This is a genomic window from Neobacillus kokaensis (assembly GCF_014656545.1).
GTDB lineage: Bacteria > Bacillota > Bacilli > Bacillales > Cytobacillaceae > Neobacillus > Neobacillus kokaensis.
In genome coordinates this window covers 271,887-328,610 of the sequence record NZ_BNDS01000003.1, presented here as the reverse complement: position 1 = coordinate 328,610, position 56,724 = coordinate 271,887, and the positions used below count along the sequence as shown (strand labels likewise).

The 56,724-nt window shown below is 39.8% G+C and carries 65 protein-coding genes, 1 pseudogene and 2 riboswitches (1 of these 68 cut by a window edge); of the genes and pseudogenes, 16 read left to right on the top strand and 50 right to left on the bottom strand.

Annotation, left to right across the window (positions count from 1 at the left end; all coding sequences use genetic code 11):
* Positions 1-458 carry the 5' portion of a TraR/DksA C4-type zinc finger protein gene (locus tag IE222_RS06135; protein WP_191270752.1) on the bottom strand. Its footprint begins 298 nt before the window's first position, so 458 of the gene's 756 nt are visible here — the first part of the coding sequence; it begins with the start codon at positions 456-458; its stop codon lies beyond the left edge, outside the window.
* 219 nt (positions 459-677) lie between these two features.
* On the opposite strand from IE222_RS06135, the gene IE222_RS06130 reads away from it, so the two are divergent.
* Both IE222_RS06130 and IE222_RS06125 read left to right on the top strand, forming a co-directional pair.
* Positions 678-833: a hypothetical protein gene (locus IE222_RS06130; protein WP_191270902.1), complete on the top strand. Its 156-nt coding sequence runs from the start codon at positions 678-680 to the stop codon at positions 831-833.
* Positions 834-845: 12 nt separating this feature from the next.
* Complete coding sequence (locus tag IE222_RS06125) at positions 846-2,198, top strand: amino acid permease (protein WP_191270750.1); 1,353 nt, start codon at positions 846-848, stop codon at positions 2,196-2,198.
* 33 nt (positions 2,199-2,231) lie between these two features.
* Here the strand turns inward: IE222_RS06125 and IE222_RS06120 are convergent, their stop codons facing one another.
* The 4 genes from IE222_RS06120 to IE222_RS06105 all read right to left on the bottom strand — a co-directional run bounded on the left by IE222_RS06120 (position 2,232) and on the right by IE222_RS06105 (position 6,107).
* Positions 2,232-2,858: a LysE family transporter gene (locus IE222_RS06120; protein ID WP_191270748.1), complete on the bottom strand. Its 627-nt coding sequence runs from the start codon at positions 2,856-2,858 to the stop codon at positions 2,232-2,234.
* Between the two features lie 131 nt (positions 2,859-2,989).
* Positions 2,990-3,424 (bottom strand): GtrA family protein, encoded by a 435-nt coding sequence (locus tag IE222_RS06115; protein ID WP_191270746.1) that lies wholly within the window; start codon positions 3,422-3,424, stop codon positions 2,990-2,992.
* Positions 3,390-4,418, bottom strand: a complete 1,029-nt coding sequence (locus IE222_RS06110) for a glycosyltransferase family 2 protein (RefSeq protein WP_191270744.1) — start codon at positions 4,416-4,418, stop codon at positions 3,390-3,392. Before IE222_RS06110 ends, IE222_RS06115 begins: the two co-directional genes overlap by 35 nt.
* A gap of 18 nt (positions 4,419-4,436) precedes the next feature.
* Positions 4,437-6,107 carry a DUF6044 family protein gene (locus tag IE222_RS06105; protein WP_191270887.1) on the bottom strand — a complete coding sequence of 557 codons (1,671 nt, stop codon included), beginning with the start codon at positions 6,105-6,107 and terminating at the stop codon, positions 4,437-4,439.
* A 176-nt stretch (positions 6,108-6,283) separates the two neighbouring features.
* Here IE222_RS06105 and IE222_RS06100 point away from each other — a divergent pair, with 176 nt between their 5' ends.
* A complete protein-coding gene (locus IE222_RS06100) occupies positions 6,284-7,270 on the top strand; it encodes a potassium channel family protein (protein WP_191270742.1) in 987 nt (328 codons plus the stop codon).
* Positions 7,271-7,322: 52 nt separating this feature from the next.
* Here IE222_RS06100 and IE222_RS06095 read toward each other — a convergent pair whose 3' ends face one another.
* From IE222_RS06095 to IE222_RS06085, 3 genes are all read right to left on the bottom strand, one after another.
* The gene (locus tag IE222_RS06095) at positions 7,323-7,589 is read right to left on the bottom strand and encodes a phosphocarrier protein HPr (RefSeq protein WP_191270740.1); all 267 of its coding nucleotides are present in this window, start codon (positions 7,587-7,589) and stop codon (positions 7,323-7,325) included.
* Positions 7,590-7,650: 61 nt separating this feature from the next.
* Positions 7,651-9,000, bottom strand: a complete 1,350-nt coding sequence (locus IE222_RS06090; protein WP_191270738.1) for a glucose-6-phosphate isomerase — start codon at positions 8,998-9,000, stop codon at positions 7,651-7,653.
* Positions 9,001-9,146: 146 nt separating this feature from the next.
* The gene (locus IE222_RS06085; RefSeq protein WP_191270736.1) at positions 9,147-10,310 is read right to left on the bottom strand and encodes an iron-containing alcohol dehydrogenase; all 1,164 of its coding nucleotides are present in this window, start codon (positions 10,308-10,310) and stop codon (positions 9,147-9,149) included.
* Positions 10,311-10,442: 132 nt separating this feature from the next.
* Here IE222_RS06085 and IE222_RS06080 point away from each other — a divergent pair, with 132 nt between their 5' ends.
* On the top strand, positions 10,443-10,673 hold the full coding sequence (locus IE222_RS06080; RefSeq protein WP_191270734.1) for a DUF378 domain-containing protein: 231 nt from the start codon (positions 10,443-10,445) through the stop codon (positions 10,671-10,673).
* 57 nt (positions 10,674-10,730) lie between these two features.
* Here IE222_RS06080 and IE222_RS06075 read toward each other — a convergent pair whose 3' ends face one another.
* Positions 10,731-11,933, bottom strand: a complete 1,203-nt coding sequence (locus IE222_RS06075) for an ornithine--oxo-acid transaminase (RefSeq protein ID WP_191270733.1) — start codon at positions 11,931-11,933, stop codon at positions 10,731-10,733.
* Between the two features lie 158 nt (positions 11,934-12,091).
* Positions 12,092-12,490, bottom strand: a complete 399-nt coding sequence (yugI, locus tag IE222_RS06070; protein ID WP_191270731.1) for a S1 domain-containing post-transcriptional regulator GSP13 — start codon at positions 12,488-12,490, stop codon at positions 12,092-12,094.
* 231 nt (positions 12,491-12,721) lie between these two features.
* Here yugI and IE222_RS06065 point away from each other — a divergent pair, with 231 nt between their 5' ends.
* Complete coding sequence (locus tag IE222_RS06065; RefSeq protein WP_191270729.1) at positions 12,722-12,946, top strand: helix-turn-helix transcriptional regulator; 225 nt, start codon at positions 12,722-12,724, stop codon at positions 12,944-12,946.
* Between the two features lie 143 nt (positions 12,947-13,089).
* Here IE222_RS06065 and IE222_RS06060 read toward each other — a convergent pair whose 3' ends face one another.
* The 8 genes from IE222_RS06060 to IE222_RS06025 form a co-directional block, all read right to left on the bottom strand.
* Complete coding sequence (locus tag IE222_RS06060) at positions 13,090-13,353, bottom strand: DUF1871 family protein (protein WP_191270727.1); 264 nt, start codon at positions 13,351-13,353, stop codon at positions 13,090-13,092.
* Between the two features lie 116 nt (positions 13,354-13,469).
* Positions 13,470-13,847 carry a PH domain-containing protein gene (locus IE222_RS06055; protein ID WP_191270725.1) on the bottom strand — a complete coding sequence of 126 codons (378 nt, stop codon included), beginning with the start codon at positions 13,845-13,847 and terminating at the stop codon, positions 13,470-13,472.
* Positions 13,848-13,935: 88 nt separating this feature from the next.
* Positions 13,936-15,348, bottom strand: coding sequence for an NADP-dependent phosphogluconate dehydrogenase (gnd, locus tag IE222_RS06050; RefSeq protein ID WP_191270723.1), 1,413 nt, complete (start codon positions 15,346-15,348; stop codon positions 13,936-13,938).
* Between the two features lie 83 nt (positions 15,349-15,431).
* Positions 15,432-16,646 carry an alanyl-tRNA editing protein gene (locus IE222_RS06045; RefSeq protein WP_191270721.1) on the bottom strand — a complete coding sequence of 405 codons (1,215 nt, stop codon included), beginning with the start codon at positions 16,644-16,646 and terminating at the stop codon, positions 15,432-15,434.
* A 132-nt stretch (positions 16,647-16,778) separates the two neighbouring features.
* The gene (locus IE222_RS06040; RefSeq protein WP_191270719.1) at positions 16,779-17,066 is read right to left on the bottom strand and encodes a hypothetical protein; all 288 of its coding nucleotides are present in this window, start codon (positions 17,064-17,066) and stop codon (positions 16,779-16,781) included.
* Between the two features lie 181 nt (positions 17,067-17,247).
* Positions 17,248-17,796 carry a superoxide dismutase family protein gene (locus IE222_RS06035; protein WP_370465012.1) on the bottom strand — a complete coding sequence of 183 codons (549 nt, stop codon included), beginning with the start codon at positions 17,794-17,796 and terminating at the stop codon, positions 17,248-17,250.
* Positions 17,797-17,905: 109 nt separating this feature from the next.
* Positions 17,906-18,115 (bottom strand): hypothetical protein, encoded by a 210-nt coding sequence (locus IE222_RS06030; protein WP_191270717.1) that lies wholly within the window; start codon positions 18,113-18,115, stop codon positions 17,906-17,908.
* Between the two features lie 83 nt (positions 18,116-18,198).
* The gene (locus tag IE222_RS06025; RefSeq protein ID WP_370465014.1) at positions 18,199-18,735 is read right to left on the bottom strand and encodes a peptidylprolyl isomerase; all 537 of its coding nucleotides are present in this window, start codon (positions 18,733-18,735) and stop codon (positions 18,199-18,201) included.
* A gap of 305 nt (positions 18,736-19,040) precedes the next feature.
* Here IE222_RS06025 and kapB point away from each other — a divergent pair, with 305 nt between their 5' ends.
* A complete protein-coding gene (gene kapB, locus IE222_RS06020) occupies positions 19,041-19,424 on the top strand; it encodes a kinase-associated lipoprotein KapB (RefSeq protein ID WP_191270714.1) in 384 nt (127 codons plus the stop codon).
* 37 nt (positions 19,425-19,461) lie between these two features.
* Here the strand turns inward: kapB and kapD are convergent, their stop codons facing one another.
* The 8 genes from kapD to IE222_RS05980 form a co-directional block, all read right to left on the bottom strand.
* Complete coding sequence (gene kapD / locus IE222_RS06015) at positions 19,462-20,085, bottom strand: 3'-5' exonuclease KapD (RefSeq protein ID WP_191270712.1); 624 nt, start codon at positions 20,083-20,085, stop codon at positions 19,462-19,464.
* 179 nt (positions 20,086-20,264) lie between these two features.
* Entirely contained in the window at positions 20,265-20,648 is a 384-nt protein-coding gene (locus IE222_RS06010; protein ID WP_191270711.1) for a hotdog fold thioesterase, read from the bottom strand.
* Between the two features lie 108 nt (positions 20,649-20,756).
* Positions 20,757-20,993 carry a hypothetical protein gene (locus tag IE222_RS06005; RefSeq protein WP_191270709.1) on the bottom strand — a complete coding sequence of 79 codons (237 nt, stop codon included), beginning with the start codon at positions 20,991-20,993 and terminating at the stop codon, positions 20,757-20,759.
* Between the two features lie 205 nt (positions 20,994-21,198).
* The gene (locus IE222_RS06000; protein WP_191270708.1) at positions 21,199-22,707 is read right to left on the bottom strand and encodes a leucyl aminopeptidase; all 1,509 of its coding nucleotides are present in this window, start codon (positions 22,705-22,707) and stop codon (positions 21,199-21,201) included.
* A 51-nt stretch (positions 22,708-22,758) separates the two neighbouring features.
* Positions 22,759-23,139, bottom strand: coding sequence for a DUF309 domain-containing protein (locus IE222_RS05995; protein ID WP_191270706.1), 381 nt, complete (start codon positions 23,137-23,139; stop codon positions 22,759-22,761).
* An 86-nt stretch (positions 23,140-23,225) separates the two neighbouring features.
* Entirely contained in the window at positions 23,226-23,831 is a 606-nt protein-coding gene (gene spsC / locus IE222_RS05990; protein ID WP_191270704.1) for a stationary phase survival protein SpsC, read from the bottom strand.
* Between the two features lie 114 nt (positions 23,832-23,945).
* Entirely contained in the window at positions 23,946-24,269 is a 324-nt protein-coding gene (locus IE222_RS05985) for a YuiB family protein (RefSeq protein ID WP_191270883.1), read from the bottom strand.
* Positions 24,270-24,417: 148 nt separating this feature from the next.
* Positions 24,418-25,644 carry an NAD(P)/FAD-dependent oxidoreductase gene (locus IE222_RS05980; RefSeq protein WP_191270702.1) on the bottom strand — a complete coding sequence of 409 codons (1,227 nt, stop codon included), beginning with the start codon at positions 25,642-25,644 and terminating at the stop codon, positions 24,418-24,420.
* Positions 25,645-26,054: 410 nt separating this feature from the next.
* Here IE222_RS05980 and IE222_RS05975 point away from each other — a divergent pair, with 410 nt between their 5' ends.
* Positions 26,055-27,053, top strand: a complete 999-nt coding sequence (locus tag IE222_RS05975) for an NAD(P)/FAD-dependent oxidoreductase (protein WP_191270700.1) — start codon at positions 26,055-26,057, stop codon at positions 27,051-27,053.
* Positions 27,054-27,102: 49 nt separating this feature from the next.
* Here the strand turns inward: IE222_RS05975 and IE222_RS05970 are convergent, their stop codons facing one another.
* On the bottom strand, positions 27,103-27,468 hold the full coding sequence (locus IE222_RS05970; protein ID WP_191270698.1) for a HesB/IscA family protein: 366 nt from the start codon (positions 27,466-27,468) through the stop codon (positions 27,103-27,105).
* A 133-nt stretch (positions 27,469-27,601) separates the two neighbouring features.
* Positions 27,602-27,841 carry a YuzB family protein gene (locus tag IE222_RS05965; RefSeq protein WP_191270696.1) on the bottom strand — a complete coding sequence of 80 codons (240 nt, stop codon included), beginning with the start codon at positions 27,839-27,841 and terminating at the stop codon, positions 27,602-27,604.
* A gap of 255 nt (positions 27,842-28,096) precedes the next feature.
* On the opposite strand from IE222_RS05965, the gene IE222_RS05960 reads away from it, so the two are divergent.
* Positions 28,097-29,164 carry an NAD(P)/FAD-dependent oxidoreductase gene (locus IE222_RS05960; protein ID WP_191270694.1) on the top strand — a complete coding sequence of 356 codons (1,068 nt, stop codon included), beginning with the start codon at positions 28,097-28,099 and terminating at the stop codon, positions 29,162-29,164.
* Positions 29,165-29,237: 73 nt separating this feature from the next.
* On the opposite strand, the gene IE222_RS05955 is transcribed toward IE222_RS05960, so the two are convergent.
* Entirely contained in the window at positions 29,238-29,564 is a 327-nt protein-coding gene (locus tag IE222_RS05955; RefSeq protein ID WP_191270692.1) for a YuzD family protein, read from the bottom strand.
* Positions 29,565-29,710: 146 nt separating this feature from the next.
* Here IE222_RS05955 and IE222_RS05950 point away from each other — a divergent pair, with 146 nt between their 5' ends.
* Positions 29,711-29,947: a NifU family protein gene (locus tag IE222_RS05950; protein WP_066386774.1), complete on the top strand. Its 237-nt coding sequence runs from the start codon at positions 29,711-29,713 to the stop codon at positions 29,945-29,947.
* A gap of 46 nt (positions 29,948-29,993) precedes the next feature.
* On the opposite strand, the gene IE222_RS05945 is transcribed toward IE222_RS05950, so the two are convergent.
* Both IE222_RS05945 and yutH read right to left on the bottom strand, forming a co-directional pair.
* Complete coding sequence (locus tag IE222_RS05945; protein ID WP_191270690.1) at positions 29,994-30,974, bottom strand: 2-hydroxyacid dehydrogenase; 981 nt, start codon at positions 30,972-30,974, stop codon at positions 29,994-29,996.
* A gap of 59 nt (positions 30,975-31,033) precedes the next feature.
* Entirely contained in the window at positions 31,034-32,044 is a 1,011-nt protein-coding gene (gene yutH / locus IE222_RS05940) for a spore coat putative kinase YutH (protein WP_191270688.1), read from the bottom strand.
* A gap of 195 nt (positions 32,045-32,239) precedes the next feature.
* Here yutH and IE222_RS05935 point away from each other — a divergent pair, with 195 nt between their 5' ends.
* Positions 32,240-32,749: a phosphatidylglycerophosphatase A family protein gene (locus IE222_RS05935; protein WP_191270686.1), complete on the top strand. Its 510-nt coding sequence runs from the start codon at positions 32,240-32,242 to the stop codon at positions 32,747-32,749.
* Between the two features lie 45 nt (positions 32,750-32,794).
* Here the strand turns inward: IE222_RS05935 and IE222_RS05930 are convergent, their stop codons facing one another.
* Positions 32,795-33,559 carry a TIGR01457 family HAD-type hydrolase gene (locus tag IE222_RS05930; RefSeq protein WP_191270684.1) on the bottom strand — a complete coding sequence of 255 codons (765 nt, stop codon included), beginning with the start codon at positions 33,557-33,559 and terminating at the stop codon, positions 32,795-32,797.
* A 201-nt stretch (positions 33,560-33,760) separates the two neighbouring features.
* Positions 33,761-34,198, bottom strand: coding sequence for a DUF86 domain-containing protein (locus tag IE222_RS05925; protein ID WP_191270682.1), 438 nt, complete (start codon positions 34,196-34,198; stop codon positions 33,761-33,763).
* A gap of 173 nt (positions 34,199-34,371) precedes the next feature.
* Between IE222_RS05925 and IE222_RS05920 the strand changes: the two genes are divergently transcribed.
* Together IE222_RS05920 and IE222_RS05915 are read left to right on the top strand one after the other, a co-directional pair.
* Positions 34,372-34,638, top strand: coding sequence for a DUF3055 domain-containing protein (locus tag IE222_RS05920; protein WP_191270680.1), 267 nt, complete (start codon positions 34,372-34,374; stop codon positions 34,636-34,638).
* A 62-nt stretch (positions 34,639-34,700) separates the two neighbouring features.
* Entirely contained in the window at positions 34,701-34,997 is a 297-nt protein-coding gene (locus IE222_RS05915) for a cytosolic protein (protein ID WP_191270678.1), read from the top strand.
* Between the two features lie 57 nt (positions 34,998-35,054).
* On the opposite strand, the gene IE222_RS05910 is transcribed toward IE222_RS05915, so the two are convergent.
* Positions 35,055-35,330 carry a YutD family protein gene (locus tag IE222_RS05910; protein ID WP_191270676.1) on the bottom strand — a complete coding sequence of 92 codons (276 nt, stop codon included), beginning with the start codon at positions 35,328-35,330 and terminating at the stop codon, positions 35,055-35,057.
* 118 nt (positions 35,331-35,448) lie between these two features.
* On the opposite strand from IE222_RS05910, the gene IE222_RS05905 reads away from it, so the two are divergent.
* A complete protein-coding gene (locus tag IE222_RS05905; RefSeq protein WP_191270675.1) occupies positions 35,449-36,081 on the top strand; it encodes a YhcN/YlaJ family sporulation lipoprotein in 633 nt (210 codons plus the stop codon).
* Between the two features lie 53 nt (positions 36,082-36,134).
* Here IE222_RS05905 and lipA read toward each other — a convergent pair.
* Positions 36,135-37,055: pseudogene (gene lipA / locus IE222_RS05900) on the bottom strand (lipoyl synthase); the annotation flags it as partial.
* Between the two features lie 160 nt (positions 37,056-37,215).
* On the opposite strand from lipA, the gene IE222_RS05895 reads away from it, so the two are divergent.
* A complete protein-coding gene (locus IE222_RS05895) occupies positions 37,216-38,217 on the top strand; it encodes a M23 family metallopeptidase (protein ID WP_223282590.1) in 1,002 nt (333 codons plus the stop codon).
* A 23-nt stretch (positions 38,218-38,240) separates the two neighbouring features.
* Here IE222_RS05895 and yunB read toward each other — a convergent pair whose 3' ends face one another.
* From yunB to IE222_RS05820, 15 genes are all read right to left on the bottom strand, one after another.
* Positions 38,241-39,059, bottom strand: coding sequence for a sporulation protein YunB (yunB, locus tag IE222_RS05890; RefSeq protein WP_223282589.1), 819 nt, complete (start codon positions 39,057-39,059; stop codon positions 38,241-38,243).
* Between the two features lie 121 nt (positions 39,060-39,180).
* Positions 39,181-39,483, bottom strand: coding sequence for a YunC family protein (locus tag IE222_RS05885; RefSeq protein ID WP_191270671.1), 303 nt, complete (start codon positions 39,481-39,483; stop codon positions 39,181-39,183).
* A gap of 70 nt (positions 39,484-39,553) precedes the next feature.
* On the bottom strand, positions 39,554-40,900 hold the full coding sequence (locus IE222_RS05880; protein WP_191270669.1) for a bifunctional metallophosphatase/5'-nucleotidase: 1,347 nt from the start codon (positions 40,898-40,900) through the stop codon (positions 39,554-39,556).
* Between the two features lie 7 nt (positions 40,901-40,907).
* The gene (locus IE222_RS05875) at positions 40,908-41,729 is read right to left on the bottom strand and encodes a sulfite exporter TauE/SafE family protein (RefSeq protein WP_191270667.1); all 822 of its coding nucleotides are present in this window, start codon (positions 41,727-41,729) and stop codon (positions 40,908-40,910) included.
* A 56-nt stretch (positions 41,730-41,785) separates the two neighbouring features.
* On the bottom strand, positions 41,786-42,631 hold the full coding sequence (locus tag IE222_RS05870; RefSeq protein WP_191270665.1) for a DUF72 domain-containing protein: 846 nt from the start codon (positions 42,629-42,631) through the stop codon (positions 41,786-41,788).
* Between the two features lie 413 nt (positions 42,632-43,044).
* Complete coding sequence (gene sufB, locus IE222_RS05865; protein WP_191270663.1) at positions 43,045-44,442, bottom strand: Fe-S cluster assembly protein SufB; 1,398 nt, start codon at positions 44,440-44,442, stop codon at positions 43,045-43,047.
* Positions 44,443-44,503: 61 nt separating this feature from the next.
* The gene (sufU, locus tag IE222_RS05860) at positions 44,504-44,947 is read right to left on the bottom strand and encodes a Fe-S cluster assembly sulfur transfer protein SufU (protein ID WP_191270661.1); all 444 of its coding nucleotides are present in this window, start codon (positions 44,945-44,947) and stop codon (positions 44,504-44,506) included.
* Positions 44,937-46,166: a cysteine desulfurase gene (locus IE222_RS05855; protein WP_191270659.1), complete on the bottom strand. Its 1,230-nt coding sequence runs from the start codon at positions 46,164-46,166 to the stop codon at positions 44,937-44,939. The genes sufU and IE222_RS05855 overlap by 11 nt, the downstream gene beginning before the upstream one ends.
* Positions 46,166-47,476, bottom strand: a complete 1,311-nt coding sequence (gene sufD / locus IE222_RS05850) for a Fe-S cluster assembly protein SufD (protein ID WP_191270657.1) — start codon at positions 47,474-47,476, stop codon at positions 46,166-46,168. The genes IE222_RS05855 and sufD overlap by 1 nt, the downstream gene beginning before the upstream one ends.
* Positions 47,477-47,498: 22 nt before the next feature.
* Positions 47,499-48,284, bottom strand: coding sequence for a Fe-S cluster assembly ATPase SufC (gene sufC, locus IE222_RS05845; RefSeq protein WP_191270655.1), 786 nt, complete (start codon positions 48,282-48,284; stop codon positions 47,499-47,501).
* Between the two features lie 353 nt (positions 48,285-48,637).
* Positions 48,638-49,468 carry a MetQ/NlpA family ABC transporter substrate-binding protein gene (locus IE222_RS05840; protein ID WP_191270653.1) on the bottom strand — a complete coding sequence of 277 codons (831 nt, stop codon included), beginning with the start codon at positions 49,466-49,468 and terminating at the stop codon, positions 48,638-48,640.
* Between the two features lie 16 nt (positions 49,469-49,484).
* The gene (locus IE222_RS05835; RefSeq protein WP_191270652.1) at positions 49,485-50,150 is read right to left on the bottom strand and encodes a methionine ABC transporter permease; all 666 of its coding nucleotides are present in this window, start codon (positions 50,148-50,150) and stop codon (positions 49,485-49,487) included.
* Entirely contained in the window at positions 50,143-51,168 is a 1,026-nt protein-coding gene (locus IE222_RS05830) for a methionine ABC transporter ATP-binding protein (protein ID WP_191270649.1), read from the bottom strand. The genes IE222_RS05835 and IE222_RS05830 overlap by 8 nt, the downstream gene beginning before the upstream one ends.
* A 152-nt stretch (positions 51,169-51,320) precedes the next feature.
* Positions 51,321-51,425, bottom strand: a riboswitch (SAM riboswitch).
* Positions 51,426-51,553: 128 nt separating this feature from the next.
* Positions 51,554-52,870, bottom strand: a complete 1,317-nt coding sequence (locus tag IE222_RS05825) for an O-acetylhomoserine aminocarboxypropyltransferase/cysteine synthase family protein (protein WP_191270647.1) — start codon at positions 52,868-52,870, stop codon at positions 51,554-51,556.
* Positions 52,871-52,986: 116 nt separating this feature from the next.
* A riboswitch (SAM riboswitch) is annotated at positions 52,987-53,088 on the bottom strand.
* Between the two features lie 78 nt (positions 53,089-53,166).
* The gene (locus tag IE222_RS05820; RefSeq protein ID WP_191270645.1) at positions 53,167-53,520 is read right to left on the bottom strand and encodes an SCP2 sterol-binding domain-containing protein; all 354 of its coding nucleotides are present in this window, start codon (positions 53,518-53,520) and stop codon (positions 53,167-53,169) included.
* Between the two features lie 314 nt (positions 53,521-53,834).
* Here IE222_RS05820 and IE222_RS05815 point away from each other — a divergent pair, with 314 nt between their 5' ends.
* Positions 53,835-54,440 carry a nuclease-related domain-containing protein gene (locus IE222_RS05815; RefSeq protein ID WP_191270643.1) on the top strand — a complete coding sequence of 202 codons (606 nt, stop codon included), beginning with the start codon at positions 53,835-53,837 and terminating at the stop codon, positions 54,438-54,440.
* A 661-nt stretch (positions 54,441-55,101) separates the two neighbouring features.
* Positions 55,102-56,271 (top strand): IS256 family transposase, encoded by a 1,170-nt coding sequence (locus tag IE222_RS05810; RefSeq protein WP_191270641.1) that lies wholly within the window; start codon positions 55,102-55,104, stop codon positions 56,269-56,271.
* Positions 56,272-56,724: the final 453 nt, after the last annotated feature.

Genomic DNA, 56,724 nt, shown 5'->3' with positions numbered 1-56,724 from the left:
AAGGCAACATCTTCATCCTTTTCGTCCATAGCAAATTTCCCCCATGGCGGCATTAAGACGCCCTCTTCAATTGGCCGATTATGAGAAGTGACCTTGTCTGGAGTATGCTCGATGCAATAGGTAGTATTCGGTAATGCCTCAAGTCGTTCGAACGGGATTTCCTTTCCGCAGACCTCACATTTTCCATACGTGCCATTTTCCATTGCCTCTAATGCTTTATCGATATTGCTTAGCTGAATTTTATAATGCTCGAGCAAGGCGTTATCCTTCTCCCTTTCAAAAAGGGATGACCCTTCATCTGCGGGGTGGTTATCGTAGCTTGATAACTCCCCCATAGACTCATGCCAGAAGCCTCGTTCATAATCAAAATGATCATTTTGCTCGAGGTTCTCCTGTAATTCCGCCTTTTCAGCTAATAGCTGGAGCCGTAAATCGGCTAGCTTTTCTGTAGATAACATTGTAACTGCCCCTTTCAAAGAAAAACACGTTTTCAAAGATCTATTTTCAACAGATTTATTTGCAAATTTATATAGCTCTTCCTTATTTTCAATTGTTTTGCAGCTGATTATGTACTAAATATTTAATTCCATCAAAAACCAAGTAAACTTTCCGCATAAGTAACAGCCTGCAGTATATCTTAAAAAGGAGTAAATTCCTTACGAAATGAGGAGATTCATTTGATAAATCCGGATTTTGACAAATTTAGAAAAGCTCAGAAAAAACACGAGCCGGAGTATTTAGGGACCGACAGAAACCAAAAACCCGGACTAAACGACCAAGACTATAATAATCAAAGCGATACGGATAAGTCACCTGGTGCAGGTCGTTCATAAAGGAGCAGTTTGATGGGTAAATCTAAGTCCAGAGCTCAGGAAAACAATATGAAATGGTGGCAGCTGTCCTTATTTGGGGTTGGCTGTACGATTGGCACAGGTTTCTTTCTTGGCTCAAGCTTAGCGATCAAAATGACGGGGCCATCTTTGTTAATTGCCTATGTTATTGCCGCTGTGGGTACGTACATGGTCTTTGATGCCCTTTCAAAAATGACCGCCCAAGAACCATTAGAAGGCGGATTCAGGTCCTATGCGAAAAAGGCATACGGGCGCTGGGCGGGTTTCAGCAGCGGCTGGGTGTATTGGGTATCAGAGGTTCTAATCATGGGAAGCCAAATGACTGCCCTTTCAATTTTTTCCAGGTTTTGGTTTCCCAAAGTTCCGCTTTGGCTGTTTGCTGCCGGCTATGCTGTACTAGGACTTGTCGTCATTTTAATCGGTGTAGGTTTATTAAACAAGCTAGAAAATATTTTAGCGGTGATCAAGATATCCGCTATCCTAATGTTCATCATTATTGCCGCCTTGGCTATCTTTGGGGTTATTGATGGCAATCGCCCTATCGAATACCCAAACAGCAAAAAGGAACTTCTTCCGGGAGGAATCCTTGGATTATGGTCGGCGGTTATTTTTGCGTATTATGCATTCGGCGGCATCGAAATATTGGGATTGATGGCCACTAAATTAAAAAACCCTAAGGATGCACCTAAAGCAGGGAGGGTTATGTTGTTTTCCCTTATGATTATATATGCTCTCTCTATCGGGCTTGCCGTCACGATGGTCTCCTGGCATAAATTTAATGATAAAGAAAGCCCATTTGTCATCGCTTTAGAAGCCTATAATCTATCATTCGTACCGCATATTTTTAATGGTGCCTTGATAATCGCCGGTTTTTCCACAATGGTTGCTTCTTTATATGGTGTGACAAGCGTTTTGGTAACCTTAGCAAAGGAAGGCGATGCACCGGTTAGTTTTTCAAGAACAGGGAAGTTAAAGGTCCCTCTTCCGACGTTGATTCTAACTATGCTTGGCATTGCCTCGTCGGTTATTTCTGCCTTGTTAATGCCAAATAAAGTATACGAGTATATTACAACTGCTGCGGGACTGATGCTGCTTTATAATTGGATGTTTATTCTCGCAAGTCCACGAAAACTGCTGAAACTAAAAACAATGGATAAAATAAAATATTTCATTGGAACCATTTTTATTTTAATTGCTGTCAGCGGTACGCTTTTTCATGAGACAAGCAGACCGGGATTTTTTATCAGCTTAGCATTTATCGGAATTATCGGCGGTATCACCCTGATTATGAATACAAAATGGAAAAAGAAACGGAAACGAGTGTTATACCCGTGGCCAACTGCATAAGGAAAGCCAGCGTCCTTAACGGTGCTGGCCTTTTTAACTAAATAAATTTTGAAACGCCTGAATCCCGAAATAAATCCCGAAACCTATTAAGGAAGCACCGGAAAAGAGTGAAATTGTTACTAATAGCCGGGAGGTTAAGTAATTTCGAAAACTGCTTGCCACACTTGCCATCGTAATATCCCATATTAATAATCCAATAAAAATAGCACTGCTGTAAAGTACTAATTGAGGGGTCTCATAGGTCGCTGCCGTTTTTGCAAGAACGGAGCCGTAAATCCCAAGCCAAAATAAAATTGTTAACGGATTGGAGATGGACATGAAAAAACCGGTAAAAAACGATTTGTATAAAGGTTCCTTTGACCTTGCGTACTCTAAATGAACTTTTCCGGCATTCATTATGGTTTCCACACCTGTATAGATGAGAACAAAAAAACCAAACAGCCAAAGGAAGGTTTGCATAAATTCCGTTTGTAGAAACTTAACAACCCCTATGTAAACAATCAGCATATAAATTCCATCAGCCACAACCGCCCCCACGCCAACAAGCCAGGAATGCATAAACCCGCTTCTTATTCCACGATCGATTTGAGCTGCATTAACAGGGCCAATCGGAGCAGCAAGCGACAATCCTAATAAAATATAGCTAATAAACACATTCATTTAAGTTCTCCCCCTACTGTAAAAAAGCCTGTCTACACATTCTTATTCAGCATTAGGAGGTTGTACGACAAAAAACAATCGGGTTTGTACTCATATATTGTTCATGAGAACTAAACCCGAAATAAATCCCTTTAGGCAGGTGTTATTTTCTTAAATACAATATACTTTTGACCTAAATAATTACTTAACGTATATAACCCGCTCCCTAAAAGAATCGAACTATTTTGTATAAAGCTCTGGTCAAGCGGAAACAAATGACCCGCTGCTTGAAGGATTTTTTCACTGCAAAAATAAGCGCTAAAATAGCAAATGAAGATTATCGCACAAAATCGAGGCAGTCCTTTTTGCAAAGATACGCTGCTTCGGAACGTGAAGGATCGATTTAATAAATAGCTGACACAAGCTCCGACTGTATTTCCTGTAAAAGTGGAGACCCAGTAGGAGATACCTAAAACATTTAAGAGAAAAAACATGATTGCTAAGCCGACAAAAGTATTTACGGTGCCCACAAGAAGAAAGCGGATAAAATCATTATTTACCGGTTTCAGATACTTTAGGATAAACAACCCCCTCCTCCCCCGGCATCTGCAGCTGACGCTTTGGTATCGGGAGGTTAAACGTGTCAATATCTATAACGAACTTTGGCCTCTGCTTTGTTTCCTTATAAATTTTTCCAACATACTCACCAATTAAGCCGATAGCAATAAGCTGCAAGCCGCCAATCAGCCAGATAGAGGTGATCAGCGATGTCCAGCCTGTCTGGGTCGCCCCTAAAAACTTCAGCATTAAAAAGTAGCTGCCAAAAGCAAGACTCATAAGAAATGATACAAAGCCAACAACAAGAACAAATCGAATCGGTGAAATTGAAAAGGAGGTAATGCCGTCAAAAGCAAAAGCAAGCATCTTTTTCAACGGATATTTTGTTTCGCCAGCTTTCCGTTCTAACCGGTCGTAGTAGACCACATCCGAGCGAAAGCCAAGAAGCGGAACAATCCCTCTTAAAAAGAGATTCACCTCTTTAAATCGTTCGAGCTCTTTAATTGCCCGCTGACTCATTAACCGGAAGTCCGCATGATTATAAACAAGGTCAACACCTAAGCCTCTCATGAGCTTATAAAAGCCCTGTGCAGTGCTGCGTTTAAAAAAGGTATCTGTCTCCCGGCTTTTACGCACCCCATAAACAATTTCGCAGCCTTCATGGAACCTAAGCATAAATTTCCGAATCACTTGAATATCATCCTGAAGGTCAGCATCGATCGAGACAACGCAGTCTGAAAGTTCTCCGGCCGCTTGGAGTCCTGCAATCAGCGCGTTTTGGTGACCGACATTTCGCGCTAATTTCAGACCCTTTACATATTTATTTTTCAATCCTTCTTTATAAATAATCTCCCATGTTCGATCCTTACTCCCGTCATCAACGAACAGAATTTTACTACGGTCCGAAATTAACGCTTCATCAATCAGCTTATCCAATAGCTCGTGCAGACGGATGATTGTTTCTGGCAAAATTTCTTCCTCGTTGTAACATGGTACCACAATAGTAAGGACTGTACCCCTCATGCTGCATACCCCCGATGTCTACAATGTCTTATACAAGTAAATTTTCCATGCAGAAAGCTTTGACACAAATACTTTTTCCAGCGATAACTGATTTTCTTCCGGATTATCAATTGGCAGCGCTGCAAAAATATACGTGCCGCCCAATTCCTTGAAAACATCCGTATTTAACTGTAAATCCTTCAAGTGCCGTTTGGAGTCTTTTTTAATCATGTACCTTTTCCCGAGCTGTGCAGTAAAAATATAACAGCGGCCGCCCCATTTATCGTAATACCGGCGGATGGTTTTATTTTTTGCCAATTCCTTTTCGATTATTTTTCTAAACTCGTGTTTATAGCGTAATGGATAAAAATTATTGTATGTATCAAGCGTATAAAAACCGTTATATTGCGCAATGGCTGGGTGAATGCCGATACTGGCGACGCGATACTCCTTCTGCGGCAGCGCGATATGCTCTTTTATTTCCTGAAACAATTCTTCCGCATAAAATTGTTTTACAGTTGGTTTTTTTCGATAAATAATTTCGTCATTAAATAATCCTAGCAGCAATATTTGCATGACAGCGAGCCACTTAGCTGTTTTTGCCCAGCTAAATCCTTGGAGGGAGATCACTTTTAACGCAAGGGCGAAGCTGGCATAGATCACAAGCGGCCTTAAAAAATGATAGCGGGCAAAATTAAACGTATCCATAAAGTGAAATTTCTTTGTTAAGGGCAGCCAGCCCTCATAAAACCAAAAGGCATACCACAGAGACAATAAAAAGTTCAAAGAAAATAAAAAAACAAAAAGCTTTTCCTGCTTCCACAGCTTCTTTTTATATACAAAATAGATGGCGATTAGCGTCGCAGGCAGGATGAATAAGGTATGCACTGTCATGACATGAGTATGACCGAGTACGTAGTTTTTAATGGTAAGGCGTGCTGCACGCCAAAAGGATAATTCAGCATGGAAATATTCATCACGGCTGTTAGGCTCTCCCTTAAACAGAAATGAATACACCAATCGGTATTCTACAAGCATATAAACTACGGTCATATAGGCAATCGAATATAAAAAGCGAAAATTCCACCCTTTGCCCCTAATCACATCAACAAGCCAAATGATTCCCATCGCGCTTAAGAAGAAGAAAAAACCTAAGACAATACTAGAGTAAAGCGGTAATAATGTCAGTACGAGATAATCTTTTAATGATCCTTCGCCATTTCGAATATTTAAAAAGGCCCATAATGCTAGCGGCATTCCTAAAGTACTTAGCATTCCCGATGGCCAGAACGGCGTGAGGGCAAAAGCAAGCGCAGCGGCAATGTTCAGTGTCACCCATCTTTCACCAGGGAGCAAATGCTTTTTTAATAATAAATACATCCCGAAAAAAGCCACAATTCTAGTTAATGCCTGACTGAAACCATAGGCAATCATCGTTGGAAACAGGGCATACAGCCAGACGATGACACTATATTCAGTTCCAAAGGCATTTCTAGATAAAAGTCCATTAATGATTTGGGGTATGGCCCCGTTAATCCCGCCAAACAGTTCGCCGCTTCTTGCCAGTACCTTATACCAGGCAAGATTTGAATCTAAATTGTCATGGACTCGGATATGGGCATTTTCCTGTAAAATAAACAGCGGCGAAAGATAGACTGCAATAACAATTAAAGCAAAGATGACATATCTCCGCTCTTGTCTTGTTTCCATCATTACTTTTTCACACCTCTAAAATCCTGTTATGAATCAGTCATTTTTCCTATAAACTTTGCTAATTGGCATTAAATTATTCTTCATTGATGACTTTATGAAAATAACAACATGCTTTTCATGAGAATCCTCTTTTGGTAAACAATAAAAAGTATACCGGAAAGAGGTGAAGGGAATTGACAAACAGAGTATATATCCGATTTTGGCGAATGCCGCTGTTACTTCGTATCCTTTTTATGGCGATTATTGTCTTTTTATCCTTTGGAGTTTCCATACATTTTTTAGAGCCGGCTACGTTTCCCACTATTTTTGACGGAATCTGGTGGGCGATTATTACGGCCTCCACTGTTGGTTACGGGGATTATGTCCCTCATTCCTTTTGGGGCAGGCTGACGGCATTAATCTTAATACTATTAGGGGCAGGTATTGTCTCATCCTATTTTGGAACTTTGGCAGCAGCCGCTGTTACTAAACAGGATGCCTATCTAGAAGGGAAGCTGCCTTTTAAAGGAAATGGACATATTGTGATCGTCGGCTGGAATGAGCGTTCACGGGAGTTAGTGTCGAAGCTGATTTATCGCAGCAAACCACAAATGATTGTGTTAGTTGACGAAACGTTGGAATCGAACCCGGTGAAATCCAAATTTGTTCATTTTGTCCAAGGAAAGCCCCATGTTGATGACACAATGATGAAGAGTGATATTGCCAATGCGGAGAAGGTTTTGATAACAGCAGACCGAGGAAATAATGAGCTCCAAGCGGATATGAATAGTATCCTTACACTGCTTACAATTAAAGGACTTTGTCCAAATGTAAAATGTATTGTGGAAATACTAACTGCCGAGCAAGTTATTAATGCCTGCAGGGCAGGAGCAGATGAAGTGATTCAATCAAATAAATTAACAAGCGTGTTTATGATGAACAGCCTTCACTCGAACGGGGATGGGCTTTTATCTACTGTTATTCAACAGTTTGAAGAGAGCAGGCTTGCTGCTATTTCTATAAGTGAAGCAGATTTAAAAAAAGGGTTAGCTGAATTGTTTTTCGAGTTTCAACAAAAAGATAAACTCCTCATCGGAATAAAAAGAGGTGAGGAAACCATTCTTAATCCTCCACATTCATATAAACTAGAAAATCATGATGAACTCATTGTTATTAAATAAGATGCAAAAAGGGTGTTGCCATGTGAAAAATTCACATGGCAACACCCTTTTTTTAATTTGCCAAGCCTTGATTTACTAGTGTTTCTTCAAGTGCTTTAATGGCTTCGTCCGCATCGCTGCCTTCAGCAGTAATCTTAATTTCTGCACCCTTAGGGATTCCGAGTGACATTACACCCATAATCGATTTTAAATTCACTGCTTTTCCTTTGTATTCCATATTAATTTCTGAATTAAATCTACCTGCTGTTTGTACCAATAATGTTGCAGGTCTTGCATGGATTCCAGTTTCATCAATAACCGTAAATTGTTTTTCTGCCATATTTATTCAAACTCCTTTGTTAAAATATAAGATACCCTTCAAAAAAAGTACCCGTTTATTATTATTTCAAACGTTTCTCAAGTTCAGCCTTCTTTTCTTCGAAACCTGGCTTGCCTAATAAGGCAAACATGTTAACTTTATAAGCCTCCACACCAGGCTGGTCAAATGGGTTAACCCCTAGCAGGTAACCGCTCATAGCACATGCTTTTTCAAAGAAATAAACAAGGTAGCCGAATGTATATTCATCCATCGCTGGAATTGTAACGATTAAGTTAGGTACGCTGCCATCAGTATGAGCCAGCATGGTCCCTTCAAATGCCTTATTATTTACAAAATCAACTGTTTTTCCAGCTAAGTAATTTAATCCATCTAAGTCATTATCCATTTCTTCAATGGTTAATTCATAACGAGGATTTTCTACCTTGACGATGGTTTCAAAAAGGTCTCTACGTCCCTCTTGGACATATTGTCCCAGCGAATGTAAATCAGTGGAGAAGTTTGCAGAGGAAGGATAAATTCCCTTTTGGTCCTTCCCTTCACTTTCACCGAACAATTGCTTCCACCATTCTGAGAAATATTGCAGGCCTGGCTCATAATTGATAAGCATTTCAATTGTTTTACCTTTGTTATATAAAATGTTTCGAACAGCTGCATACTGATATGCTTGATTTTCTTGAAGTTCCGATTGGCTGAATTCTTCTTGAGCCTTGGCAGCGCCCTCCATCATTTTTTCAATATCTGCACCGCTCGCTGCAATTGGAAGCAAACCTACTGCTGTTAAAACTGAATAGCGGCCGCCAACATCATCAGGTATGACGAAGGTTTCGTACCCTTCTTCATTAGCTAATGTTTTTAACGCACCTCTAGCTTGATCGGTTGTAGCAAAAATTCGTTTGTGAGCTTCCTCTACACCATATTTTTCTTCTAACAGTTTGCGGAAAATTCGGAAGGCAATCGCTGGTTCTGTCGTAGTACCTGATTTAGAAATAACATTAATAGAAAAATCTTTACTTTCTAGAAGGTCGATTACGTCTCTTATATATGTAGAACTTATGTTGTTTCCGACGAAAATAATTTGCGGTGATTTGCGTTTTTCTTTCGGCAAGGCATTATAGAAACTATGGTTCAGCATTTCAAGAGCAGCTCTTGCTCCAAGATAAGAGCCTCCAATCCCAATAACAAGAAGGACATCAGAATCAGCCTTTATTTTTTCAGCTGCTTTTTGAATCCGCGAAAATTCTTCCTTGTCATAATCGGTTGGGAGGTTAATCCAGCCTAAAAAGTCGCTGCCAGCCCCAGTCTTTTCATGTAATGAATGATGAGCAACTTTTACTGCATCTTGTAAGTAAGTAAGCTCATGTTCACCAAAGAATGCTAGTGCTTTTGAGTAATCAAAACGAACATGTGTCATCCCTGATCCTCCAATATTTTATTTTCAATAATCACTTTAACCTATGCCAGATAGATTATCAAGAAACCTTCATTATGTAAGCGCGGCCAATTTTATTAGCTATCACCATGAGGAAACTTCTCATGGTGACACCTTGCGCTCCATTTTTATAACGAGGCTTTATAAATGGCTAACACATGCTCACGGTTCAATTTTGTAAAGTTGCCGAATTCTCCGTTGGCCATTGCCCGGTCTGCCATAAGGTCGATTTGGCTGTCATTAATATCATAATCTGCTAAACGTTCTGGTGCACCGATGCTGGTCCAAAACTCCCGTAATTTACGAATTCCCTCTAGACCTGTTTGTTCATCGCTTTTACCTTCTGGGTCAATTCCAAACACCCTCACTGCCAGCTGCTTAAAGCGCTCAGGCTTAACCTTTAGATTATGCTCCATCCAGTGCGGGAAGAGAATCGCAAGCCCGCCTCCATGCGGAATATCATACACGGCAGACACGGCATGCTCTAGGTTATGAGTAGCCCAGTCGCCGCGGTATCCCATATTTAAAGTACCGTTTAATGCCATTGTACCCGCATAAAGAATTGTTGCGCGGTAATCATAGTTTTCCAAATCCTGAAGTAACTTTGGCGCAGTTTCCATAATGGTGATAAGTAACGACTCACACATGCGATCCTGATAATCAGTGTTTTCTTCAAGGTGAAAATAATGTTCAAGGACATGCGACATCATATCTACAATGCCATAAATAGTTTGGTCCTTTGGCACAGTATAGGTATTTACCGGATCTAGTATAGAGAATCTCGGAAAAACAACCGGACTACCCCAGCCGTATTTTTCGTTTGTTTCCCAATTTGTAATAACAGAGCCGGAATTCATTTCTGATCCGGTAGCCGCAATCGTTAAAACTGTACCAAATGGCAGTGCTTCGGCGGCAAATGCTTTTTTAATGACTAAATCCCATGGGTCGCCGTCATATTTGGCTCCAGCAGCTATCAGCTTAGTACAGTCAATCACGCTTCCCCCGCCAACTGCGAGTAAGAACTCAATTCCTTCCCGTTTACAAATTTCAACCCCTTTTCTAGCCGTTGAAATTCTTGGGTTCGGTTCAACGCCGGGAAGTTCATATACCTCTGCACCGATTTCCTGAAGCAAGCCCGTTACTTTTTCGTAGAGGCCCGTCCGCTTTATGCTGCCGCCGCCATAAACGAGCAGCACCTTTTTCCCATAATTCGGTACCTCTGTTTTTAATTGTTCAAGCTCTCCTTTTCCAAAAATTAATTTTGTCGGATTATAAAATGTAAAGTTTTGCAAATTACTCCCTCCAATTCATTATCATTATTATGTAATATGAGATTTTTTGCAAAAAACTAGTTTGCCGTTTGAATAGATTCCTTACCATCGTCTAATCCTAAACATAAAATTTTATAAAGGGGGAAGGCTCTGGTGAATTCTATTCAACGCATCGCCCTGATGCTGACTATAATCGGCGCCATTAATTGGGGATTACTTGCTAATTTCCAGATTGATCTTATCTCAAGTATATTTGGCGGCCGAAATGATGAACTTGCCAAAATTATTTATGGCTTAATTGGAGCAGCTGGCCTGGTGAATCTTGGTTTATTCTTTAAGCAAGGGGAGGAGTATATAGTCGAATCTGAGGTGAATAAAACGTAATAGAGAAAACCGGGAGAGAATTATTCCCGGTTATCTTGTAACTCGGTATTTCAACACTTATGTTCCTAGAACTTTGCTTATTCTCTCTATCGCCCAATCCAATTCTTCTTTAGTAATCACAAGCGGAGGGGCAAAGCGGATAACCGTATCATGTGTTTCCTTGCATAACAGTCCCTCTGCTTTTAACTGTTCACAATACATCCGTGCTTCTTCGTTTAGCTCCACACCAATAAACAACCCCCGACCGCGAACTTCTTTAATAACAGGGTTGCTGATTTGCTTTAATTTATTGATAAAATACTCCCCTAGTTCTAACGATTTTTGAGCTAAATTCTCATCAATTAACACATCCAGTGCAGCAATAGAAACTGCACATGCCATTGGATTCCCTCCAAAAGTGGAACCATGTGAGCCAGGGTTAAAAACACCAAGAATGTCTTTGTTTGCTGCGACACAGGAAATTGGAAATACTCCGCCTCCAAGCGCCTTGCCAAGTACATACATATCCGGTTCAATGCCTTCCCACTCGCAGGCAAACATTTTACCCGTCCGTGCTAACCCGGCCTGGATTTCATCGGCGATAAATAAAACATTATGTTCCCTACACAAATCATATGCTGCTTTGATATATCCTTTAGGCGGTATCACAATTCCTGCTTCCCCTTGAATTGGTTCAACTAAAAAAGCTGCAGTGTTTGGCGTAATCGCTTGTTTCAATGCTTCTAAATCCCCATATGGCACAAGCTTTATTCCTGGCAGCATCGGACCAAATCCGCGTTTATATTCTTCTTCCGATGATAATGAAACAGCTGTCATGGTTCTGCCATGGAAATTCCCGATACAGCCGATAATCTCCGCTTGATTATTGGGAATTCCCTTTACATCATAGCCCCAGCGGCGCGCAGCCTTAAAGGCCGTTTCAACTGCCTCAGCTCCTGTATTCATCGGAAGCGCCATGTCTTTGTTAGTTAAATGACAAATTTTTTCGTACCAAGGACCAAGCTGATCATTATGGAATGCGCGTGATGTCAAGGTAACCCTGTCGGCCTGGTCCTTTAACGCTTGAATAATTTTTGGATGGCGGTGGCCTTGGTTTACAGCGGAATAGGCGCTAAGCATATCCATGTATTTATTGCCTTCCGGATCTTCAATCCATACCCCTTCTGCTCTGGAAACAACGATTGGCAGCGGATGATAGTTTTTGGCGCCATATTTCTCCGTTTGTTCAATGATTTTTTGCGAATTTATATTCGTATTCACTCTTATTCCTCGCCTCCTAAAAGTCCATATATTACTATTGTAGCCTTAGAGCAGGAAAAGAATGTTAGCAAAATTTTAACAATGGTTTGTTCCCGTAAATTACAAAAAAGCCTATGATTCCATTCAAAACAGAATCATAGGCTTTTTTCCTGCACAAATTATTTTTTAATTAAATCCTCACCTTGGGATTGGTCAATCCATTCTTGCAGCTTATCTTTTAGCGTGTTAAAGCCTTGTTGTCCTTCTCCTTCAGGAATAATCGCCGCAGCCTGACGTCTGCGCGGCTTTTTCGCACGGACCGCTTGAGCAGGAGACTCCTCTGTTGCCTTAATGGATAGGCCGATTTTTCCAGCTTCCTCATCAACAGAAAGCACCTTCACCTTAATCTCATCGCCCACTTTCAGGTGTTCGTGAATATCCTTTACATAACCATGTGTAATTTCAGAAATATGGACAAGTCCTTGTGTATTTTCGTCTATTGCAACAAATGCTCCATATGGCTGAATTCCTGTTACCTTACCCGTTATGATACTGCCAGTTTCAATATTTCCAGTCATGAAAACACTCCTAATTTGATAATTATTTACACACCTATATACGCAGTATAAAATTATATCACAAAAAAGGCCTGGAAATCAAAAACTAACATGGACAAAGAATGCTAGTTTTAGCAAAAAATTGACAATGTCAGAAAATCGTAACATAATTTTCAATTAAGAATAAGAAAAAAATTTAAAATCATGATAAACTTATAATGAGAAATATTATTTCAATGAGAGGTGAACAGTATGAATACAATTGGTAAAACAATCAAAATGGCTCGTGAAATGCGGAAAATGACACAAGAGGAATTAGCTCAGAAGGTTAGAGTAGGTACGCAAACAATTGAAAATTATGAGACTGGAGAACAAATTCCTAGTACGCAAACGATTTTAAAGTTGTCTACTGTTCTTGATATCGCAGCATCCGATCTTCTAGATAAGCTAAAAAACAACGAAACAGCAAAATATTAATTGAAAAAGCGGCCAATTTAACCGCTTTTTTCTTTTTTTATGTATATGACAGGGTAAATTTGGCCAATATGATGACATAAGCTTTCTAGTATTCCCCCCTTTTTTAGTGGACAACCTATTGGTTTGTCCACTTTTTTTGGAAATTAAAGAGAGCAGGAAGCTTGATTCTTTACTTTTAATAATGCGACTGCTATTTCCAGACAGCTTTCCAGCGGGATTATCTTTTCGAAAGAAAACTCATAAACACTTTGAATTTTCTTGGCCAAGTTTAATGGGTGGTCATACATATGAACAGCCTGAATCACATCGGCAATTTCTGTTTCGTAACTTTCATTCTTCAATTGAAATGGGTTCCATTCTGTTAATAAATCATAAAACTTTAAGTTTGTGTGTACTTCTTTTCTCATTTTCGTAACCTCTATTATTACATTTTAAAAAAAAGCATTTAATTAATAAAATGGGCTGACCCCACTATTTTTTTCATAAATATCGTTTGATTGTGAGGTCAAACCCTTAAAGATTATTATTTCAGAACATATTCTGCCAACACGCTTTGCAGCTCATAAATATTTAGGTTTTTGTTAAATTGTTTTTGCAGCGGCTGTGCATTGCCAGATATCCAAATTTTCAATTCAGCATCCAAATCAAAACTTCCTGCTGTTTCAATACTGAAATGGGTAATACTTTTATACGGTATCGAATGGTACTCCACCTTTTTACCGGTTACACCCTGCTTATCTACTAAAATCAAGCGTTTATTCGTAAAGATAAATAAATCTCGAATCAGTTTATAACCCCGTTCAATTCTTTCGCTTGGAGCTAAAATTTTAGCAAAATCCTTTTGAATTTCTGTTACATTTACTTCTGAAGCATTTCCCATCAATCCATCCAAAAAACCCACGTTAGCACCCCCTACATTATTACTCAATTATACAGTAGTACCCATTCAATAAAAAGCCAGACGGGAAATCACGTCTGGAATCTAGCTGTTATTTTTCCAGCCAATCTGTATGGAAGATTCCTTGTTTGTCGGTGCGCTCGTAGGTGTGTGCACCAAAATAATCCCGCTGTGCTTGGAGCAGATTAGCAGGAAGAACCTCAGTACGATAGCTGTCATAATACGCAAGAGCACTTGAAATACTTGGGACAGGAATTCCCGCCTTGACCGCAATAGCCACTACTTCACGAGCCGCATCCTGGTAATCCGCTGTAATTGATTGAAAATACGAATCCAGCAGCAGATTATCTAAATCAGGATAGCGGTTATAGGCTTCCGTTATATTATTCAAAAATGCTGCTCTGATAATACAGCCGCCGCGGAAAATTTTCGCAATTTCTCCGAGCTTTAAATCCCAGCCATATTCGCCAGAAGCGATTTTATATTGTGAAAAACCTTGAGCATAGGAAATAATTTTACTAAAATAAAGCGTTTTTCGGACTAGCTCGATAAATTCAGTTTTATTCCCAATAAATTTACTCTTAGACGGTCCCTTTAATACCTTGCTCGCCTTCACGCGCTCCTCTTTCATCGCTGACAAAAAGCGTGAGAAAACGGATTCGGTAATCATGGTTAATGGAACTCCAATATCAAGGGCATTTTGGCTGGTCCATTTTCCAGTTCCTTTTTGCCCTGCACGGTCAAGAATCACATCTACTAATGGCTTTCCGGTCTCCTCATCTATTTTGGTAAAAATATCAGCGGTAATTTCAATTAAATAGCTATTGAGTTCCCCTTGATTCCATTCCTTAAAGACATCATGAAGTTCCTTAGCGGATAATCCCAGCATCGACTTCATTAAATGGTAAGCTTCACAAATTAGCTGTATGTCCCCGTATTCAATTCCGTTATGTACCATTTTCACATAATGGCCTGCTCCATTTGGTCCAATATATGTACAGCACGGCTCACCTGCTACCTTCGCTGAAATGGCTGTTAAAAGCGGTTCAACTGCCTCATACGCCTCTTTTTGCCCGCTTGGCATAATTGCCGGACCTTTAAGGGCACCTTCTTCTCCTCCGGATACACCTGCTCCGATGAAAAGAATACCCTGTTCTGCCAGCTCTTTATTTCTACGGATAGTATCTTGATAAAAAGTATTTCCCCCATCGATGAGAATATCGCCTTGTTCTAAAAAGGGGAGCAGCGATGCAATAGCTTTGTCAGTAATCACTCCCGCGTTTACCATTAATAAAATTTTTCTTGGTTTCTCGAGCGATTGAATGAAGGTTTCAATATTTGCGGTACCCACTATATTTTTACCGACATTTTGTTCTAGAATTTCATTTACCTTTTCTTCTGAAAGGTCATATATGGAAACTGAAAATCCCTTGTTTTCAAAATTTAATGCAAGGCTTTTCCCCATAACCCCAACACCAACCACACCAATTTGTTGTTTATTCATCTGATACATCCTCTCTGGTGTTAAATCTTTAATATTATTATTTACCTTATAAAGGTGTTCATCCTGCAAATTGCTTAGCTTTTTCAAGACTTATGTAAAGGATCTTTTCTTAGCAGAGTAAACAGGTGTTCAATGACTTGCTCACCAGATATACGCAATTCTCCGCCGCCCTGTGCAAATGAAGCATTCCCTCCGCCTTTACCATTTATCAAGGATAAGGCATTGCTAATAAGGTCTTTCATATTCTCCGTTCGTTCGCTTCCTCTCGCACAAACTAACTGAAGCCGATTTTCATTTTCAGCCGCAACCAATACTAAAGCATGGTCATCCGCCATCACAATGGAGCGGGCCAACTTTTGCAGTTCCTGTATCGATCGGTTGTAGAAGACTTTGCTAATCATTCGGTCCGTCTTTACACAATTTGTTAACAGTTCCTTTGCTTCATGTTGCAGGAGTTGGTCACGGGATGACTCCAATGACTTCTCCAGCGATTTGCCGTTTTCTAATAGACGGGTAACTGCCTGCACCATGTCAGTTTCCGGTGCATTAAGAAGCTTTGTTAAAGCGAGTAATACTTTTTGTTTTTGCCCTAATTGTTCGATCACCCGATTGCCGCAAACAAATTGAAGCCGGACATTCTTCTTTTGTTTCTCCCAAGCCAATATTTTTATGGCACATACTTCTCCAGTTGCTTGTGGATGTGTCCCGCCGCAGCCGTTATAATCAAAATCAGGGATAATAACCAAGCGGATATTTTCCTTTACCTTCGTCTCTTTTCTCAGCGGATAGTCGGACAGCTCTTCTTCCGTTACCCATTTTACCTCAATAGGCCTGTTTTCAATAATAATTTGATTTGCCAGTTCCTCTGCTTTTGCCGCCTCTTCATCTGTTAATGTTTCTGTCGCCAAATCAATCGTAACCACATCATTTCCTAAATGAAAACCAACTGTTTTATAATCAAATAATTGCTCAAACGCTGCTGATAAAATATGCTGTCCTGTGTGCTGCTGCATATGATCGAAGCGGCTTTCCCAATTAATCCTACACTCTATTTCAGCTTCAATATCCGCCAGTGGTTCCTCAATGTAATGACGAATTTCTCCATCTATTGCTTCCACATTTATTACATTATGTCTGCCGATTTTTCCAGTATCGAAAGGCTGCCCACCGCCAGTTGGATAAAAGGCGGTTTGGGTTAAAACGACATACCAGCCTCCTTGCTCATCTTTTGCTTGTTTCGATACGGCTGCTGTAAATTCTCTTATGTATGGGTCTATATAAAATAATTTATTGTTCATCACAAGTTCTCCTATCTGGATAAATACTAAACTTATTGTTAATAAAAAATGGGAATAAATCAAGTTTTGAGCATGGAAAAAACCTGTTCACATAGTAACAGGTTTTTCTTCCTCACAAAGGATAGATTTAGATTATTTCTTATTCTTGCTTCGTTGGCCAACGTTTTGAGGCATCATTTGCGGCTGATATCCTTGTGGAAATCCACCCATCATTTGCGGATAGCCATGGTAGCCCCCCATGTGTGGATACTGCTGGTAGCCGCCAGCTGTTTGCGGATAATGTGGAAAACCTCCCATTTGCTGCGGAAATCCGCTCATTGGATAACCATGGTACCCCCCCATGTGTGGATAGCCCATTTGTGGATAACCCATTTGGGGAAGAAATTGTCCTGGGTAACCGCCATATTGTCTTTTTTCCATGTAAACCCCTCCTATTCAATCTCATGGTAGTGTATGTACAAATTTTCGGATAAGCTTAGGTTCCTACCTAAAAAAAGAAAAAAGGGCACTTCACAACGGAAGAACCCTTATATTTAAAACATTCGCTTTTTCAGTGTATTGCTCTAGTTAGTTTAGTTCGCTGACAGGCGCTTTCACTTTTCTAATCATTCTGCGCTTCCTTTTGACCTGGTTTCTTTTTATCGTTGGAGATTTCCCCACAAGCAATCCGCTTTCCGGAATCTCCTGCCGGTTGAGTCATACCGTCATCCTTCCCTTGATGAATGACAATTGACGTTCCTACTTTCGTGAATAACGATTTTTTACCATCTTTTAATGATACATTTGGTGCCATCAATTCAGCATTTACAGACCCATCGTCCTCAACAATCAAGTTTGGCAAATCACCAGCATGCGCACCTTTTGGATGAAGGAGACCATGTTCCTTGTTTTCCGGATTAAAGTGATCACCCGCCGATTTAAAATCCGGTGCCTTACATTTTCCTTTGTCATGAATATGTATCGCATGTTCACCAGGAGGCAGCCCCTTTAAATTTACAGCCATTTTCACACCACTTGATTGCTCCTGCAGCTTAATCGTTCCAAGCGAGTCCCCGGCTGCATTATACATGTTTACATTTGCTTTCGTAATCTCCTTTTCCATGCAGCCTGACAAAAGCAGAAGTGGAATAATACCCCATATTTTTTTCAAAAGTACAACCCCCAAAATCGACAATTTGTCATTAGTATAGGCAAAATCCTGTTCACTTAAACGATATTTAATATTGGAAGAAAGCAAAAAAAATAAGAACAGCAGAAAGTTAGCTGTTCTTATCAGACGCCTTGTTATTTAAAATTTGCTCTTCTAATTTCTTCGCTTTCTCAGCTTCCTTTTTAGAATGTTTTAAAATTATTCTCATGGTAATAAAGGCACCAATTAAAAAAATTACGAAACTAATGGAAGCTGGGATATATTCTGATTTATCTTCAGGAAAATATAAAAACAATGACAACACTAATGGATGAAACATCTTTTTACTTCCTTTCCTTTAAAGGACCTATTCAGAGATTAATTATATCAGTAAAAAGTATTTCATTCCAAGAAACAAACCAGTTATTTTAATACTTTTATTTTTTGAATGACAACATCCTTTTTCGGCTTGTCCTTATCATCCACTGGCGTATCTGCAATCTTATCAACAATATCCATTCCTTCAATTACTTGTCCAAAAACAGTATGACGATGGTCAAGCCAAGGCGTGCCTCCATTTTTATCATATGCCTCAATCATTTCCTGTGTATAACCCGCTTTTTCCATCTGTTCCTTCATAGAAGGATCAAGTCTGCTGCTTTGCACAATAAAGAACTGACTTCCATTCGTGTTGGCACCAGAATTCGCCATCGATAAGGCACCTCTAATATTAAACAGATTTGGCGTAAACTCATCCTTAAACGGAGTTCCCCAAATACTCGTACCGCCGGTTCCATTACCATTAGGGTCCCCGCCTTGAATCATAAAATCTTTGATCACTCGGTGAAAAATCAATCCATTATAATAGCCTTCCTCACTATGCTTTACAAAGTTTTCCACCGTTTTTGGAGCGTACTCAGGAAATAACTTAATTTTAATATTGCCCATTGATGTTTCCATTTCGACCAGTCTTTCTTTTTCAGCTACATCATTTGACAGCTGAGGATAAACAGAATTTGCCACTTTTTGCTCTCCTTCCTTTTGTTCAGTTTTGGGTGCAGGACTTTTATCCTTTTCCGATTTTGTTTGATTGCTTGTCCCGCATGCTGCCAGTACAGCAATAACGACTAAAAGAGTGAATAGATTTAAAAAGCTCTTCCTCATTTATCTTTCCTCCAATTTTCACTTTATTACACTATGTTTTTCATTTTAACGTTTTCATATTAAAATGGAAGTAATAAACTATTTATTTGGGAGTGTTTTTGATGGAGGGATTACAAATTGGTTCAATTGTCACAGGAATTTATAAGACAGGAAAATATATTGGAGAAATCACGGATGTTCGCCCGCAGCATTATTTGGTCAGAGTGCTTGCCGTATTAAAACATCCGATGCAGGGGGATTTGCATAGTCCGAAAGATGTTGATGTGTTAATTTTCCATGAGCGTCGCGCGCTTGCATTTAGAGAACAGACTAATATACCTAAACAAATGGTTAAACCTTTTGAAGGGGAAGTCCCTAACTATTTGGATTCATTAAAAGAAGCGGTGAATAAAGCAAAACTGGAACTAGAGGGGAATTTTTCGGAATGGTCTGAGAAGAGTCTGCAAATGTTTCGATCCTTAGAAAAAGATTATTTTAAAGCCTAATTAGTAATGGCCAAATCGGATTAATTGATTTGGCCATTTAAGCAAATTCATTTAATAATTTTGAAAAGTCAACCCGATCCCCAATCGTCGTTGGTTTCGGTTTTTCTAAATAACGTTTATCCTTTTCAACGAGCTTGAATATATTGTAGGTAGTCAATGCATCATCAAGTGCTCGGTGATGCCTGCCTGTCCCTTCCTTGCCATATTCTTGAACCGCTTTCCAAAGACCTGTTTGGTTTTGGTCGCCAAAGAAACGCTTATATTCCATAGAAAGGTCCAATTCAGCAGCCTGGAACGGAAACTTAACCCCCGCCTTCAAGCAATTATGCCGCAGTACCTTCATATCCATATTTCCCCACGTAACAATTGTCGTTTCTAGATTACTTTTATTAAACTCCTCTAGCTTACGGATAAAATCATAAAATGATAACCCCGAGTCCACTTGCTGTTGTGTAATATGTAAGAATGACTTACAACGTTCGGATAATTTTGGGAATTTAAGAGGGGTCACATAAGAAGAGAATTGCTCAACAATCTGGTCATCTACCACGGCGACAATACCAACCTCAATAATTTCCGCAAAAAAATCTTTCACGCGAACATTCCGTTCCGGCATGGAAAATTCGAAATCAATAAACAAATACTGCCGCTTCGCTCTCATCAAATTCACCACCTTTCAAAAATAGATTCTTATTACATTATATTGAGAAACCTGTACAAAAAACTGTGCTTTTTTTCTATTTTTATATCTTTCATTATAACAGATTTTGCCGTAAATTTTTTAAATTTTTCTACAATAAAATGAAAAATGGATGGGGAGTTCCCCATCCAGATTTAAGATCATTTGTTCTTTTTAATAATGGCCATTGTACACCTAGATACGCATACCAGACGTTCTTGTTCATCGGAAATTTTGATGTCCCACACCATTGTTGTTTTGCCGCGATGCAGCACCGTTCCCACTGCAGTAACAACTCCATCGGCTTTCGGACGTACATGGTTGGCGTTTATTTCAAGTCCTGCTACTGCTTCTGTTTCTTTATCGACTAATTCGTAGGCACCTAGGCTCGCAACTGTTTCAGCCAAAGCAACAGACGCACCTCCGTGCAAAATGCCAAATGGCTGGCGGGTTCTCTCATCAACTGGCATTGTAGCAATAACCTTTCCCTCTCCTAAATGGGTTATCTCCATTCCTAACGTTGCAATTAAGGTGTTTTCTATCATTTTTCTTTCCTCCATCTTGTATGTAATCTTATTTACATGTATTCTTTTTTCCCTCACCATTTTCCTCTTTTAATATAAAAAAAACAGCCGCAGCTGTTTTTTCATCAATTAATAATATCCTGGATAACCTATGCCCGGATAGCCTATGCCTGGATAGCCTATGCCCGGATAGCCATAGCCGAATGGGGGGCGAAGCGCAGCGGAAGCCCCCCATGCGCCTCCGATCCCACCACCGATTAATCCGCCTAAAAAGCCAAGCCCGCCAACTGCCAATAATGGCCAGCCCCAAGGGCCAAAAAACCTTTGGTCAGCAACTGGATAGGAACTTCGATAATACGGGTACATGTAGGCCTTACCTCCTTTATATTTGCCTATACTATTTCATATGCAGAAAGGAGGCTTTTGGAGTGGGCGGGCTAATAGAAAAGCGGAAGCGCCTCGATCAGCCCCGACAAGCACAAGACAAGCCGGCCAGAAGGCTGCTTTTTAGCCTTCTTGACGGATTGACTTGTGATCTCGAGGGGCTAGGTGCTGGAGCTAGACAATTAGCTTATTTTTCAATCGGTTCAAATCGTTCTACGAACAATGCCAGTGTACGAACCATTACACCTGTAGCACCTGCAGGACCAAGGTTATAGGCTTTTGAGGAAGTAGCAGTTCCCGCAATATCTAAATGAACCCATGGGGTATTTTCAGCGAATTCACCAATAAAGGCGCCTGCTACGATCGCATGTCCTTCACTGCCTGGCGAGTTATTTAAATCAGCAACCTTGCTATTTCGTACCCGCTCCTTTTCAGATTCAAATAATGGCAATTGCCACATTTGTTCGCCAGCTTCCATCGATGCTTCTAATACTTGTTCATACAACGGCTCATAATTAGTCATCGCTCCGGTTGTGTGGAGTCCAAGTGCGGTAATCACACCGCCGGTTAAGGTTGCTACATCAACTAAGTACTCTGCGCCATGGTGCTTTGCATACGTAATGGCATCGGCCAATACTAAACGCCCTTCAGCATCCGTATTTAATACCTCAATCGTTTTACCACTCATCGAAGTAATAACATCATCTGGTTTAAAAGCTGCGCCGCTGATCATATTATCGGTTGACGGAATAACAGCGACAACATTCTGCTCCGGTTTGATTTCCCCAATGATTTCCATTGCCCCAAGAACTGCAGCTGCTCCGCCCATATCAGTTTTCATCCCGACAATACCAGCTTTTGTTTTAATCGAATAACCTCCAGTATCAAAAGTAATTCCTTTACCAACTAGGCCGATAACGTCCTTCCATTCTTCTTTTCCTTGATATTTAAGGACAATCATCTTTGGCGGCTCTGCGGAACCTTTATTAACTGCCAGGAAAGCTCCCATACCAAGCTTCTCAATATCTTCCTTCTCCAAAATTTCTACCTCAAAATCGTATTTGGCTCCAAGTTCCTCTGCATAGTTTGCCAGATCGGATGCAGTCAGCATATTACCCGGGGTATTGACCAGCGTCCTTGCAGAGTTGGTTCCTTTCCCAAATGCATAGCCTACAGACAATGATGCCAGAATGTCCTCTTCCTCCACTGCTTCACTATAAATGGTAAGCTTCTCAAGCTTTCGCTCCGGTTCATTAGATTTTTGCCTATAGCCGCTAAATTGATAGGAGGCTAGTGCGAATGCTTCACTTAGCGCATGGGCTGCATCTAAGCCCTCGATTTCTTCTGCGACAAAGGAATCTAAATAAACAGCAGCCTCCTCTAATTTACTTCCTTTCACTTCTTTAAAAAGCTTGCCGAATGCCTCTCGCAGCTTATCAAAAGATAAATCTTTTTCCTTCCCAAGACCGACAAACCAGATTCGTTTTGCAGCGATTTTTCCTAAACTATGTACTTTACTGATACTTTTTACTTTAGCTGAAATATCCCCGGATTTCACCAACTCTGTTAATTGCCCATTAAAACTCTGATCCAGTTTTGCCAACAGACCTGAAAACTTTTCCGGTTTATCAAACAGTCCGACTACCAATCCGTTATGTTCAGCGTCTAAGTCCAACTCTTTTTTAACATAAAACATCCAGGTTCACCTCCATATTATTCGTGTCTAATTATAGCGAAAAAGCATCCTCTAATCATCTTCTAAATAAAGTACTAAACTTGGGAGCTTAGGCAGTTCGTCAATTCTTTCATATGGAATACTGTCAATATCTGTTGGGAAGGTCATCAAGGATTGCTCAATAAACGGATAGACCTTTTCTAAATCTAAGCCCCAATGTTTCGGTCGATAATCCTGCAAATAGTAATAGGCAGTCAGCATCATCATCCTCGCACCTTTTACATTTCCATATTCATAATGGTAGATCGCCACACTCATTTGCAATAGGCCCTTTAAAAACAAATTCTGCTTATCTGTCATCCACATTTCTTCAAGCAGGTCATGGCATGTATAGTAATCCCCTTCATTAAAACTAACAAAAAACTCATAATACTCGATTGGATAATCTTCCATCCAGACTCCCGCCCTTCCATAATGCTTATCTTTTATTTTAAGTAATAGCAAACAGCAACGCAAAAAACAGGCACCCTAGGCCTGTTTTATCTTTTCTCTGATTTAATATATGCTTGACGGAACACTTGCATGGTTTTATCCTCATTCAAGGCTTGCAGCTGCTTTTCAGTTAATTTGCCATCCCCTTTTTGAATGACATAAACTTCAACCTGTTTTTTTCCCCACAAGCGGTATACGTCCTCCACAGTTTCATAATAAAGGTCTAATTTATTTCCTTTAATTGCTCCCCCTTTATCGGCAACTACACCATAACCATACCCGGGTATGAATAGAATAGTTCCAATTGGGAAAACCGTTAAATCCGCGGCAATTGTAGAAAATAGGTCACGTTTTACTTTTACCCCCGAATAGGTAATCCCATATTCCGGATGGTCCTTGTATTTTCCTGTTGATTCAAATCCTGCTGTATAACCTGTTGCGGTAACAGTATGTTTAGGGTACTTGGACCAATCAAAAGCATCTTCCAAAGAAGGTGTTCCAGATACATTTTCACTTTTTGAAAGCGCGATTGTCAAACCTTTGATAAACATTTTAGCACTCACGCCTGATAGAGATTGAAAGGTTACAAATAATGCCATTATAAAAAGACAGGTCATCGAAAACCGCTTCGTCCACATTTTCATTTTATTCATTAAAATTTTCACTCCTCCCAAAATATTCATTCCCAAGATAGCAGGAAATATTCAAATAAGAGGTGTAAAAATGAAAAGGAATAAAAAAGACCTCTGCCAATGGCAAAAAGGTCCTTAAAACATTTGATATCCATTTTTTCGCAAAAGCTTGATGGTAATGCCTGAAGCAATTGCCCCAGCAAGTCCACTTAACAAAATGATGATGTCCGCTGTCGCTAAATTACTAAATTTAGTCCCCAATTCCTGAAAGGCAAATTTACTTTTTGTAAAATAATCAAGAAAACGTACTCTATCTATAATTAAAATAGCAACAATAGGATAAATAATCGCCATAACCCAAGTCATGCGCAAGATCATATTTAAGATAAAGCCAATGCCAAAAAATAAAACAAAAAATAATAATATCGATATCAACAAGACGACAATATTCATTGAAATCCCCCTTTATACATCAACCTTTAGTGTACTGAATGGATGAAAGTGAGTCAATAAAATAGTTAAACAGCAATTAAAATTAAAAGTGCTGGTAAAGACAAGAAAAAGGGACAGGATTTAGGACCTGTCCCTTCTGTTATTTCATTATTTCTCAAAAGAAATTTAATTTACCTTTTTTCATAACAAGTCCTGCGCCGCCAATCATGTAAAGAGCACGGTTATCAACTACTTTTTTCATGAATGCCGCTTTTGAACCAGTAATTTTCTTGCCGAAAACAACACCGATCGCATCATCTTCACCTAAAGAACAAACCGTCCCTTTGTTGTCGAACTTGAATGTTTCAAGCTGTGGCGTATTACGGATTAAGGCTGCAATATTACGGGCTGTTAATTCCCCCTGCTGCATAGCAATTTGAGCAGTTGGCGGATATGGACGATTGATTTCTTCATTGATAATTAATGAACTGTCACCAATAATAAATACATCATCAAAGCCAGGCACACGGAGATCCGGCTGTACTTTAACGCGGCCTCTCATAGCTTCAAAACCTGATTTTTCAATGATGGAATTTCCACGTACCCCAGCTGCCCATACTACAGTACCAGCTTTAATTGCCCATGGCTCTTCATCGCCTTTAGCCACCAAAATACCGTCTGGAGTTGCTTCTTTAATAGCTGTACCAATTAGGAATTCTACACCCTTACTTTGTAATTGGGAAACAGCATAATTTACTAATTCTGGATCAAAGCCAGGAAGAACCATTGGAGCTGCTTCCACGCAAGTTATTTTCACTTTCCCTTGATCAACATCGTATTCATGGCATAGTTCAGGAATACGGTTTGTTAATTCACCCAGGAATTCAATACCAGTGAAACCAGCGCCGCCAACTACAATGGATAGTCGAGTTTCGTCTTTCTCTTCTTCCATGTTATAAGTCGCAAATTGGTATTCAATATGCTCACGTAATTGACGTGAGGAATTGACACTCGTAATTCCAAACGCATACTCTTTTAAGCCTTTAATACCAAATGTTTCTGGTTCACCGCCAAGTGCAATGACAAGGTAGTCATATTCCACTTCGCCTTTTTCTAAAATGACTTTCTTTTCATCCTTCTTGATTTCAACAACTGTGTCCTGAACAAAATTAACTTTACTGCGGTCGATTACATTATTAATTTCATAGCGCACTTTATCATGATGAAGTGTACCAGCTGAAGCTTCGTGTAACCAGGTTGTTTCGTAATGGTAATCATTTTTGTTAACTAGAATAATATCCGCTTCATTAACCCCGATAAGCTTTTGCAAGCGTACAGTCGTTAACAATCCGCCGTAACCGGCACCAAGGATAACGATTTTTGGCTTTCTCAACTTAATCACTTCCACCCTTTTTTATTTATCTTCCACTGCAGCGTACATTTTTATTTTATAAAAACAAGAAAATGTATGTGATAAAATTCACGAACAAACATAAAGAAATAAACCGGTTTTCCGGACATTGGAAAGTCCACCGATTCATCTTTCTGTTAAAAAAAGGATTATCATCCTGTTTTTTCATAAAAATGTACTAAATTTGTCACAAAATCTTAACAATATTCTCTAATACATCTTATGCTACTTTCCACTTAATTTCAAGCAATTTAAACAAAATATTTACCTAAATTATAGGGAAAAATCAGCATTTTAATAAAAAATGCAAACTAATCGATTATTTCTCGGAAAGATGTTAGAATATTCTTTTTATGATATGATAGTGAGTGTATTGTAACTACTAATTGGGGGGATACATAATGCAGGAAGATCAAAAACTGTATGATATTACCATTATTGGTGGCGGCCCCGTCGGTTTATTTACTGCCTTCTACGGGGGGATGAGACAGGCATCTGTAAAAATAATTGAAAGCCTGCCTCAGCTTGGCGGACAATTATCTGCGCTGTACCCGGAAAAATATATTTATGATGTTGCTGGCTTTCCAAAGGTTCGTGCTCAGAAATTGATTGATAACCTTAAGGAACAGATGGCAAAATTCGAGCCCACTGTAGCACTCGAACAATCGGTTGAAAAGCTTGAAAAACAAAAAGATGGCACATTTAAATTGATCACAAATAAAGAAATACATTATACAAAAACAGTTATTATCACTGCTGGAAATGGTGCTTTCCAGCCGCGCCGTTTAGATCTTGAAAGCGCAGTACAATATGAACGAAAAAATCTTTATTATTTTATCAATGACCTTAAGTCTTTCGCAGGTCAAAAAATTATCGTATTTGGCGGTGGAGATTCTGCCGTTGACTGGGCATTAATGCTTGAGCCGATTGCTGAAAAAGTAACGATTGTCCACCGCCGCGATAAATTCCGCGCTCATGAACATAGTGTTGAAAACCTATTAAATTCAAAAGTGGATGTGAAAACGCCTTTTGTTCCTGCAGCTCTTATTGGTGATGAAAGCGGCATCAGGCAGGTAGTACTCGAAAGCGTTACAGATAAAAGCAAGGAAACGATTGATGTGGATGCAGTTATTTGTAACTATGGCTTCGTGTCTTCCCTCGGCCCAATCAAGGAATGGGGATTAGTAATCGAAAAGAACTCCATCATGGTCAACTCCAAAATGGAGACAAATATTCCTGGAATTTATGCTGCCGGTGATATTTGTACTTACGATGGTAAAGTAAAATTAATTGCTTCCGGCTTCGGTGAGGCCCCAACCGCTGTAAATAATGCAAAGTCATTCATGGATCCAAAAGCAAAAATACAGCCATTACACAGTTCTTCTATGTTTGATAATTAGAAAAGCGGAGGCGCCCAATTGGACGCCTTTTTTAGATTCTGTATTTTTACTAGCATTCTTCCGGTGTTCCCGTCGCTGTTGCCGTGCGGAATGATGAACCGCAGCCGCATGATGCGATGGCATTTGGATTGTCAATGGTAAAGCCGCCGCCCATCATCGATTGCTTAAAATCAATTTTTGTTCCTTGGAGAATGAGGGCACTTTCTTTATCCACTAAAATCTGGATTCCAAACTGTTCAAATTGATGATCATCCTCTTTAACTTCATGGTCAAACCCCATGCCATATGATAAACCGCTGCACCCGCCGCCTTTTACACTTACTCGTAGATAGGCGCCTTCTTCTTCATTATGCTTCATCATATCTTTTATTTGCAGTGACGCAGATTCCGTTAAGATAACAATGTCTTTACTCAAGAAAATTCCCCTCCTTTTAATTTAAGTCTTTCTTATAGTATAGCATCGTTTAGTAACTACTCAAAAAAATTGAACCTTATTAACAGTATATGAACGATATCGAAAAAGGAGAGCTTAAGAGCTCCCCATCTATTTAAAACATTGGATTCTCTTCCAAGTATTGATAAATATTATCGACTAAATCATCTGGTGTCTCTCCAGTTACAACTTCCCCATTGACGAGTGCATATAAATTTCTTGCACAAATTCCGCAATAACCGAGACAGCCATATTCAATAATATCTAAATTTGGATCCTTTTCTAATTTTTCCAGTGCTTTTTGTGAACCTTCTGCAAGATTGCTGACACAGAATTCTATGATCGGTTTAAACATACTTTCACCTCTCCACATCTACTTATCCTACTATTTTTCACAAGCATCGTCAATTACCATGTCCCTGGCATAGTTGTCAAGATAAATTGCTATAAGTGTTGTTATTTTGACACATCTTCGATATACTCATATTTGTGTGTTAATAGGGAGAGTACATATTACAATAATATCCCAAGATAACTTTCATATTGAAAAACGGCTATTTGAACAAAATAAATATAAAAATTTTTATTGCTTTTAAAAAGGGGAATTAAAATGAAAAATCTTGTTATACTTGGAGGCGGCTATGGAGGCATGAAGATTCTTAGTGAACTTCTGCCAAATAACTTGCCCGAGGACGTAAGAATCACATTAGTTGACCGTGTTCCGTATCATTGCTTAAAAACAGAATACTACGCTCTGGCAGCCGGTACAATCTCAGATAAAGAGGTGCGTGTTGACTTTCCTGAGCATCCACAACTAACTGTGAAATATGGTGAAGTTACTGGTATAAACCAAAAGGAGAAAAAAGTATTATTGAAAGATGCAGAACCAATAAGCTACGATGATTTAGTCATCGGATTAGGCTGTGAGGACAAATATCATAATGTGCCTGGTGCCGATCAATACACTTATAGTATTCAAAGCATTGGAAAATCCCGCAAAACATATTCTGCATTAAATAATTTAGGACCAGGTTCTGTTGTTGGAATTGTCGGAGCAGGCCTTAGCGGAGTGGAACTCGCCAGTGAGCTAAGTGAAAGCCGAAACGACTTAAACATTAAGTTATTTGATCGTGGGAAGCATATTCTTTCTGCGTTCCCAGACCGTTTAAGTAAATATGTGGAAAATTGGTTTACAAAGCATAATGTTGAAATAATTAATAATTCCAATATCACCAGAGTGGAAGAAAATACACTTTATAACAATGACGTACCAGTGAAATGCGATGTGATTGTCTGGACGGCTGGAATTCAAGCAAACAAGGTTGTTCGCGAGATGAATGCGGAAAAGGACCGTTCTGGAAGATTAGTCATTACTCCAAGACATCACTTGCCAAATGATGAACATATCTTTATTGTCGGGGATTGCGCGAGCCTTCCGCACGCTCCAAGCGCCCAGCTGGCGGAAGGACAAGGTGTGCAAATTGTTGAGGTATTACGAAAACGATGGAACGGGGAGGAACCGCCTTCCGAATTCCCGCCAATTAAACTAAAAGGTGTACTTGGTTCTCTTGGCAAGAAGCAAGGCTTCGGAATGATGGCAGACCACGCCATCACAGGCCGCGTCGCCCGCTTGTTAAAATCCGGTGTCCTTTGGTTGTACAAATTTCATAATGGATGATACAAAAAATCTATAACGGTGTCAGGCACCATGTGAAAATTTCACATGGTGCCTGACACCGTACCTCTTTTCATTATTCTGCTTTATAGCCGTATTTCTCAAGTTCGGCAAAAATAGTTTTAAGGCGTGGGTTGCCTTCGCCTACCACTTTTTCCTTTATAACAACTACCGGATAAAACATATCCTCTTCTATGACCCTTTTAGCAAATTCACCTTTTTCATTGTCTTCCGGAGGCTGATAAATATCAACATAACTCATTTTAAATGGCTGTTCCGGAAACTTCCTAGCGATTGCCGCTCCCAGCCATTCATATGTTTCCTTCGAAGACGGAAGGTTCACACAGCTTGGACATAATTGCTCAGCACCATAAAGAACAATTTCAACCATTGTAAAGTCCATAAAATCATTCCTAACGTTTTTCTTTTATTTTACTATATTCCTAGGGTAAACTTAAGAAAATACTTTTTAGGTAAGCGTCCAATTTCTGATAATGGATTTTTATTGCTAGTAACAGTATAATATTATTAGGAAAGGAGTCGAGTAAAATGTCAGAACAAGAAATGTTTGAACAGGTTTCAGAAGTATTAGATAAATTACGCCCATTTCTTCTTCGCGATGGCGGAGATTGTGAATTAGTTGATGTTGAAGATGGTATTGTGAAACTGCGCTTGTTAGGTGCATGCGGGTCCTGCCCTAGCTCAACAATCACACTTAAAGCAGGTATTGAAAGGGCACTCTTGGAAGAAGTTCCTGGCGTAGTCGAAGTAGAGCAAGTATTTTAATTTAAATGATTAAAGCGATTGCTGCAGGTAAGCAATCGCTTTTTCTTTAGGAAGGCTTCCAATCTTTATTGACCAATGTTTTAGGGGGACTTCCCATTAAAATGGCCTCGATATTCTCGACGCAGAGTGTCATCATAGCCGTTCTCGTTTCAATTGTAGCACTTCCGATATGTGGCAGTGCAATAACATTCTTCAGCTTTAACAATGGGTGCTCCCTGCCGATTGGTTCTTTTTCAAAAACATCAAGCCCTGCACCGGCGATCTCACCTAACGTCAATGCCTCATATAAATCCTGCTCATTCACCACCGGGCCGCGGGATGCATTGATAAAAATGGCTGTTTTCTTCATTTTTCTAAAAACTTCGATGGTAAACAAGTTCTTCGTTTCTGATGTTAACGGCGTCAAGCAGACAATAAAATCCGCCTGTGCCACAAGCTCGTTAAAAGCGGTATAAACAGCCCCAAGCCTTTGTTCGACTTCTGGTTTAGGAGAGCGATTATAATACAGTATATTCATATCAAAGCCAGCTGCCCTCTTGGCAACCGCTTCACCTATTTTTCCCATCCCTACAATTCCAATGGTTTTATGGTGGATATCCTGACCGGCTAAAAGATACGGACTCCAGCTTTTCCATTTATCATCCTTCACAAATTGTGCTGCTTCTTCCATTCTCCGAGCTGTTGCCATCAATAACGCAAAGGTTAAATCAGCCGTAGAATCCGTCAATACATCCGGTGTATTACAAACCGCAATGCCATACTTGCTGGCCGCCTTAAGGTCGACATTATCATAACCGACAGCCATATTGGCAACAACCTTTAATCTTTCTCCAGCTGAGAGAAGACTTTCATCAACCGGATCAGTCAGCATGGTTAATAATGCATCCGCCTTCCTTGCCTCAGCCAGTAATACATCCTTTGGAACTGGTATGTCTTCGGAATCCCACATATTTACAATAAATTGCTGTTTGAGTGGTTCAATTACCGCTTCTGGAAGCTTCCTTGTTATATAAGCGTATGGTCTCATCCTATATCCCTTTCTATATCCCTATTTTGTCCATTTTACCATACGCTTCCTGTCAATGGTTAATGATACAGCCACTCTAGCTGAGGCAGATTGATTCGATTAATGGGGGCTCCGCTAATTTGAAAAAATCCGGCCAAAAACCGTTCATTTTCTGATGACTGCCTAATGATTTTACTTAGACTGTCCTCTAATACTTTTTTCTCCTGTTCTGAATGGGTGGTATAATAATTCTCAATGCAGTCAAAATAATGTAACGGAAAAATCAGCCTCGCATAAAGAAGCCTCCATGAAAAAGGTGACAACGGTGCAATACTTTGGTATTCGGCAAAAAATTGCTTTAATTCCACATCATATGTTTGGTTATTACGAAAATACCTCTCCCTTGTCCACTCAGCCAAATCACGGCTTCGATGGTCAAAAACCCAATCAAATGGATTTTTGATAATATAAGTACCTCCCCACGTGTTTAAGGCAAAACGTTCATGACAAACGGTGCCGCTGTCTATTTCTAACGGTTCATCATCAAGCTCCGTGTCCACTAAATATTGTATGGCATTCTCAGTTAATCCCATATAATAAGGGAACGATTCAATAAACATCCTTTCAAATTCATCTTCTGGGGTTTGAAACAACAACCCATTCCATACCTTTTCCATCTGTTCAAGGCGTTTTTCCCATAGTACCTTCCATTGCCCAATTCTACTGGACCGTTCAATTTGAAACGGCACCCTTCTTCCCCGCTCGTGAAATTTCGCCAGCTTTCGGCCTAATTTTGTCTGTCGCTGCTGTCGTTCAACCTCTCTAACGGCTAATACACAACAGTTTTGTTGTTCCCAATTAATTATAAGTTTCCCATCCTTTGCTGGCATGATAATAGGTACATGTTGGTCACCGTGCCCTCTGAGATGCTGGGAGAGGCTGCTCAATTCCTTTACATCTTCCTCTTCACGTCCTCGTGGATTGGCAATAATATAAACCCAGCCATCCCTTTTGAAGGCATCAAAAGTATTAATTTTAATTTGTTCTTTTGCCACAATACCATAATGGGTCTCTAACATTTTATATAACAATTTGTTTCACCTCTTCTTTCCACTCTCTTCTAAATTCATGTATATGTTTTTCCTATACAAAACTTGTTGCCTTCTTGATTTTTAAAATTAATGGCTAATGAGGGTATTTTAGTTGATTGTTTTTCATGAAATTGCATATTATAAACTAATAGAGTATAGGATTAGCTAAAAAATACAGAAAAGGTGATAAAAGGGATGGCGGAAAACAAGCAAATTAATCTAACAGAAGAAACTGCCCGCAGATGGCTGAAGGAAAGAGGCGTCAAAATCCAGGATATTGCGGAATTAGTGTTTTATTTGCAGGAAAAGTATCATGAAAACTTACAAATGGAAGATTGTATTTCCAATGTAGAACGTGTACTGTCAAAACGTGAGGTTCAAAATGCGATTATTACTGGAATTCAGCTTGATATGCTGGCGGAAAAAAGAATGCTTGAAGAACCCCTGCAAACAATTATTGGAACGGATGAAAGCTTATACGGTGTAGATGAAATTCTTGCCTTTTCAATTGTCAATGTTTATGGATCAATTGGATTTACGAATTACGGGTATATTGATAAACAAAAGCCTGGAATATTGGCTCGTTTAAATGATAAATCAACTGGGGAATGTCATACATTTCTAGATGATATTGTCGGGGCTATTGCTGCCGCTGCATCTAGCAGGCTCGCTCACAGGGCAGCAGGAGTCGATCGGAAGGACTAAAAAGAAACAGGATGTGGTGTGTTTAACCCCATCCTGTTTTTTGTTTTAAAATGCCCATTCGTCTAAGGAGTCTATTGTATATGTTGGCTTGCGGCTATATCCTGATAATAGCTCTTTCGTTGTTATTCCTGTGTGAACTAATAGTGTATCCATTCCTGCGTTTATTCCAGCTAAAATATCGGTATCGTAATTATCCCCGACCATCAGCGTTTCTTCCTTTGTCGTCCCTAGAACCTTCAACGCCTGATCCACTATAATTGATTCAGGTTTGCCAATGAAAATAGGTTTTGTTTGTGTAGAAACGGAGATGACAGCGGTTAACGATCCATTTCCTGGCATCAGACCTCTTTCAGTTGGAATCGCAATATCCCCATTCGTAGAAATAAATGTCGCTCCATTTCTTACCGCTAAACAAGCAATAGCCAGCTTTTCGTAGCTAATTGAATGGTCAATTCCCATTGCAACAAAATCAGCATGTTCTTCAGCAGAATGAAATCCTTTTTCTGTTATAGCCTTCTTTAATCCATCCTCCCCAATGACATACACTGTGGCATCTTGTTTTTGATCATATATGTAATTAGCAGTAGCCTGGCTGGTTGTAAAAACGAGCTTTTCTTCAGCAGGTATATCAAATTGAAGCAGCTTATCCGCAACCTGTGCCGGTGTCCGCGATGAATTATTGGTAACAAATAAATAAGGAATTCCCTTTTTCTTTAACCTTTTCACAAAATCAGAAGCAGCCTCAATCCGTTCAGATCCTCGATACATCGTCCCATCTAGATCAATTAAATACCCTTTATATTCTTTCAAACAAAATCACCCCTATTAGAAATGCGTAAGCGCTGCGGCGTATGGCCTGGAATCTCTCCAACTGAGATAAAGGAAACACGAAGAGCCGGAGGCGCATTCGTGCTTGACTTATCGTAGGGCGGAGAGCGAAGGAAACCAGCTGCTAAGGCGCTGAAGCTAGACAGTTCTCAAAGTAGAAATAGACCGTAAAATACGGTCCAATTAGTTTTTGAATGCTGAAACTGGCCCTAGTTCATTTTCTAGGTAGTCTCGTACATTTACCGCAAATATAGATAGGGCTGGAAGATGTTTCGTAAACTGCTCCAATAGTGTATGATAATCAATTTCTGTATAAAATTGAACAAGTGATTTACGAAACCCAATTAGATGTTTCAACGCTTCCCCTGTTTCTGAAGAAATGACCTTTTCATCCATTAGGATATCAATAATATCATCGTAGCTTCCCGGGTCACGCATAATAAATCCGTCAATCATGCTATTGCCAACGTCCAAAACAGACTCCACGCACATTTGCGTCACGCGTTCTAAGGCCGCTTTTTCCAACGGAGTCTCCCACTCTTCTCTGCTTGAAAAAAGCCGAATTTGTCCTTCTAAATACTGTAATATGGTTTCAATTTTTTCACGGTCAACAAAATACATTTTGCTACACTTCCTTATCCATTCTAGCTATATTGTAACATAATATGACAATGTTCGTATTTCCTGAACCTATTTTTGTCCCATTTTCCGATTGTATTAATATTCCCATTATCCTTCATTTTTTGTTACTATTAGGAGGATGTGAAAAAAGTGTACAAAGGAGACATTCACGTATGACAGAACGTTTTTTTCTATATGATGATAAGGAAAATACCACAACGAGATTTATAAGCTTTGTTGGAGAACACCAGCGGTTTGATTTGGCAATCATTCAAACAGGGCGTCATTATGGAAAGCACCTTGTACTTGATATGCAGGGAAACCGCTTTGCCATTATCGGACAAGATGATTTAGAGGAGGAAGGCTATTTAGAATTTGCCTTTCAATTAAATGAAGCAGATGCTGAGGAATTGCGTTCATTTTTAATGGAAATTGTCTAAGTTTTATTCGCACACATGTTTTTCTTTCTCCTTGCAATAATAATGGAAAAGGAGTGAAAGACATGACTGACAAAGATACTGAGAGAGAATATTTTGATCTTTCTAATGTTGAGAAACAGCGGAATTATCTAACAGCAGAAGAATTTCCCGACGGACCATTAGGGTCACCGATCAGACAAAACGAGCCTGTCCAGCTAAAGAGCACGCCATGGAAGGAAGGACAGCGGCGCTACAGTGCCTTTAATTATGAGAATAAATCACTACACCAGGATCTGCCAAGGCAAATGGAAGGGGCTCACCCTCCCCATGATGATCCTAAAACAGACGAACAGCCGCCGTACGATGAGATACACCAATAAAACCAAACAAGGGTGTCAGGCACCATGTGAATAAATCACATGGTGCCTGACACCCTTTTACTTTTTCACCTTTTTTAACACAAAATAAGCACAGCCGAAATTACAGTATTCAAATAGGTACTCACTTAGTGTACTGATTTTCGTATCAAAGGTTGCTTTTTGATTTTGGTCATCGAAGAATCCTTTTAGACGCAGTTGTCCATAACCCCAGTCTCCCACAATGTAATCATACCTGGATAAAATATCGCTATACCTTGCTTTCAAGGCATCTTCATTAAAACCGTTCCGATATTCCTGGACAAGCTCATATGTAGTGTTATTAATCGTCACCATGCTATTTCACCTCTAATTTTGCCACCCCTAGTCTACTTCCCATTATAACCGATAAACCATCAATTACTAAGAAAAAAAAATTTGCATTTGGTAATTCTAATAAAAGGAGGTGTTTGATTTGAAAAAAATCGCTATCACACTTGGCTTGTGTGCTATTACTGCACTAACAGGCTGTCAAAAGGATATGGGAAACCGTGATGTATATGAGGAGTCCGGCAATACCATCAATGTCAATAATAAACGGCATGAATTATATCGTGAAGGCGCTGGACAGGGAATCCGCAATGTAAGTAATGACTACGGTTTCGTTCGTCATCAAAAGAGTCCGGTGATGAATGATAATACAACGAATGATCATCGGACTGCCATCGACCGTGAACAGTTAGCCCATCTTATCAGTAAATACAGTGTGAATCTTCCGAATGTTAATGATGCTGCGACACTTGTTACCGATAAAGAAGTCTTAGTGGCTTATGATACTGATTCGAAAGATCGCAATATGACGGCAGACCAAGTAAAAAGAACAGCAATGTCCGTTGTCCCAAGGTATTTTCATGTCTATGTCACTGATAATAAGACATTAATTCAAGATGTTGAAAATCTTGCAAGCCTTGATTCTACAAATCGTAAAGCCCGGGATCAGGTGAATTATGTAATCAATAAAATGAAGAAATCCCCACAAGGAAACATCGTTAACACCGGTGAGGACGCTAACGGGCTATCGAAAGAAGACCGTGGAAGGATGCAATAAGCTAAACAAGAAAAGGAGTTCAGACCGTTTATTCGGTCCGAACTCCTTTCTTTTTAAGCTTCCTGTGCACTCTGTTCTCCAAGCATTTGTTTATGCTTCGCAGCAGCATTTACCTGTTCATCAGCATGATATGAGGAACGCACAAGCGGTCCTGCTTCACAATGGTTAAAGCCCTTGCTCATTGCAATTTCCCGCAGTTCATTAAATTCTTCAGGACTGTAATATTTTTGTACTTTTAAGTGTGATTTTGTTGGCTGTAAGTATTGTCCAATCGTCATAATATTTACATGATTAGCCCGCAGATCATCCATAACTTGAATAATTTCTTCCTTTGTTTCACCAAGACCAATCATCAAACTTGATTTCGTTGGAATACTCGGCTCCATTTCTTTTGCCCGGCGTAGGAATTCAAGTGAGCGGTCATATTGAGCACGTGCACGAACTCTTGGCGTTAAACGTTTTACTGTCTCAATATTATGGTTTAAAATATCCGGTTTTGCATCCATTAATGTCTTTAAGTTTTCTTCCTTACCTCCCATATCAGATGGAAGGACCTCAATGCTTGTAAACGGATTTTTCCGACGGATTGCACGAACGGTTTCTGCAAAAACGGCTGCCCCGCCATCTTTTAAATCATCACGGGCAACCGCAGTGACAACAACATGTTTAAGATTCATTAATTGAACAGAATCAGCGACTCTTTCCGGCTCTGCCCAGTCTAATTCTGTCGGCAAACCCGTTTTAACCGCACAAAAACGACATGCACGCGTGCATGTGTCCCCCAGAATCATGAAGGTAGCTGTCCGGCGGGCTCCCCAGCATTCATGAATATTCGGGCAGCGAGCTTCTTCACAAACAGTATGTAAGTTTTTTTCACGCATTAATTTTTTTAATCCTGTGTAGGATTCATTCGTGTTTAATTTTATTTTTAACCATTCCGGTTTCCTGAGAACTTCTTCCTTTTTGCTCATTTTCGTCCCCCTATTTTTTAAAAAATAAGTGCCTCTGTTGTCACTTTAACATACTCTCACCCGGAACGACAAGCAAGCTTATCACTTACCATTTATTAGCGATAATGAAATTTCTTATAATTCATAAACTAAACTTGTACTTTAATCGGAAGGAGAGATTCCTTTGCGAGTTGCTCTAATTATCAGTGCCATTCTATTATGTTTCACAACTGTCTCCCCCGGTAAAGGGGTTCATGCCAAAGAGACTGCTCCTACTCCATATCAAGATCGAATGCGGCTTTACGAGAAGGTCGAAGCGGTTACTCAAGTCCCTTGGTACTATTTAGCCGCTATTGATCAATACGAGAGAAATATTCGCCTTGTGCGCCGTGATTTGCCTAAACCTGATGGATTACTCGGGATTTATTTTCGTCCCGAGGTATGGGCAGGAGCAGCAAATCCAAATCCGTCAGAGGAAAACCCAGCAATTATTCAATTTTTTAACGGAATCGGAGTTGATGGGAATGGTGACGGAAAGGCCAGTTTAAAAAGCGATGAAGATGTCTTGTATACCATGGCCAATTATCTGCTTTCTTACGGAGTCGATCATGACAATATTAAAATTGGTTTATGGAACTATTATAAACATGATCGTACCGTCGGAAGCATTGCGACCTATGCAAAACTATACCGACATTTTGGCAGGCTTGATTTAGACAAGCGCGTATTCCCAGTTCCTTTGTATAGCAACCACAGCTATCGCAGCACATGGGGCGACAGGCGCGGCTGGGGCGGCCGGCGGATTCATGAGGGAACCGATATTTTTGCTAACTATGGCGTTCCTGTAAGAGCCACATGCTACGGGGTTGTGGAAATAAAAGGATGGAATAAGTTTGGCGGCTGGAGAATTGGAATACGTGATATTAATAATACGTACCATTACTTTGCACATCTCAGCGGTTTTGCTAAAGACATCCATGTCGGTCAAATTGTCGAGCCGGGAATGGTAATCGGCGGTGTAGGAAGCACTGGCTATGGACCACCGGGAACTTCAGGAAAGTTCCCGCCTCATTTGCATTATGGCATGTATAAGGATAATGGGAAAACCGAATGGTCTTTTGACCCTTACCCACACTTAGCAAGATGGAAACAGCTTGAAAGGATCGAATTAAGAAAGAAAAAATAGGACTGTCCATGTGGATAGTCCTTTTAATTATTAGATTCCATTGATTCCGTTTTCTTCTTGGATTTTTTGTCTGCTTTTTCCTCCATGGGAACCTGCACTGACGGTATTAATCCGCCGCCGCTATTATAAAATTGCGGAACCTCACCTTCCACCAGTGTACTGCCAACAGGAATACTTTGCTTTAATTTCGTAATATCAGTAGCAAACGGTGTGATAATTTGAACAGAAACTTCAATTTCTACAGATACCTCTATCCAAGTATTATTAATTCCCATTTCTTTTGTTTTAATTTTTACATCCGGTTCTACCTCACCAACTGCTTGGAATTCCACAGGAATTTTTGGACCTAAATTACCTAATAAAGCAATATTCGTTGCCCTGCCTAATGGGACATACCAGAGGATTGCATTATTAGTTGATGAATCTTCCGTCTCTATTTCCACATCTGTAAGCTGCTCTAAGGAGGCGAGTTTTCCCTGTTTAGCTGCTCTGATGTTTTTTTGAATTTGTGCCGTTGTTTCCGCCAATACCCGATTAATCAAATCCGTATTGAGCTGGGCATTTTGACCTGCTCCATTTTTTCCCGCTGTTACGATAATGACATCATTACTTTCTCCGACATTCGTTGTTCGTTTGGTGATGGCTCTATTGATCACGATAGAAGCGATATTTCGCGTTTCAGATTCAGCATAACGCATTAATGTTGGTTCAATCCCTCTATTGACAAGTAATACCCCAATAGCTGTTGACAACAGAAAAAAAACGAATGATAGCAGCATGACATATCGGAATGGCAGCGCTCCCCGCCGCAGACGTCTTTTACGAAATTTAGCCAGAATCATCACCCCTTCTTGCTATGTGTATGCTAAAAAAAGGTGAACTAGCCCAAAAACTTGGCACCTTACTCTGCATTGCTTTTCACTTCAATCAACATAAAAAGCCTGCTTATTTAAGCAAGCTTTTTTATATCATTTTGAGCAAGGCGTCCCTGCCAATCATTCCTCTATGGATCCCTAGTTCTTCTGCTTCCATTGTTACTGACTCAAGCGGTGCATCTAACAGCTGCTCAATCGTACGCACCCCGACTGCCCTGCCGGCAATAATTTTTCTGTCCTTAAGCTTATCATTTAACAAACCGACATCCAAGGCACCGCACATGATATAGCCTTTATCACTCGTTATTGCTAGCAAGGTTGTTTTTGGAAGCAATACAGAAACCGCCAAAAATGTATGGCCATTAATTTCAATTGGTGATAAATCAATCAAAGGGTTTCACACTCCTTTCCCTACTAACACACTATGTCAGTAAAGGAAAATCGTGTCTTAGGCATAAAGACTAGTTTTGCAGCTTCCACTTTAAAATATCACGGAGGAATTCTGGAAGAAGATACTTTTTCTGCTTATGCAGTAATATTTCCTTAAAAAAATGACCAAAGGTAAACATATCAGGAAGAGCTAAAGTATAAGTCTTAGTTGAATCTAATTTCTTATTATTAACAAAAATGCTGCCAGAATGAAACTGAATTCCATCATAAACAAAGACCCCTAACACAGTCCCTCTGAAGCCCAGACCTTTAATTTGGCGGTGATGCAACGTTTCGTTCATGGATTCAGCTAATATCTTAGCTAGTTCCTCTCCTGTTAGTTCCACTACACTTGGATTGATTGGATGAGGACAAATGGACAACAAATCGTACTCAGTAACATCGCCTGATAGTGGCCCTAATAACAGCCCGGCATTGATCATCGCACAATCTGTTCCGCTCCATTCTCTAACTGCCTTACATAATAACTGTGAGAATTCAGTCGCCTGAAAGAGGCTGCTCTCCAATGGTTTATCCAATGTTGTTACTTTACTTTGGAGCATCTTTTTACCAGATTCGAGAAATAACTGAATCTGTTCGATTTCATTCTCTACGATAGGAAGTGACTCAAAATCATAGAGGACAGCCTTTTTGTTTTGAATCGTTTTTTGCTGATTAACATCTAATGTAATATGACCGACATAGTAACCAAACTTTCCTGCGGCTCCAATCAGAGAATGATTGCTAAGTTTTCCTTTTTCGAACATGTGATGGGTATGAGCTCCCAATATCACATCCAATTCTGGGAATTCATCGGCCATTCGTTCATCATCGGGAAGGCCAAGATGCGAAAGCAGGATGATAATATCTGCTTGTTCCTTCAGATGTACAATCCACTTTTTCAACTCTGTAAAAGGATCTGTACATTTCCAGCCAAGCAAATCATAAAGATGTGAAAAGTTTGCCGTCAGCCCAATGACGCCGAGTTTTGTTCCGGCTTTTGTTTGATATATTTTATATGGCTGTGCCCATTCCGGAACTTCTCCATTTTTATGATAAAAATTAGCCAGCAGCACATCAAATTGAGCATTATCATACAAATGATTCAATGCAACATGCGGGAGATTTACCCCCTCATTATTCCCGATCGTTATGGCCGTATATTGGCTTTCATTTAGGAGATGGATATTTTCTCTCCCCATTGTGGCATCTGTTAAGGGATGCCAGCGGTCGATAAAATCACCGATATCAAAGAGGAAAACCTCTTCATTTGCTTGAATATGCTGTTCTCTTTTTTGTTTTAAAAATTGCTGGATTCTCGGCCACTGTTCTAAATGGCTATGAACATCATTTGTATGATAAAGATGAATTTTTTCCATATTAACACTACCCTATAATTCCTTGATAGATGAGTCGTATACCGACAACAACCAAAATGATTCGTATAATCAAAACAATCGTTTTGCTCTTAAGCTTTGTATTTAAGTATACCCCAACTTTCGCTCCAACCCATGCACCAGGGACTAATGCTAATGCATAGAGCCAATTTACATTCCCTAATGTAATATGTGTGATTGAGCTAAGAATAGATGTGGGTAAAATCATAAACATTGATGTTGCCGTAGCCACATGCGGCGGGAAGAAAAATAATAGAATCATCGTTGGAACCATTAAAGATCCGCCGCCAATACCAAAAATACCGGACAAAAAGCCAACAATAAAAGAAATGAAAACACCTAGAATGGGATTAAAACCATATTCAAAGGTCTTGCCGCTGTTATCTGTAAAGCTGCGAACAATCCCCTTTTCTTTCTTGAACGGAAGAGGCTTTAATTTTTCTTTTACTACCATGACAAGGGAGACAAGTAGAATAAAAATACCGAAATAAATACTAAAAGAGTGCAAATTTAATTTTTCCGTTACCCAAGCACCAAGAATACTGCCTGGACCACTTCCAATAAGGAAAATCAACCCACTTTTATAATCGACCGTTTTATGCTTCATGTAGGCTAATGTTGAGGATAGCCCTGTAAAAATCATGGTGAACAGCGATGTCCCTACCACTACCTGCGGGGTAAGATGACTGAATGTCGCCAAGGTAGATAAATATAGCAGGGCAGGAACGACTATAATTCCCCCTCCCATACCAATAAGCGATCCTAAGGAACTCGCTGCAATTCCAACTAAAACCAATACTATCCATTCCATATTTTCACCTTTCTATAGTCTAAGTTGAGGGTTTCTTGCTGTTCGGCATACCATTGTTAAAATAAATCAAGCTGCCTCGGTGCAAGTCCTTCGTATTCAATATGTAGAAGCTCCATCATCTGCTTCGCATTATCAGCTGCATCGCCGCCTGAATTATTGTTAAACAGAAGATACACATCTTTAGTCGATTCCGCTAATGTACGGACGTGAGCACCCCATTCCGCTAGTTCCTGCTCGTTATAGCGATAAAGGTAGCGAACCTCCCGCCAATTCTCAGCATTCCGTTTCTGCCAGCCGTAAACATTCCTTCCATGAAACCGAACGAGCACTTTTTCGAAAGATGTTGTTTCTAGAACTGTTGGAATCGAACCCTCGCCAGATTGAGGCTCATCACATATACTATGGATCCATTGTTCCTCTTTCATAAAGCTTAAGGTTTGCTGCCGGTACTTCGGTATAAACCATGATTGATGGCGGAACTCAAGCGCACAAGGAATGTCGTTCATTTCCTTCTTACACCATCTTAAATAATTGACATTTTCTTTTCGTAAATCAAACCACGGCGGAAATTGAAACAATACCATTGCTAATTTATCAGTTTGGATATATGGTTCGAGGGATTCTTTAAATGCCTGAAACATTTCCTGGTTCGATGCAAACGGGATTTCCCCGCGCTGGTGCCCAGTCATCCCTTGATAGGCTTTCACAATAAATTGGAAGGATTCAGGCGTTTCATTGACCCATTTTAAGCCATTTCTCTGCGGCTGAATCGCATAAAATGCGGTATCCACTTCGACAATTGGAAAATGGCCAGCATATTCCTTCAGCTTAACCCGGGATGAAGTTAGATTGGGATATAAGCTGTCATGGTCTCCCCATCCTGTAACACCAATGTAGATCAATAAACTCACCTCCATTTATTAATAATAGCATAACCGTTTTTTAAAAAAGGAGTTTTTTACTTATTAAAAGAGTGTGCGACAGTTGGAGATGTTTACCCTACAATTAAAAAGGGGGAGCCGACAGTTGGAGATGCTTTCTCGACAATTAAAAAGGCGTATCCGACAGTTGGAAATGCTTTCTCGACAATTAAAAAGGCGTATCCGACAGTTGGAGATGCTTACCCGAAAAAGGGGAGCCGACAGTTGGAGGTGCTTACCCGACAATTAAAAAGGCGTATCCGACAGTTGGAGGTGCTTTCTCGACAATTAAAAAGGGGTATCGAACAGTTGGAGGTGCTTACCCGATAATAATGGGGCATCCATACAAAAACCCGCCTGCCGATGCTCGGCAAGCGGGTTTAATTTCAAAAATATTAACCAATAGAACCTTCCATTTCGAACTTGATCAGACGGTTCATTTCAACAGCGTATTCCATTGGAAGTTCTTTTGTAAATGGCTCGATGAAGCCCATTACAATCATTTCAGTAGCTTCCTGCTCAGAGATACCACGGCTCATTAAATAGAAGAGCTGCTCTTCTGAAACCTTGGATACCTTCGCTTCGTGCTCAAGTGAGATGTTGTTATTCAACACTTCGTTGTATGGAATCGTATCCGAAGTAGATTGATTATCCATAATCAACGTATCGCATTCGATATTAGAGCGAGCGCCGTCTGCTTTACGGCCAAAATGTACCAAGCCGCGATAGTTTACACTTCCGCCATGCTTAGAAATGGACTTCGAAACAATTGTCGAAGATGTGTTAGGTGCTAAGTGAATCATCTTAGAACCTGTATCCTGGACTTGACCTTTACCAGCAATCGCAATTGATAAAGTCATGCCGCGGGCACCTTCACCCTTCAAGATAACAGCCGGATATTTCATCGTTAATTTAGAACCAATGTTACCGTCAACCCATTCCATTGTTGCATTTGCTTCGCAGACAGTACGCTTCGTTACTAGATTATAAACGTTGTTAGCCCAGTTTTGAATCGTTGTATAACGGCAGTAGCCGCCTTTTTTAACGATGATTTCAACAACCGCACTATGAAGGGAATTTGTTGTATAAACTGGTGCTGTACAGCCTTCTACATAGTGCACGCTTGCGCCTTCATCAACGATAATTAAAGTTCTTTCAAATTGTCCCATGTTTTCAGAGTTGATTCGGAAATACGCCTGTAATGGAGTATCTACCTTCACGCCTGGCGGAACATAGATAAAAGAGCCGCCGGACCATACTGCAGAGTTTAGCGCTGCAAATTTATTATCAGTTGGCGGAATTACTTTTGCCCAGTGCTCCCGGAAAATATCTTCATTTTCTTTTAGAGCAGAATCTGTATCTTTAAAGACGATACCTAATTCTTCGAGGTCTTCCTTCATGTTGTGGTAAACAACTTCAGATTCATACTGAGCAGAAACACCAGCAAGATACTTCTGTTCTGCTTCTGGAATACCTAATTTATCAAAGGTTGCTTTAATTTCTTCTGGTACTTCATCCCATGATTTCTCTGACTTCTCAGATGGTTTAACATAATACGTAATTTCGTCAAAGTTTAAAGAATTTAAATCTCCGCCCCATTGCGGCATTGGCTTGCTGTAGAAGATATCAAGTGATTTTAAGCGGAAATCAAGCATCCACTGTGGTTCATTCTTCATCTTTGAAATCTCTTCAACAATCTCACGTGTCAGACCACGTTTTGACCGGAATATGGAAACGTCTTTATCGGCAAAACCGTATTTATAATCACCGATTTCAGGCATCTTTTTTGCCATCGTCGTATTCCTCCTTCATAAACGGATGGAAGGGACCATAAAGTTCCCTGTCCTATTCGTTTTATTCTTGTTCCCCTTCGTTTAGCCCTTTTTCCATCGCCTTCCACGCTAATGTAGCGCATTTAATGCGTGCTGGAAATTTAGAAACACCGTGAAGTGCTTCAATATCACCTAAATCAAGATCCTCATCAATTTCTTTACCTTGCATCATGTCGGAAAAAACCTTAGACAATTTCAATGCCTCTTCTACTTTTTTTCCTTTAATCGACTGTGTCATCATTGATGCTGATGACATTGAAATGGAGCAGCCTTCTCCCTCAAACCTGCAATCTTCGACAACTCCGTCAATGACTTTAAAAGTCAATTGAATCCGGTCACCGCAAGTCGGGTTATTCATATTAATTGTATGGCTGCCATCCTCTAAAATACCGCGGTTGCGCGGCTTTTTATAATGGTCCATAATCACTCTTCGGTATAGTGCATCTAAATCTATATTAGAAGACATCGCTGAAATACTCCTTTGTTTTGACAAGCCCTTCGCAAAGTTTATCAATATCTTCTTCGTTATTGTACAGATAGAAGCTTGCACGTGCCGTCGCCGACTGTTTCAGCCATCTCATTAGAGGCTGTGCACAATGGTGGCCAGCGCGTACCGCGATTCCTTCTGCATCCAAAACGGTTGCCACATCATGTGGGTGTACATCTGTCAAGTTGAATGTTACAAGTCCGGCACGCTTATCTCCATCATGCGGACCATAAATCGTAATGCCTTCGACAGAGGACAGTTTATCAAGTGCGTAAGCAGCAAGCTTATGCTCATGCTGGGCAATATTATCTAAGCCGATGTCATTTAAAAAGTCGATGGCGGCTCCAAGACCAATAGCACCAGCAATAATCGGCGTGCCTCCTTCAAATTTCCAAGGCAGCTCTTTCCATGTTGATTCGTGTAAATGAACGAAATCAATCATTTCACCGCCAAATTCAATTGGCTCCATATTTTCCAGCAAGTGCTTTTTGCCATAAAGAACACCAATACCTGTCGGTGCACACATTTTATGACCGGAAAAGGCAAGGAAGTCACAATCTAAGTCTTGAACATCGATTTTCATATGCGGTGCACTTTGGGCACCATCCACCACCATAATTGCACCATGGTCATGAGCGATTTTAGCAATTTCCTTAATAGGATTGATCGAGCCAAGGACGTTCGATACCTGCATCACAGAGACGACCTTCGTTTGATCCGTAATCGTTGCACGCACGTCTTCAAGGGAGATTGTTCCATCCTCTTGCAGCGGGATATACTTTAGCTCGGCACCAGTCCGTTTTGCCACCTGCTGCCACGGAATGATATTACTATGATGCTCCATATAGGTGATAACAATTTCATCACCTTGTTTTAAGTTGGCAGCAGCGTAACTAGCTGCCACCGTATTTAGAGAAGTTGTCGTTCCTCTTGTGAAAATTATTTCTTGAATTGATTTCGCATTGATAAACTTACGAACTTTTTCACGTGCTCCTTCGTAAGCATCAGTAGCCCTTGTTCCTAGTGTGTGCACACCGCGATGAACATTGGAATTGTATTCACGGTAGTATTTTTCAACAGCTTCAATTACTTGAATAGGTTTTTGTGAAGTTGCAGAACTATCTAGATAAACAAGTGGTTTTCCATTAACTTCTTGGTCTAATATCGGAAATTGGCTGCGAATATCCTGGATGTTCATTATCGAACTTTCCTTTCAATGACTTCCGTTAATTGTGTTTTAACTTTCTCAATCGGAAGCTGATTTACCACCGGTGCAAGGAAGCCGTGGATAACTAAGCGCTCTGCTTCAGACTGTGGAATTCCGCGGCTCATGAGATAGTAAAGCTGAAGCGGGTCTACACGTCCAACAGATGCAGCATGTCCTGCCGTAACATCATCCTCTTCAATAAGAAGAATCGGATTAGCGTCCCCTCGAGCTTTTTCGCTTAGCATAAGAACACGTGATGTTTGTTGTGCATCAGACTTTGAAGCACCATGTTCAATTAGACCAATTCCGTTAAAAATAGTTGTGGCACTTTCTTTGACAACACCATGCTTTAAAATATTCCCTTGAGTGTGTTTACCAAAGTGAACAACCTTAGTCGTAAAGTTTTGTGTTTGCTCACCGCGTCCGACAACAACCATTTTCGTATCAGCGACAGAACCATCACCAAGTAAATTAGTTGTGTTCTCGAAAATGGTATTCCCTTCGTTCATTGATCCAATAGCCCAATCGATTTGAGAATCTCTGCCAGCTACACCGCGGCGGTTTATATAGGAGGTGATTCCTTTTGCCAAGTTATCAACCGCTCCATATTGCACACGTGCATTAGTATTCGCTACTACTTCAGTTAAAATATTAGCTAGTGCATTAGACTCTTCCACTGTGGAAATATAGTTTTCAACATATGTTAAAGAACTATTATCATCGGCTACAACTATGACATGGTTAAACAGATTAGCTTCCAAATCATCTTGAACAAATACTGCTTGAATCGGCTCAGCAATTTCCACATTTTTTGGTATATAAACGAAAACGCCGCCGTTAACAAGTGCTGCATGCAATGCTGTCAGCTTGTGTTCATCTGCATTGGTTGCCTGTGTCATATAATACTTTTTCAATATATCGCCATGCTCTTTTGCAGCTGTGAAAATATCTGTAAAGATAACGCCCTTATTCTTCAGTTCGTCTGATAATTTCAAATATGCAGGCGTCTGATTCCGTTGAATATAGAGGTTTTGATTGCTGGCGTCGACATCTACTAATGCCTTGACTTCCTCTGGAAGTTCCGCAAGAGACGAATAAGCCTGACTTTTAACTGTATGCTGTTGGAATTGGGTAAAATTCCATTTTTCAATTTTTGTCTTGTCCGGTTTAGGCATAGACAATTGTTCAAACTGCTCTAATGCCTTAAGACGAAGCTCCGCAAACCAAGCAGGTTCATTCGTTTCCTGCGAAAAAGAGCTAACGAACGCCTCATCAAATGGTAATTTTATTTCAGTTGTCATCTTAATCCTCCTAACTTAACACTTAAGCTTCTTGCCCAACTGTTTCATCTTCAATGCCAAGCTCTTGCTTAATCCAGTCATAACCTTCCGCTTCTAAGCGTTGTGCAAGCTCTGGTCCGCCTGATTTAACAACACGGCCTTGCATCATAACATGCACATGGTCAGGAGTAATATAATCTAACAGACGTTGATAGTGAGTGATAATTAAGCAGCCAAAGTTCTCGCCTCGCATTTGGTTGACCCCTTTTGAAACAACCTTTAAGGCATCGATATCAAGACCAGAGTCAATTTCGTCCAAAATAGCAATCTTTGGTTCAAGCATCATTAATTGAAGGATTTCATTGCGTTTTTTCTCTCCGCCAGAGAATCCTTCGTTTAGATAACGCTGTGCCATATCTAAATCCATTTCAAGGAATTCCATTTGCTTATCCATTTGACGGATAAACTTCATTAATGAAATTTCATTGCCTTCACCACGGCGGGCATTAATAGCTGAACGTAAGAAGTCCGCATTTGTCACACCGTTGATTTCACTTGGATATTGCATTGCTAAAAATAGACCAGCTTGAGCACGCTCATCTACTTCCATTTCTAAAACATTCTGATCATCTAAAGTGATGCTTCCGCTTGTCACTTCATATTTTGGATGGCCCATTATAGCAGAAGATAAAGTTGACTTACCAGTTCCGTTTGGACCCATGATAGCATGAATTTCTCCGCCTTTAATTTCGAGGTTGACACCTTTTAAGATTTCTTTCCCCTCAATTGCAACATGCAGGTCCTTGATTGTTAAAGTTGATCCAGCCATATTTATACCTCCGAAAATATTTTGTATCTTGCAGACCGAAATGATCTGTACCCTTTATTCTCATTTTATTCTCATTACAATCTTATAACATATGAAATGTATTAGCAACCTTTATGCAGTAATAACTAAACCTGTATTTTCACTGGAGCAGTGCCAATTGAGAATGAAGGTTGTATTTTTGCGAAAATTCAGATAAGAATTATGTAAAAATAACTCGATTAACATAATACTCTTTTTTCGACATAATTGCTATGGGTATTCAAAATCTATTTTTTACCAACAATTCTATTTTCATGTAATAAAAAAAGAAAGCCAGAATGAGACACTGACTTTCTTCTTTATTACCCTTTTAATTACTCAGTAACTGGGATAACAGCACCTTTGTATTTTTCCTTAATGAAATCTTGAATTTCTTTCGAGCGAAGAACCTCTACAAGCGTTTTGATCTCCTTGCGGTTCTTGTCTTCGGAACGAACAACCACTAGGTTTGCCGGAACTACATCATCACCTTCAAAAGCAATTCCATATTTACCGATATCAATACCGCCTTCTAATGCGTAGTTCGTGTTAATAACAACAGCATCCCCTTCACCGCTGTCGAAAGAAGAAGCTAATAATTTCGCTTCAATTAATGTTGAGAAATCAAGGTTCTTAGGATTATCAACAATGTCCTCTACTCTTGCATTCGCTCCAACGCCTTCTTTAAGCTTAATTAAACCCTCTTTTTCAAAAATAGGTAAAATACGCCCATGGTCACTTAACGAATCACTCATAATAATTTTTGCACCTTTTGGAAGGTCCTTTAAGCTTTTATATTTTTTAGAATAAATCCCGATTGGTTCTTTATGAATGCCGCCAACACTGACAAAATCAAAATCCTTATTCTCTTTCATTTGCAAATCTAAATACCCTGGTGTTTGAAAATAGTTTGCATCGAGTTCTTTATCCCTTAAAGCTACGTTCGGAAGGATATAATCTTGAAAAACTTTTACTTCAAGGTCAATGCCCTTTTCCTTTAATAACGGTTTTGCCTGTTCTAGAATTTCCGCATGAGGTACTGCAGATGCTCCTACTACTAATTTCTTATTTCCATCCTTTTCTGCCGTATCATTTTTTGCACCGCCGCATGCTGTTAGGGCAAATGCTACTAATGCAATGAAAATTAAACTAACTACTTTTTTCATAATTTAACTCCTCCTGTTAACGTTTATCTGTTTTCTTTGTGAAATAATCTCCTACAAATTGGATGATAAATACCAAAATTAAAATCGCAATCGTAGCCACTAACGTTACAACTGGTCTATTACGCTGAAACCCTTCCAGGTAGGCAAAATGACCAAGACCGCCAGCTCCAATAACTCCTGCCATCGCTGTAAAGCCCACAAGCGAAATAGCAGTGACTGTTATCCCCGAAATTAATGCTGGGAGAGATTCCGGTATTAATACTTTAAAAATGATATGTCCATGTGTTGCACCCATGGATTGTGACGCCTCAATTACTCCTTTATCAATTTCCCTTAGAGCAATCTCCACCATTCGGGCATAAAAAGGAGCGGCCCCAATAATCAGTGCCGGTAGTGCAGCATTAGCACCAAGCATCGAACCAACTAATAATTTGGTAAAAGGAATTAATAAAACAATTAAGATAATAAATGGAATTGACCTGAATATATTAACAAACGCAGCAATAATCACATTAACAAATCGATTTTCCCAAATGTTACCCTTACCTGTTAAAAATAACAGCAATCCAAGTAATAACCCTAAAATAAATGTAGCAAGGACGGAAATAAATGTCATATAAATAGTTTCTTGTGTTGCCAATAACAAATCTTCCCACTTAACCATTTCCAAAAAGTCAGCCATTACTGATCACCTCCACGCCCACTTGCTGTGAGTGAATATAATCGATGGCTTTTTGAATTTCATTTTGCTGCCCATCCAAGTGAATAAATAATGTTCCGTATGATCCGTTTTGCGTGTGAGAAATATTCCCTTGCAAAATGTTTACAACTACATTAAAATCCCGAATCACATTTGTGATTAAAGGTTGTTCAGTTGATTCCCCTAGGAACGACAGTTGAATAACCTTCCCATGAGGATAGCGCTCAAGCAAATTCTCAGCAGTTTCCTTCGTTTTCTCAGGTTCAGTCACTTGTTGTACAAAACGTTTGGTGATAGGCTGCTGTGGATTTTTAAATACTTCTAACACTGAACCGAGTTCAACCACTCTGCCGCTCTCCATTACTGCTACCCGGTGGCAAATTTTTCGAATGACATGCATCTCGTGGGTTATTAACACAATTGTCAGTCCTAGCCGTTTATTGATATCCACTAATAAATCCAAAATGGAATCCGTTGTTTGTGGATCTAGAGCGGAAGTCGCTTCATCACAAAGAAGGACTTTGGGATTGTTGGCCAGCGCTCTGGCAATCCCAACACGCTGCTTTTGTCCTCCGCTTAGCTGTGAAGGATAAGCATTTTCTCTTCCTTCCAGTCCAACAAGCTTAATCAACTCATCGACTCGTTTTTTTCTTTGTGGACCTTTTACACCGGCAATCTCTAATGGAAAGGCGATATTTTCACTAACCGTCCTTGACCATAATAGATTAAAATGTTGGAAAATCATGCTGATTTCCTGGCGTGCTTTCCTGAGTTCGCCACCCTTAATTTTCGAAATTTCCCGTCCAGCAACAGTTACCGTTCCTTCTGTTGGCAGTTCAAGCCCATTTAGCATTCGGATTAATGTACTTTTTCCAGCACCGCTATATCCAATGACACCGAAAATTTCTCCATTATTTATTTCCAAGTTTACATCGTCAACGGCTTTTAATTGCCCCTGTTTGGATGGGAATATTTTTCGGACGTTTTTGATTGAAATCATCAAATCACCTGCTTCTTTATTCCTAATAAAATATAGGGTTTGATTTTTGTTAAGGAAAGATTCTATTTTTTGAAGAAAAGGTACTTTCATTTTATTGTTCTATTAAAAATGCCTTTCTGCGTAGGCAGAAAGGCATAACAAATCTATCCTTTCTCCCATCTCTCAAAGCCACAGCTTTGTGTGAATTGGCACCATTTCAATAAATTGACGGTTGCCGGGCTTCATCGGGCACATCCCTCCACCTCTCTTGATAAGAGCTTAAAAGCAATCCTATATTCACTTTTACGTTACAATTAGTATGAAAGTATTTTTTAAAATACAAAAGAAATCGTAACACGGATAATAAAAGGTGTCAATGAATTTCTATCACATTTATGGCCTATTCTTAAGCTTTCGTTTTTAAAGAGACCAACCCTGTAGACGCTTCGATTGCATCCTCAAGATCTTCAATTAAATCATCCACATTTTCGATACCGATAGAAAGACGTATTAGATCCTCAGACACGCCCGCTGCCTTTAACCCTTCTGCATCTAACTGCTGGTGGGTTGTGCTTGCAGGATGGATAATCAAGCTCTTGGCATCTCCAACGTTAGCAACATGTGCCCAAATTTTAATAGAATCAATTAATTTCGCCCCTGCATCTCTACCGCCTTTAATACCGAATACAACCATTGAACCTGCACCTTTAGGAAGATACTTCTTTGTAAGCTCATAATCTGGATGTGACGGGTGGCCTGGATAGGTTACCCACTCCACTGCAGGGTGATTTGATAAGTATTCTACCACTCTTTGAGTGTTCGCAACATGCTCCTTCATTCGTACATGAAGGGTTTCAAGTCCAAGCACGAACTGGAAGGCATTTTGCGGACTTAAAGCAGGTCCCATATCTCTCAAAAGCTGTACACGCGCTTTAATAATATAAGCCGCTGCTCCAATTGCTTCAGCATAAACTAAGTTGTGGTAGCTCGCATCAGGTGTTGTGAAGCCTGGGAACTTTGACGAATTCCAGTCAAACCTCCCACCATCAACAATAATCCCGCCTGTTGAGGTTCCATTACCTAAGAGCCACTTCGTTGCAGAGTGAACAACAATATCTGCTCCATGTTCAATTGGTCTGCAAAGATATGGTGTTGCAAATGTATTATCTACAATTAACGGCACGCCTGCATCGTGTGCGACCTCTGCGACCTTTTCAATATCCAATACTGCTAAGCTTGGATTTCCGATTGTCTCTGCAAAAACTGCTTTTGTTTTTTCAGTAATAGCAGCTCGGTAATTTTCCGGATCTTTCGGATCAACAAATTTTACATTGATGCCGTATTTTGGTAGGGTTACTGCAAATAAATTATAAGTTCCACCATATAGATTAGATGCAGCGACAATTTCATCGCCTGCTTCCGCAATATTTAAAATAGCAAGTGTAATTGCGGCCATTCCGCTTGCTACCGCAAGTGCCCCAACGCCGCCTTCAAGCAGCGCAACCCTTTCTTCAAAAACAGTTGTCGTTGGGTTGTGAATCCTTGTGTAAATATATCCAGGCTCAGCTAACGCAAATAGGTTTGCTGCGTGTTCGGTGTTTTTGAACTGGTATGCGTTATTTTGATAAATCGGTACTGCCCGTGCACCCGTTACCGGATCCGGCGACAAACCTCCATGAACACTCAATGTTTCAAAACGGTACTTCTTTTGATTCTCAGCCATTACACTCGCTCCTTTTTATACAAATCAATAAAGTGGAAATTCAATCATCAGGGGATAACTGCCCATTATGGGATTTAAAAAAGGGGATCCACTTATTAGAAGAGGGATCCCCGCTCTTCTTATCTTTCAGAGCATTCGCCCTGCTGGATGTAGCACCGTGTATAAAACCGGTTGCCGGGCATCATGGGGCCAGTTCCCTCCGCCGCTCTTGATAAGAATCTTTATTGAATTGTGATTATTGATTGAATATTTAAAAGTATCATACACCTTGTCCAATTCCGAGTCAATAGGTTTGATTAAATTATTTTTTCTAAATAATGGTCAGGTTTTGTTAAATAAAATAAGGACTCAAGCAATAAGGATGTTCTGAGCGGTGTATTTACCTTTAAACTGCCCGATTGCTCTAGCTCTCGTAATTTTTCCTTTCCTTCTAAAAGCAGCTTTATAGCATCTTGGCTACCGGTTATCTTATATCTTGCCAGTTGTTCTTTTTCAGCTGCCTGCACCGAAATTTCACCATTATAGAACACCATAATCGCCCCTATGCCGTTTGCTTCAATGTTTACCTGCAAATCAGCATGTTTAATTAATGGTAGGATATGTGCTTGATTTTTCAAAGCATGTACGAAATCGAGGATTACCTCTATCATTTTTATCACTCCGGTTCCTTAATCAGTTATTAAAAATTATTCAGTAATGGACCCGGAATTCCTTTTAAAAGTTATCGACTTTTTCTGATGATTTCCCGAGAAATATGTCGGTTTTCATGAAAATTTGGGTAGTGACCGGTAGTTTTTTACTGTGAACAGATTTTAATTGTTTTTTCGAGGCGGGTATTCATGGACTTGATTGAAAGCCGTCGTGAGCTGCTTTTGTTCATGAATTGTTTAAAAATTAGATAGTGGCGGAGTAGTATTTTTTATTAAAATAGTATTGTATTTTACAAAAGAAAGGGTGTGGAAACATGAAGAGTGAGCCGCGCATACCGCCAATTAATTTAATCAGTTTAAGGTCATTAAACGCCCGCATGACTTTATCAGAACAAGATCAACGAAACTATTATGGACTTGAAAAAGGCTTTGAAGGCGAACTGCAGTTTGACATGTTGACCGATAAGCTTGAAAGTGAGTGTATCGTTTTGAAAGGGCTATTACTGGAAGTGGACGGAAATGAATTCCAAATTGATACTACTATTATTTTTCAAGGAGTTATTTATCTTTTTGATGTAAAAAATTATGAAGGCGATTACTACTACGAAGCTGGCAAGCTTTATCGTTCAAATGGAAACATCGCCAAAGACCTGCTTTCTCAGTTGAAACGATGTGAAACGTTGTTTATCAAATTGCTTCAAGAACTTGGATTTAATGTTCGTGTTGAGGCCCGCTTAGTCTTTATCAACCCCGAGTTTACCCTCATGCAAGCTCCACGCGATTATCCAATTGTTTATCCGACCCAAGTAAATCGTTTTATTAAAACATTGAACAGGATTCATTCGAAATTAAACAAGTCACTTGAGATGCTCGCGCAGCAACTACTTTCGCTGCATAAACCGGTGTCATCAAATATGTAGCTTCCTTCTTATGAATATGAGAGTCTTGATAAGGGGATTATTTGTAAATTATGTCTTTCCCTAGAGACTGATGAGGCAGGGCAATTCATCATTTGTAAAAAATGCGGGCATAGCGAACCAGTTGAATCCGCTGTGCTGCGACATGTGAGGGAATTACAGCTGTTGTTTCCGGGAATTAAAATAACAACGGTTAGGGTTCACGAGTGGTGTAAGGTTGTAAAGTCGGATAAAACAATTCGGCGGATATTGAAGAAGCATAGCATTTCGGTGGGACACACAAAAGTACGATATTTCATATTTAAATAGGGATTTCCTTTTTGGGGTTAGCTTTAGATGTGAAAACTAACCCTCTTTTTATGTTTTATCTTCTTCTAATGAAAATTTAACTTTGATTCTTACCGTTGAGCTTCTTTTCTACCTCAATTTGGGCAATATCAGGATTTGATTCTTACCGTCGAGCTCTTTTTTCTCCTCCTTCGGGCAATATCAAGGCTTGATTCTTACCGTCGAGCTCCTTTTTCCCCTCCATTGGGCAATATCAAGGCTTGATTCTTACCGTCGAGGATAAAGTCCATATAATTGTGTAAAAAGAAAAGGAGTCAAATTAATTCCTCTTGTCAACAATGTTATCAGCGACGAAAACAATGAGGAGGAATTAAATTTGACTCAAATTCAGTTTAACCTAAATATAGAAGATTTAAAAGACTGTGTCATGAACTCTGATTTAAACACTGTTGTTAAAGCTTCTCTAGTCCTAGTATTAAATTCAGTGATGGAAAAAGAACGTGATGACTATTTACACGCTGGGGTTTACGAACGTACATCTGATCGTCTTGACTACCGGAATGGTTACTATGAACGGGAGTTGCTTTTGAGTATTGGGAAAATATCCCTAAAGGTGCCTCGTACGCGTAATGGAGAGTTTTCACCATCCATATTTGAAAAATACTCCCGGTGTGACCAAGCTTTTGTCCTTTCCATGCTTGAAATGGTTGTGAATGGAGTATCTACTCGCAAAGTAAAAAATATTGTTCAACAATTATGCGGGGAGAATGTTTCAAAGTCCTTTGTTTCTTCCCTAACAGAAAAACTTGATCCAATTGTTAACACGTGGGCTAACAGGCCACTAAATACAACATACTATCCCTACATTTTTGCAGATGCCATGTATATCAAAGTAAGGGAACATCATCGCGTAGTGTCTAAGGCAGTTTATATTGCAACTGCGATTAATGAAAACAATCGTCGGGAAATCTTGGGATTAAAAGTAGATCACTCTGAAAGTTTTGAGGCCTGGCAAAGATTCTTTCAGTACTTACAATCACGCGGGCTACAATCACCAAAATTAATCATATCAGACGCACATAAAGGCTTAAAAAAGGCCATTGCTGAGGAGTTTGTAGGGACTACTTGGCAACGCTGCACAGTACATTTTAAACGCAATATCTTTAACCAATTACCCAAAAAAGATATAGGCGATGTGAAAATAGGTTTAAAGAGAATTTTTGAGGCTTTAAAAATTGAAGATGCCAGGAAATTTAAAGAGGAATTTTTAAAGAGTTTTGGAGAAAATCCTAAACTTAAAAATGCAATAGAAACATTGGAAGATGGCTTCGAAGATGCCATTCAATACTTGAACCAACCATCTAAATATCACCAATTTATTCGTAGTACAAATTCTTTGGAACGATTAAATCAAGAAGTTAGAAGAAGGGAACAAGTTATACGAATTTTCCCCAATACACAATCAGCTTTCAGATTAATTGGAGCAGTTTTAATGGACATTGCAGAAGAACAAACAAATAAAAAAATTGCGGTAGGAAAAGAGTAGTCTCTAAGAGACGAAACATTAATGACTTGGGATGGAACCAAATTTACGAGCCCCCCTTTCCCAAAAAAAGTAGAAGTAAAGTAGTTTTAGGGTATAGAGGATGGCCTAATTTCGAATTGACATTGAGCCTCCGCGGGCATGATGGAAAGCCAGGAAGCCAGGAGTTTAACAACCCCTGGCTTGCCCTCCAGGCTATCATGCCCGCCCCTCAATGTAAATTCGAAATAAGTGTTGTTCACTTATCATAATTTTGGCATGTCGAAGTTTCATTGCTGACACTTTTACACAATAATATGGACTTGACTCCGTCGAGCTCTTTTTTCTCCTCCTTTGGGCAATATCAAGGCTTGATTCTTACCGTCGAGCTCTTTTTTCTCCTCCTTTGGGCAATATCAAGACTTGATTCTTACCGCGGAACACCTTTTCCACCACACTTCGGGCAATATCAAGACT

What these genes read in the sequence shown, in the direction of transcription:
- IE222_RS05915 (WP_191270678.1), top strand. Translation starts at nt 34,701, where the DNA reads ATGACTGACAAAGATACTGAGAGAGAATATTTTGATCTTTCTAATGTT.
- IE222_RS05840 (WP_191270653.1), bottom strand. Translation starts at nt 49,468, where the DNA reads ATGAAAAAAGTAGTTAGTTTAATTTTCATTGCATTAGTAGCATTTGCC.
- IE222_RS05935 (WP_191270686.1), top strand. Translation starts at nt 32,240, where the DNA reads ATGGCGGAAAACAAGCAAATTAATCTAACAGAAGAAACTGCCCGCAGA.
- IE222_RS05995 (WP_191270706.1), bottom strand. Translation starts at nt 23,139, where the DNA reads ATGGAAGATTATCCAATCGAGTATTATGAGTTTTTTGTTAGTTTTAAT.
- IE222_RS05875 (WP_191270667.1), bottom strand. Translation starts at nt 41,729, where the DNA reads ATGGAATGGATAGTATTGGTTTTAGTTGGAATTGCAGCGAGTTCCTTA.
- sufC (WP_191270655.1), bottom strand. Translation starts at nt 48,284, where the DNA reads ATGGCTGGATCAACTTTAACAATCAAGGACCTGCATGTTGCAATTGAG.
- IE222_RS06065 (WP_191270729.1), top strand. Translation starts at nt 12,722, where the DNA reads ATGAATACAATTGGTAAAACAATCAAAATGGCTCGTGAAATGCGGAAA.
- IE222_RS05920 (WP_191270680.1), top strand. Translation starts at nt 34,372, where the DNA reads ATGACAGAACGTTTTTTTCTATATGATGATAAGGAAAATACCACAACG.
- IE222_RS05855 (WP_191270659.1), bottom strand. Translation starts at nt 46,166, where the DNA reads ATGAACATCCAGGATATTCGCAGCCAATTTCCGATATTAGACCAAGAA.
- IE222_RS05925 (WP_191270682.1), bottom strand. Translation starts at nt 34,198, where the DNA reads ATGTATTTTGTTGACCGTGAAAAAATTGAAACCATATTACAGTATTTA.
- IE222_RS06045 (WP_191270721.1), bottom strand. Translation starts at nt 16,646, where the DNA reads ATGAACAATAAATTATTTTATATAGACCCATACATAAGAGAATTTACA.
- kapB (WP_191270714.1), top strand. Translation starts at nt 19,041, where the DNA reads ATGGAGGGATTACAAATTGGTTCAATTGTCACAGGAATTTATAAGACA.
- IE222_RS06040 (WP_191270719.1), bottom strand. Translation starts at nt 17,066, where the DNA reads ATGGAAAAAAGACAATATGGCGGTTACCCAGGACAATTTCTTCCCCAA.
- IE222_RS06025 (WP_370465014.1), bottom strand. Translation starts at nt 18,735, where the DNA reads ATGGAAACATCAATGGGCAATATTAAAATTAAGTTATTTCCTGAGTAC.
- gnd (WP_191270723.1), bottom strand. Translation starts at nt 15,348, where the DNA reads ATGAATAAACAACAAATTGGTGTGGTTGGTGTTGGGGTTATGGGGAAA.
- IE222_RS05835 (WP_191270652.1), bottom strand. Translation starts at nt 50,150, where the DNA reads ATGGCTGACTTTTTGGAAATGGTTAAGTGGGAAGATTTGTTATTGGCA.
- IE222_RS05960 (WP_191270694.1), top strand. Translation starts at nt 28,097, where the DNA reads ATGAAAAATCTTGTTATACTTGGAGGCGGCTATGGAGGCATGAAGATT.
- sufD (WP_191270657.1), bottom strand. Translation starts at nt 47,476, where the DNA reads ATGACAACTGAAATAAAATTACCATTTGATGAGGCGTTCGTTAGCTCT.
- IE222_RS05825 (WP_191270647.1), bottom strand. Translation starts at nt 52,870, where the DNA reads ATGGCTGAGAATCAAAAGAAGTACCGTTTTGAAACATTGAGTGTTCAT.
- IE222_RS06030 (WP_191270717.1), bottom strand. Translation starts at nt 18,115, where the DNA reads ATGTTTCATCCATTAGTGTTGTCATTGTTTTTATATTTTCCTGAAGAT.
- IE222_RS05945 (WP_191270690.1), bottom strand. Translation starts at nt 30,974, where the DNA reads ATGAGACCATACGCTTATATAACAAGGAAGCTTCCAGAAGCGGTAATT.
- IE222_RS05830 (WP_191270649.1), bottom strand. Translation starts at nt 51,168, where the DNA reads ATGATTTCAATCAAAAACGTCCGAAAAATATTCCCATCCAAACAGGGG.
- IE222_RS06125 (WP_191270750.1), top strand. Translation starts at nt 846, where the DNA reads ATGGGTAAATCTAAGTCCAGAGCTCAGGAAAACAATATGAAATGGTGG.
- IE222_RS06090 (WP_191270738.1), bottom strand. Translation starts at nt 9,000, where the DNA reads ATGACACATGTTCGTTTTGATTACTCAAAAGCACTAGCATTCTTTGGT.
- IE222_RS05950 (WP_066386774.1), top strand. Translation starts at nt 29,711, where the DNA reads ATGTCAGAACAAGAAATGTTTGAACAGGTTTCAGAAGTATTAGATAAA.
- IE222_RS06005 (WP_191270709.1), bottom strand. Translation starts at nt 20,993, where the DNA reads ATGTACCCGTATTATCGAAGTTCCTATCCAGTTGCTGACCAAAGGTTT.
- sufU (WP_191270661.1), bottom strand. Translation starts at nt 44,947, where the DNA reads ATGTCTTCTAATATAGATTTAGATGCACTATACCGAAGAGTGATTATG.
- IE222_RS06060 (WP_191270727.1), bottom strand. Translation starts at nt 13,353, where the DNA reads ATGAGAAAAGAAGTACACACAAACTTAAAGTTTTATGATTTATTAACA.
- kapD (WP_191270712.1), bottom strand. Translation starts at nt 20,085, where the DNA reads ATGAGAGCGAAGCGGCAGTATTTGTTTATTGATTTCGAATTTTCCATG.
- yugI (WP_191270731.1), bottom strand. Translation starts at nt 12,490, where the DNA reads ATGACTGGAAATATTGAAACTGGCAGTATCATAACGGGTAAGGTAACA.
- IE222_RS06095 (WP_191270740.1), bottom strand. Translation starts at nt 7,589, where the DNA reads ATGGCAGAAAAACAATTTACGGTTATTGATGAAACTGGAATCCATGCA.
- IE222_RS05880 (WP_191270669.1), bottom strand. Translation starts at nt 40,900, where the DNA reads ATGGAAAAAATTCATCTTTATCATACAAATGATGTTCATAGCCATTTA.
- IE222_RS05955 (WP_191270692.1), bottom strand. Translation starts at nt 29,564, where the DNA reads ATGGACTTTACAATGGTTGAAATTGTTCTTTATGGTGCTGAGCAATTA.
- IE222_RS05910 (WP_191270676.1), bottom strand. Translation starts at nt 35,330, where the DNA reads ATGGTGACGATTAATAACACTACATATGAGCTTGTCCAGGAATATCGG.
- IE222_RS05975 (WP_191270700.1), top strand. Translation starts at nt 26,055, where the DNA reads ATGCAGGAAGATCAAAAACTGTATGATATTACCATTATTGGTGGCGGC.
- IE222_RS05820 (WP_191270645.1), bottom strand. Translation starts at nt 53,520, where the DNA reads ATGATAGAGGTAATCCTCGATTTCGTACATGCTTTGAAAAATCAAGCA.
- IE222_RS06120 (WP_191270748.1), bottom strand. Translation starts at nt 2,858, where the DNA reads ATGAATGTGTTTATTAGCTATATTTTATTAGGATTGTCGCTTGCTGCT.
- sufB (WP_191270663.1), bottom strand. Translation starts at nt 44,442, where the DNA reads ATGGCAAAAAAGATGCCTGAAATCGGTGATTATAAATACGGTTTTGCC.
- IE222_RS05815 (WP_191270643.1), top strand. Translation starts at nt 53,835, where the DNA reads ATGAAGAGTGAGCCGCGCATACCGCCAATTAATTTAATCAGTTTAAGG.
- IE222_RS06105 (WP_191270887.1), bottom strand. Translation starts at nt 6,107, where the DNA reads ATGGAAACAAGACAAGAGCGGAGATATGTCATCTTTGCTTTAATTGTT.
- IE222_RS05965 (WP_191270696.1), bottom strand. Translation starts at nt 27,841, where the DNA reads ATGTTTAAACCGATCATAGAATTCTGTGTCAGCAATCTTGCAGAAGGT.
- IE222_RS06010 (WP_191270711.1), bottom strand. Translation starts at nt 20,648, where the DNA reads ATGATAGAAAACACCTTAATTGCAACGTTAGGAATGGAGATAACCCAT.
- yunB (WP_223282589.1), bottom strand. Translation starts at nt 39,059, where the DNA reads ATGATTCTGGCTAAATTTCGTAAAAGACGTCTGCGGCGGGGAGCGCTG.
- IE222_RS06000 (WP_191270708.1), bottom strand. Translation starts at nt 22,707, where the DNA reads ATGTTTTATGTTAAAAAAGAGTTGGACTTAGACGCTGAACATAACGGA.
- IE222_RS06110 (WP_191270744.1), bottom strand. Translation starts at nt 4,418, where the DNA reads ATGAGGGGTACAGTCCTTACTATTGTGGTACCATGTTACAACGAGGAA.
- spsC (WP_191270704.1), bottom strand. Translation starts at nt 23,831, where the DNA reads ATGAATAAAATGAAAATGTGGACGAAGCGGTTTTCGATGACCTGTCTT.